Source organism: Flavicella marina (genome assembly GCF_009193215.1).
In the GTDB taxonomy this organism is placed as follows: Bacteria; Bacteroidota; Bacteroidia; order Flavobacteriales; family Flavobacteriaceae; genus Flavicella; species Flavicella marina.
This window is the reverse complement of the sequence record NZ_VYVA01000002.1, coordinates 57672-115342: the sequence shown is the minus strand read 5'-3', so window position 1 is coordinate 115342 and position 57671 is coordinate 57672. Positions and strand designations below refer to the sequence as shown.

Genomic DNA, 57671 nt, shown 5'->3' with positions numbered 1-57671 from the left:
CCAATTTCATCCAAAAAAATGGTACCATTATTTGCTGCTTCAAATTTACCAGCTCTGTCTTTATTAGCCCCTGTAAACGATCCCTTTACATGACCAAACAATTCACTTTCAATTAATTCAGAAGGAATTGCAGCACAATTCACCTCAATCATCGGAGCTTTACTTCTGTCACTTTTTTCATGCAACCAATGTGCCACCAACTCCTTACCTGTTCCGTTTGGTCCTGTAATCAAAACACGAGCATCTGTAGATGCTACTTTTTCAATCATGGTTTTGATACGAGAAATCGAGTCACTTTCTCCTATCATTTCATATTTCTTACTAACCTTTTTCTTTAATCTTTTGTTCTCAACAATTAAATCCTTACTCAACAAAGCATTTCGAACCGTAGTCAACAATCGATTTAAATCTGGTGGTTTAGAAATATAGTCAAAAGCTCCTAAGCGCATGGTTTCTACCGCTGTATCAAGATCTCCATGGCCAGATATCATTATTACCGGTATTTCTGGCTTTACTTTTTTTAACTTTTCAAGTACTTCTACACCGTCCATTTTTGGCATTTTGATATCACACAATATCAAATCGTAATCATTCTCTAAAACCTTCTCTAACCCAATCAAACCATTTTCAGCTTCTTCGGTTTGGTAGCTGTCGTTTTCTTCACTGATGATTTTATTTAAAACCCTGCGAATTGCAGCTTCGTCTTCAATTATTAAAATTTTACTCATTATAGGTATTTCTATAGTTCGTTAGTTAATAGCAGTAATTTTTAAACATTACATACTTGTAAAGATATTTATTTTGACATACCAAAGGTTAAGAAAATTCTTAAAAACCTATTAAAAGATCATCAGTAGCGTAACCATTTATACAGGTCCTTGTAACTCGGCTTTTTACCATACATTAAAATCCCTACTTTATATATTTTCGCTGCTAACAATACTATTCCTAAAAAGGTAACTACTAGTAACAACATCGACCCTAATAACTCATACCAAGCTACACCAAACGGAATTCGCATCAACATAACAATTGGTGAGGTAAAAGGAATGATCGAAAATGTAGTTGCAACTGGACCATGTGGATCACTAATAACCGCAGCAAAACCAACATACACTGCCAACATCAAAGGAATAATCACTGGCAACATAAATTGCTGGGTATCCGTTTCACTATCGACTGCTGCCCCTATTGCCGCATAAATTGAACTGTACAGAAAAAATCCTCCTAAAAAATAGAATACAAACAACAAAACCATGGTTACTAATGGTAATTGTAATATCTCTTTCAAGACGAAAACAATGTCATCATAATTTTCCAAATTTTCTGCCATTTGATTTACTGGTAATTTTGGAGTATTCATTGCCATCAAATCAACTCCTAAAAACATAGAGGCTGCTATACTGCAAAAGACAATTAGCAATCCCCAAATAAAAAACTGTAACAAACCAGCTGATGCATTTCCGATAATTTTACCCAACAACAATTGAAATGGTTTTACAGAAGAGACAATAACTTCAATTACTCTACTCGTTTTTTCTTCAATTACACTTCTCATCACAGAGTTCCCATATATAATAATAAACATCATTACTAGATACCCCGCTCCCGTACCGAGTCCGATTTTTAAACCAGCACCCAGTTTCGAAGATTCTTCTCCATAAAAATTCTCTTGATGAATCGCCACGTTGTAGGTCGCATCGTATATAGTTTGGGCTTGTATTCCAATTTTTTCTAAATGAAAAAACTTCAATCTGTTGGCAATCTTATTTTCTAAACTTTTGATCAACATAAAATTTGGCGTATCAGCAGAAAAATACATTATTTTATGTGAATACTCTTTTAAATCATCTTCAATAACTGGTAAATACAACAAACCGTCGTAATTATTTTCTTTTACCAACACTTTCGATTTATCTAAACCTACCACTGTTAAATCAATATAGGTGACAGATTCATTACTCTGCAACAAGCTACCGATTTCTAGGGTAGAATTATCTACAATAGCGATATGCTTCACGGTACTTTCGTTTACTTGAGTTAAATAAAACACCAAAAATCCCATACCAATTACCAGAATCGGACTTAAAAAAGTAAGGACAATAAATGATTTATTTCTAACTTTTATTAAAAACTCTCTATAGATGATTAATTTTAGTTTTTCCATAGTTGAGTAATTATTTAAGACTTGTTTTGTTAGAAACTGCCTGCATAAATATAGAGTTCATCGTTGGTATCTGTTCAGAAAAATGAATCACTTCACCGTGTTTCTGTAAAAGTTGAAGTAATTTCTCTGATGTATTTTTATCAGAAGTTTTTACTTGAAATTTTACCGCATCGTGAAATGAATAGAGTTTACTTGGTTTAACCTCAAATACTTCTTTCAATTCAGTTGTCAACTTACTCTCATCATTGGTTACAACTCCAACATCAAAAATATTGGTTTTATACTGTTTTTGTATTTCTGATATTTTTCCATCTAAAATTTTCTTAGACTGATGTATCAACGCAATATGATCACACATTTTCTCAACAGACTCCATACGGTGTGTAGAAAAAATAATGGTTGCTCCCTCGTCTTTCAACAACAATATTTCTTTTGCTATCAATTCTGCATTCACCGGATCAAAACCACTAAAAGGTTCATCAAAGATCAATAATTTAGGTTTGTGCAATACGGTAACAATAAATTGCACCTTTTGAGCCATTCCCTTAGAGAGTTCTTGAATTTTTTTATGCCACCAATCAGAAATTTCAAATTTTTCAAACCAATATTTTAACTGGGTGGTAGCTTCTTTTTTAGTCATCCCCTTTAGGCGAGCCAAATACAAAGCTTGCTCACCAACTTTCATTGATTTATACAACCCTCGTTCTTCTGGTAAATAACCAATCTGTGAAATATGTTTTGGTTGCAACTGTTCTCCATCCAAATACACAGTACCTTCATCTGGTAAAATAATTTGATTTAGAATCCGAATAAGAGAGGTTTTCCCTGCTCCATTTGGTCCTAACAAGCCAAACACACTTCCTTTAGGCACTTCTAATGAAACCGCATCTAGGGCAGTATATTCGCCATAATGCTTACTAACCTGGTCTATTTTTAACAAAATAATCTATTGAAATATTAGAAAATCAAAGATATCATTTTTTTGAGCCCAAAAAATATGCAATCGGTTTTTAGTTTTTTTAAAAAATATTAGTATATTTACTGTGCATGCATAATAAAATAATTTAGTATTGAAAAAATCAACCTCAAAAAATCTTTCCATAGATCATCATTTACGCGCTACGTGGCAAGCTGTAGCGAAGATGTACAACGAAGAAGCTTCTAAATATGGAAGTACCATGGCCACAGGGTTTTTGTTACTAAATATTGATTTAAAAGAAGGCACTGCATCTACTGCTTTAGGTCCAAAAATGGGAATGGAACCAACGAGTTTATCACGATTATTAAAAAAAATGGAAGAGCGAGGCCTAATCTACAGGGAAAAAAACCCAAAAGATGGTAGAGGCGTTTTGATAAAATTAACTGATTTTGGAATAGAAAAACGAGAAACTTCAAAACAAAGCGTTTTGAAATTTAACGACACCGTAAAAAACTCAATAAGCGAACATAAGCTTAAAAGTTTTTTTGAAGTAACAGAAACTATCAACGAATTAATTTCGAATAAACTAATCTTCGATAACTAAAAACTAGTAAACTCAAACTAATGAAGAAGCACATAAAAAAAATTGCTGTAATCGGATCTGGAATTATGGGATCTGGTATTGCATGCCACTTTGCCAATATTGGTGTTGAAGTACTTTTATTGGACATTGTTCCGAAAGAATTGAATGAAAAAGAAAAAGCGCAAGGCCTTACACTAGAATCAAGAGCTGTACGTAACAGAATCGTAGATTCAAGCTTAACAGCTTCTATAAAATCGAACCCTTCCCCTATTTATAAAAAAGAATTTTCTGCTAGAATTTCAACAGGAAATTTAGAAGATGACATCCAAAAAATCGCTCAAGTCGACTGGATTATTGAGGTTGTGGTTGAACGATTGGACATCAAACAAAAAGTATTTGAATTAGTAGAAAAACACAGGACACCTGGTACTGTAATTAGCTCGAACACTTCTGGGATTCCCATCAAGTTCATGAATGAGGGACGAAGCGAGGATTTTCAAAATCATTTTGCAGTAACTCATTTTTTCAACCCTCCTAGGTATTTAAAATTGTTTGAAGTTGTACCAGGTCCTTCCTGTAAACCAGAAATCGTAGACTTCTTAATGAAATACGGTGAAAAGTTTTTAGGAAAAACATCCGTACTTGCCAAAGACACACCTGCGTTTATCGGAAATAGAATAGGTATTTTTGGCATCATGAGTCTTTTTCACGTAGTAAAAGAATTAGATTTATCCATCGCTGAAGTTGATAAATTAACAGGTCCTGTTATTGGAAGACCAAAATCTGCCACATTCAGAACCGTAGATGTTGTCGGATTAGACACATTGGTTCATGTTGCGAATGGATTATATGAAAACTGTCCGAATGATGAGGCACATGAACTCTTTAAACTACCAGATTTCGTAAACAAACTTATTGAAAACAAATGGTTAGGTAATAAATCGAAACAAGGTTTTTACAAAAAAGAAGTCGATGCAAAAGGCAAAAAAAATATTTTGGCTTTGAATTTAAACTCCTTTGAATACGAAACATCGAATAAACCAAAATTTGCCACACTTGCAAGTACCAAAACTATCGACAAAGTAATCGATCGCTTTGCCGTTTTAATTAAAGGAAAAGACAAAGCTGGGGACTTTTATAGAAAAACGTTTGCTGCATTGTTTGCTTATAGCGCAAATAGAATTCCAGAAATATCAGATGAACTATTCAGAATTGACGATGCCATGAAAGCAGGTTTCGGATGGGAACATGGCCCTTTTCAAATTTGGGATGCCATAGGTGTTGAAAAAGGAATAGAATTGATAAAAAATGAAGGCTTAACTCTAAACAAATGGGTTGAAGAAATGCTTTTATCTGGAGCAAAATCGTTTTACTCCGTTGCTGAAGGAATTGAAAATTACTATGATATAGTTTCAAAAACTTACCATAAAAAACCAGGTCAAGATAGCTTTATCATTTTAGAGCACATTAGAGAATCTAAGACAATTTGGTCTAATAAAGAAGCGGCCATTCAACATCTTGGAGATGGAGTGCTAAATGTAGAGTTTCAATCAAAAATGAATACCATTGGCGGAGGTGTTTTACAAGCCATAAATAAGGGTATCGATTTAGCGGAAGAGGAATATGAAGCAGTAATACTTGGTAATCAAGCAGCTAATTTTTCTGTTGGAGCCAATTTAGCTATGGCTTTTTTACTAGCAATCGAACAAGAGTATGATGAATTAAACATGGCGACAAAACTATTTCAAGACACCGTTATGCGTTTACGCTATTCATCTGTACCCACGCTTCTCACGCCAAGAGGAATGACTTTTGGTGGAGCATGTGAAATGAGTATGCATGTAGATAAAGTTGTTGCAGCCGCAGAAACTTACACTGGTTTGGTTGAATTTGGGGTTGGAATTATACCGGCTGGCGCTGGTACAAAAGAAATGACCTTACGTGCATCAGAGGCATTTTTAAAAGACGATGTAAAATTAAACCGTTTGCGCGATAGTTTTATCAATATTGCCATGGCAAAAGTAGCCACCTCGGCACATGAAGCATTCGATTTAGGTTTTTATCAAACCGGTAAAGACATGGTCGTTGTAAATGCCAACAGACAAATTGCGACTGCTAAAAAGTATGCATTACAACTTTTAGATGATGGGTATACACAGCCAACACCGAAAAAAGTCAAAGTGCTTGGACAACAAGTTCTTGGAATGTTTAAAGTGGGCACAGATAGCTTGCAAAAAGGGAATTACGCTTCTGAACATGATAAGAAAATAGCAAATAAACTAGGCTATATAATGGCAGGTGGAGATCTTTCCGAACCAAGTTTTGTTAGCGAACAATACCTCTTAGATTTAGAGCGAGAGGCAATTTTATCGCTTTTCGGGGAACGTAAAACCTTAGAGAGAATTCAACATACGTTGAAAACAGGAAAACCTTTACGAAACTAATTCCATTAACAACTTAAACAAAAACAATGAAAACAGCATATATAATTCAAGGTTACCGTACCGCAGTTGGAAAAGCTCCAAAAGGACTTTTTCGTTTCAAACGTCCTGATGAACTGGCAGCCGAAACCATAGAACATTTATTAAAAAATGTACCTGAACTAGACAAAACAAGAATTGACGATGTTATTGTTGGAAATGCCATGCCTGAAGCTGAGCAAGGATTGAATATGGGAAGGTTGATTTCCCTTATGGGATTAAAAATTGATACAGTTGCCGGTATGACTGTGAATCGTTATTGTGCATCAGGTCTTGAAACCATAAGTATCGCGGCTGCGAAAATTCAATCTGGAATGGCAGATTGTATTATTGCTGGAGGTGTAGAAAGTATGAGTTATATCCCTATGGGAGGTTATAGACCCGTACCTAATTATAAAACTGCAAAAGAAGGTCATGAAGACTATTATTGGGGAATGGGATTGACTGCTGAAGCCGTCGCAAATCAATTCAAGGTTTCAAGAGAAGATCAAGATGAATTTGCCTTTAACTCGCATCAAAAAGCTTTAAAAGCTCAAGACAATCATATTTTTGAAGACGATATTGTACCCATTAATATCGAAGAAATATTTATCGATGAGCAAGGCAAGAAACAACAAAAAAACTACAGTGTAACAACTGATGAAGGACCACGAAGAGGAACCTCTATTCAAGCATTAAACAAGCTAAAACCTGTATTTGCTTCAAACGGATCTGTAACCGCAGGTAACTCATCTCAAATGAGTGATGGTGCTGCTTTTGTACTAGTGATGAGCGAGGAAATGGTGAAGGAATTAAACCTAGAACCAATTGCTAGAATGGTTTCTTTTGCCGTTGCAGGAGTACCACCAAAAATCATGGGTATTGGCCCGGTAAAAGCTATCCCTAAAGCATTGTCGAATGCTGGATTACAATTGAAAGATATTGATCTGATAGAACTAAATGAAGCATTTGCTTCACAATCACTTGCTGTGATTAGAGAGTTAGGACTGAATCAAGAAATTGTAAATGTAAACGGTGGCGCTATTTCATTAGGACATCCACTTGGTTGTACAGGAGCCAAACTTTCGGTACAGCTATTCAATGAAATGAGAAGAAGAAAAAACAAATACGGAATGGTTACCATGTGCGTTGGAACCGGACAAGGAGCAGCGGGCGTATATGAGTTTTTAAAATAAAGAGTAAACTAAACTAAAACAAACACCATGGGAACAATAAAAGGAGGCGAATTCTTATTAAAAGAAACAGCAGCTCAAGATATATTTATCACAGAAGACTTTTCTGAAGAGCAACTTATGATGAAGGAATCAGTAAAAGAATTTATCGACAAAGAAGTCTGGCCACATAAAGAACGATTTGAAAACTCTGATTATGGCTTTACTGTTGAAATAATGAATAAAGCTGCTCAAATGGGACTGTTGAGTATTTCTGTTCCTGAAGCGTATGGAGGAATGGGAATGGGTTTTGTTTCTACGATGCTTGTTTGTGATTATATTTCTGGTTCAAGTGGATCTTTAGCAACTGCCTACGGAGCCCATACTGGAATTGGTACTATGCCAATTTTACTGTATGGTACAGAAGAACAGAAACAAAAATATGTTCCAAAATTGGCCTCAGGAGAATGGTATGGTTCTTATTGTTTAACTGAGCCCGGAGCTGGTAGTGATGCCAATTCTGGTAAAACCAAAGCCGTTTTATCTGATGATGGAAAACACTATTTGATAAGTGGTCAAAAAATGTGGATTTCAAATGCAGGATTTTGTAGTCTGATGATTGTCTTTGCTAGAATTGAAGATGACAAAAATATTACTGCGTTTATCGTTGAATATGATCCGGAAAATCCTAACGGTATTACATTAGGCGAAGAAGAACATAAATTAGGAATAAAAGCTTCTTCTACCAGACAAGTCTTTTATAGCGACACAAAAGTACCTGTTGAGAACATGCTTTCTGAAAGAGGAAAAGGTTTTAAAATAGCCTTAAATTCTTTAAATGTTGGACGTATAAAACTTGCGGCTGCTTGTTTAGATGCTTGTCGTAGAGTTACAACTGAGGGAGTCAAGTATGCCAATGAAAGACAACAATTTAAAACTCCTATTGCCCAATTCGGTGCTATTCAATATAAAATAGCGGAAATGGCAACCAAAACTTTTGTTACTGAATCTGGAAGTTACAGAGCTGCAAAAGACATTCAAAACAAAATTGATGAATATATTGCATCTGGGAGCTCACATCAAGAAGCAGAGTTAAAAGGTGTAGAAGAATATGCCATAGAATGTGCATTGTTAAAAGTGCACGCCTCTGAAACTGCCCAATATGTTACCGATGAGGGAATTCAAATTTTTGGAGGGATGGGATTCTCACAAGACACTCCAATGGAAGCTGCTTGGAGGGATGCTAGAATAGGAAGAATCTACGAAGGTACAAATGAAATAAATAGATTATTAAGTGTTGGTATGCTACTAAAAAAAGCATTCAAAGGAGAATTAGATTTGATTACTCCTGCAATGGCAGTTGCCAACGATCTAATGTCAATCCCCTCTTTCGACACACCTGATTATACTCCTTTGTTTTCTGAAGAAAAAGAGATCATAACAAAATTGAAAAAAACGTTCTTAATGATCGCTGGTAAAGCGGTTGAAACATTTGGAATGGACTTAGAGCAGCAGCAACAAATAATTTCGGCAGCTTCAGATATTATGATTGAGATATACATGGCAGAATCCACAATATTAAAAGTCGAAAAATTGGTTTCTAAAAAAACTGAATCTGCTTGTGAAGCACAAATTGCCATGGCAAAATTAAACCTTTATAATGCGGTTGAAATTATCAACAAACAAGGAAAAGAAGCTATTGTATCTTTTACTGAAGGTGACGAACAACGAATGCTACTTATGGGTTTAAAACGATTTACTAAGTATGCAAATTACCCTAATGTTGTGCAGTTAAGAAAAATTATCGCTCAGAAAATAATCGCCGAAAACGAATACTGTTTTTAATGTTTTTAGTATCGTTTTGAGTATCTTTGTGGTAAATTTTATAAGATGAAATTACTTCTGATTACTGTTGTATTGTTGGGAATTGCTTTCGCTGGAATAGCAATAAAAATTTGGGCTAAAAAAGACGGTAAATTCGCTGGAACATGTGCTAGTCAAAATTCAAATTTCAACGACAGTGGTGAACCATGCGGTTTTTGTGGAAAAATGCCAGAAGATTGCGAAAATAAATAACAATGCTATTTTATTTGTTTGTTGTTTTCTATGTCATTGTAGCAATACAATGCCTATACTATTTATTGTTTCTAACACCTTTACACAAAAAAAAGCAATCTATCCTCACTAACAGTGAACCTATTTCTGTTATTATTTGTGCAAAAAACGAAGCGAACAATTTAAAAAGATTCCTACCTAGCCTTCTAAATCAAAACTATTCTGGAGAATTTGAAATAGTACTAATCAACGATCGGTCTACTGATGATACAGCACTTATAATTGACCTATTCGCGTCATCAAATGAAAATATTAAAGTAGTTACCATAGAAGAATGCGAAAACTTCTGGGGAAGCAAAAAATATGCTCTCACTCTTGGTATCAAAGCTGCAAGTCATGAGCATCTACTACTTACAGATGCCGATTGCAAGCCTCTATCGAATCAATGGATTCAGAGTATGGCAAACAATTTTACTCAAAACAAACACATTGTATTAGGTTATGGTGCCTATAAAAAAAACAAATCCTTTATCAATAAATTGATTCGTTATGAAACTTTATTGACTGCCATACAGTATTTCAGTTATTCTAAAATTGGTTTGACATATATGGGAGTAGGAAGAAATTTGGCCTATACAAAATCTGATTTTTTTAAAGTCAATGGATTTATCAAACACATAAAAATAAAATCCGGAGATGATGATTTATTCATCAATGAAATTGCGACCAAAAACAACACCTCTTTCACATTAGACACCAATAGTTTCACAGAATCACTACCTAAACAAAACTTCAAAGATTGGATCCTTCAAAAAAGAAGACATATATCAACAGCACATTTGTATAAATTAAAACATAAATTACCGCTTGGCATATTTTACATCTCACAGTTACTCTTTTACGCATTAGCAGGAATATTGGTAATTATAAATCCAAAATCGCATACAATTCTAGCATTGATAGCAATTAGATACATACTAGTATATGCATCTATAGGCTTCTTTTCAAAGAAAATAAAAGAAGTAGATCTTATTATTCTTACTCCAATTTTAGAAATTGCGTTAATACTAACACAATTATATATATATTTAAAAAATAAATTGGTGAACCCAAATCATTGGTAGGCAATAGACATATATGAGTCAGTTAATAAAACAACACATACTTCGTGCTAAAACTGGAGACCAACAAGCCTACAAAGCTTTGTTGAATCATTTTTGGAACGATATTTATCGTTTTCAATTATCCAAAACAAACAATGAAAATGAAGCTGAAGATATCACAATCCAAACATTTTCGAAAGCATTTGATAAATTAGACACTTATAACGATTCCTATAATTTTAAAACTTGGCTATTAACCATTTCGAAAAACATTCACATTGATGCTTTAAGAAAAACAAAAGCCGAAACAATTTCTTTGAACAATGATTTTAACGAATCTTACGATATAACAGACGAAGCACCTTCTCCAGAAGATCAAATTATCAGTGAACAAAATCTAGCACAACTGCTTATCTACATCAAACAATTAAAACCTCATTATCAAAAAATAATCAACTTGCGATATTTCCAAGAATTATCTTATAAAGAAATTGCAAAAGAATTGGACGAACCAATGAACAATATTAAAGTAAAACTACTACGAGCCAAAAAACTTTTGTTAGAGATAATCACGCATAAAAACCTCTAAACCAAATCGTTTTAAATATTTTATAATTTATATTTATTTTTTGTCAGGTAAATTGGAATATTCCGACAAAATTTACGTTATTTATAATATGCAAATGTTAATCATTTTCAATATTTGCAAGAAAAACAACATAAAAAATAGAGTATACACCTGAATTATAATAATTTTGCAATAAATTAGATGATATACATCTTGAAATTAACAATAGTATGAAAAAGACTATTCAATACATATTACTATTTATACTTAGTCTGAATGGATTTCAAATATTTGCACAATTTGGACCACCTCCTCCACCCCCACCTCCAGGATTACCTATAGATGGAGGGGTCTTATTTTTAGCTGCATCTGCTATTATCTATGGAGCGACAAAATTGAAAAAATAGACAACTTTATATCAAAAAAAAACTCCTTAAATTCTTAAGGAGTTTTTTTTTGTTCTATATATTACTATTTCGCGACATTGACCGCTCTAGTTTCTCTAATAACAGTTACTTTCACCTGTCCTGGATAAGTCATATCATTTTGAATTTTTTGAGAGATTCCGAATGATAACTCTGCTGCCTTATCATCAGACACCTTTGTGCTTTCTACAAGTACTCTCAATTCTCGCCCTGCTTGAATCGCATATGCTTTTTGAACACCTGAAAATCCAAAAGCTAAATCTTCTAAATCTTTCAAACGCTGGATATAAGAATCTAACACCTGTCTCCTTGCTCCTGGTCTAGCTCCTGAAATCGCATCACAAACTTGAACAATAGGAGCATAAAGTGATTTCATCTCTATTTCATCATGATGGGCACCGATAGCATTACATACATCTTGTTTTTCACCGTATTTTTCAGCCCACTGCATACCTAACAAAGCGTGAGGTAATTCAGTCTCCGTATCTGGCACTTTACCAATATCGTGCAATAAACCAGCTCTTTTCGCTATCTTAGGATTCAAGCCTAACTCAGTGGCCATCAAAGCACACAAGTTTGCTACTTCTCTTGAATGTTGTAATAAATTCTGTCCATAAGAAGAACGGAATTTCATTCGACCGACTGTTTTAATCAATTCTGGGTGTAATCCATGAATTCCTAAATCAATTACAGTTCTCTTTCCTACTTCTACAATCTCTTGTTGGATTTGTTTTTCAGTTTTCTTAACAACTTCTTCAATTCTGGCAGGGTGAATACGACCATCAGTAACTAAATTATGCATTGATAATCTTGCTACTTCTCTTCGTACAGGGTCAAAACAAGAAAGAATAATTGCTTCTGGCGTATCGTCTACTATAATCTCTACACCCGTAGCGGCTTCAATCGCACGAATATTTCTTCCTTCACGACCTATAATACGACCTTTAACATCATCAGACTCTAAGTTAAAAACAGAAACACAATTTTCTATGGATTGTTCTACACCCACCCTTTGGATAGTGTTTAAAATAATTTTTCTTGCTTCTTGCTCTGCTGTCAATTTCGCTTCTTCCAAAATATCTTGTACATACGACATAGCATCCGATTTTGCTTCATCTTTCAAAGACTTCACTAAATCTGCTTTTGCATCTTCCGCAGAAATACCAGAAATAACTTCCAGTTGTTCTATCTGTCTTTTATGAACTTTATCAACCTCAACTTGTTTCTTTTCTAAGAACTCAAGCTTATAGTCGTAATCTTTTTGTTTTGAAATTATCTCTTTGTTGAGTCGTCGGTTTTTATCGAGCTCAGAAGCTAATTGTGATTCTTTTTCTCTGATTCGCTTCTCTACATCTACAATTTTTTTCTCACGAGCCAAAACCACCTTTTCATGTTCTGCTTTTAATTCAATAAAACGTTCTTTTGCTTGAAGTATTTTATCTTTTTTAATAGACTCAGCTTCTTTATGCGCAGCTTTGACTCTATTTGCAGCAGTTCTTTTTGCTGTTTTAATGATTGTAGAACCTTTTTTGTTCTGAAGTATTTTACTAATAAAAAGACCCGCAATGAAGCCTAATCCTAAAGCAACTATAATACTTATTATTGTTGTTGTTTCCATCTAAAAAATTTATATATAAAAAAACCTACATCAGTTGGTTTATATAAACTCCCAAATAACAAGTTTAGGACTAACTAGAAGCTCAAGTATTCGACCGAATCGACCCGCTTTTACAACTAAGACTCATCCTTTTTAATGGAATTGCGTTGAGTTTATCAAACATTAACTAATGTAGGTAGTATTCTCTGTATTTTAAAACCTTATTTCAAGTTTGCATCTAACAATCGATGCATCTTATCTAATTTTTCATTTGCTTTTTGTTCATCTTCCTGATCTACAATAGATGTTACTTCTAATTTAGAAGCAAATTGCAATGCACACATTGCTAAAACATCTTGTTTATCATTCACAGCATAGTTTTCTTCAAACTTCAAAATCAACTCATTAATTTTTTCCGCAGCTTTTCTGGTCCCCTCCTCTTCAATTGCGTTTGAAACGTACAAAGGATAGGTTCTTCCACCTATTGCTACATTAATTTTGACTTTATCTGCCATGTAAATGAACTTATTGATTCAATCGAACGATACAATTATCAATTTCGCGAATCAACGCATTTATTTTATTTTTAGTTTCTCTACTATCGGTTCTACTACCATCAATAGTTTTTGCAATTTTCAACAACCTATATTTTTCTGTTTCTTGACTCAAATCATATTCTAATTTAGCAGTCAAATTTTGCAATTTATTGATTCTAGAAATCAAAATATCATTTTCTTCCTTAAGAAAAGTATACCTTTCAATCAAGGTTTCTAACTTACTTTCCAACAAATCAACAGATTCCAAATTTATACTCATAAGTTGTAATTACGAAAACTATCTCTACAAAGTTAACATTCCAAAGTTAAAATACAACATTTTATATGGCTTTTACCATATTTTTTTAATACAATGAGTTAACTCGTTCAGAAACAAGTTCAAATAGACACAATGAACTGCTATATTATGTCGTTGTTATTTAGAGAAAAATTTGATTATTTGATGGATACTTTTTTCTGAATTAATGGTATTTTAGCTTTAAAATTATTACTCTTTTGAAAAAAACATTACTAGCCTTCATATGTGCCGTCTATATATTTACCGATGCCAATTCACAAACTAAATATCCGCAAGATTATTTTAGAAACCCTCTAGAAATTCCTATGATCTTAGCGGGTACATTTGGAGAGTTGAGAACAGCACATTTCCATTCGGGTATGGATTTAAAAACGCAACAAAAAGAGGGGTTAAAAGTACATACAGCTGCAGAAGGATATGTATCACGAATTAAGATTTCTAATTGGGGATATGGTAAAGCCTTATATATTACACATCCGAATGGTTATACCACGGTGTATGCTCATCTTAAAAAATTCAACAAAGAGATTGAAGACTACATCCTGAAAAAACAATACAAATACGAAAAAGAGGAGATTCAGTTGTTTCCTAAAAAAGACGAACTAAAAGTTATTAAAGATGAAATAGTTGCATTTTCAGGGAGTACCGGTGGTTTTATAGCTCCGCATTTACATTTCGAAATACGAGATACTCGAACAGAAAAAACCATCAATCCGATGCATTTTGGTTTGATTCCTTCTGACTCTAAAAAACCAGTAATTAACCATCTTCGTGCCTATACATTTAACGACAGTTCTCATGTAAATTTGAGCAATATCGAGATCCCTGTACCATTCAAACAAATAGGTTCAGGTGTTTACAAAACTGAAATGATAAATGCGTATGGAAAAATAGGTTTCTCAATAAACACCTATGACCAACAAGACGGGGCGCTTAACAAAAACGGGATCTATAAATTGGAACTTTTTGTGAATGAAAAAAAAACATTTGAACACAAAGTTGAAACCTTTTCTTTTCACGAATCTAAATACATAAATCTTTTAATCGATTACCCATTCTATGCAGAACATAAAAGAAAGTACCAAAAAACGTTTGTGCATCCAATGAGTAAATTAAGTACATATAAAAGAACTGAAGAAAACGGGTATATCACCGTAAAAGATGGTGAAAAATACGAGGTAACCATAAAAGCCACAGATTTTGTTGGGAATAGCTCTCAGTTAAACATGAATATTTCAGGAAAAAAGAAAGCTCCGATTGCGCTAAAAAAAGAGACAGTTACTCCTTATTACATTAGAAAAGGTGTAGAGAATAGTTTTCGCCTGCAGCATGCAAAAATAAAATTCAAAAAAAATACATTTTACAATAACACATACCTCGACATTAAATACAAAGACAGTGTCTTAAGCATTCATAAGCCTAATATTCCTTTACATATAAGCTATGAACTATCTTTTGATGTTTCAAATTATTCTGAAAGTGAGAAAAAACAACTATATATTGCACAAGTACAAAAAAACAAATACTTCAATTATTACAGTACTGTAAAAAATGATAGTATTTTTAAAACAACAACTCGAAGTCTTGGTGACTTTAAACTACATAGAGATACCGATCCTCCAGTAATTGACAAATGTAGCTTCTATGAAAATCAAAATCTTTCTAAGTACCGATTTATTACAATACGAGTAAAAGATGCTTTGTCTGGGTTAAAAGAATACCGTGGTGAAATTGATGGAAAATGGGTCCGTCTTGAACTAAATGTAAAAAACAACACCTTGACTTTTGATTTTAACGACATTACTTTAGAAAAAGGGAAACATACTTTTAGCTTAATCGCTATGGATAATGTTGGAAATACTTGTACATTTACATCTTTATTTCATCTAAAATAAACCAAACCTGATTGAACCTATTTTTTTGAGAAAAAAATTCACAAATATAATACTCTTATTTTTTACAACCTGCGGTCTATATGCACAAACTGCTACTGTAAAAGGTTACATACGAAATACAGATAGAAAACCTATTGAAGGAGTAAATATTACTTTTGAAAACGCTACATCTGGTACTTCTACAAATGCAAAAGGAGAATATACAATTACCATACCCGCAAAGGAAGAAATTGTTCTTGAATTTAGTCATGTTTCATACAACACTTTGTATAAGTTGGTAAAAGTACCCAAAAGGAAAACATTTAGATATTCACCGTTAATGACTCTAAAAACGGAAGAAATCAACGAGGTAACTATTCAAGATAAAAGAAAAGCAGTACAAGGATTTACGACTGTTAAAAAATCAGATGTTAAGAAACTACCAGGCGCCAATCCAGGAGTAGAGAACTTGCTAATGACCTTTGCAGGTGTCAATAGCAACAACGAATTGAGTACACAATACAATGTTCGTGGAGGAAATTTTGATGAAAACCTTGTCTATGTAAATGGCATAGAAATTTACCGTCCATTTTTGGTCCGTTCTGGTCAACAAGAAGGTTTGAGTTTTATCAACACAGATATGATTCAAAACATCAATTTCTCTGCTGGAGGATTTCAAGCAAAGTATGGTGATCGACTTTCTTCTGTTCTTGACATTACCTACAGAAAACCAAAAAAAACTGCAACTACTGTTGAAATGAGTTTGATGGGAGGTAGTGCCACTTTTGAAGGCCTGTTTGCGAAACAAAAATTATCTACAATAACTAGTGTTAGGTACAGAGACAATTCTTTATTTGTAAACTCAAAAGACACTGAAACCAATTTTAGACCATTATTTGCAGATGCTCAAACGTTTTTATCCTATAAATTCAACAAAAAATTCTCATTAGATTTCTTAGGAAACATATCAGTAAACGAATATAACTATACACCTCTTACTAGAAGAACTACCTTCGGAACCATTTCAAATCCACAAGAATTGGTGGTGGTATATCAAGGTAACGAAAACGATAGCTTTAAAACCTATTTTGGTGCTATCAATGCAACATACCTACATTCTGACGATTTAAAACTTACACTTACCACTTCTATATACAATACTCAAGAAGAAGAGTTTTTTGATATTATTGGAGCTTATTCGTTGAATGAAATTGACAACGACCAAAACTCACCAACGTTCGGTGACACACAATATAGCCAAGGTATTGGTGGACAAATAAATCACTCTAGAAACGAACTAGATGCACTAATTCAAAACATTCAATTAAAAATATCGACTCGAGAAGATGAAAATTTTTATGAACTAGGAATAAAACTTCAGAAAGAAAACATAAGGGAAAGCATCAATGAATGGCAAGTCGTAGATTCTACAGGTTTTTCCCTACGCCCTCCCACACACCTTACACCAAATCAACAACCTGCAACACCTTACACTGGTCCTATTGAACCTTATATCGGAGTAAGTGGTTTTAACGATGTTACTATCAATCGTATGTTTGCCTATGCCCAATGGAGTAAACAGTCTGAATTAAACGAACATCAGGTTTGGTATAATCTTGGTGTACGATCGCAGTTTTGGAATGTAACTTCTAATAATTTTACTTCTGAAACACAATATACGATTAGTCCAAGAGGTCAGTTCTCAATAAAACCAAATTGGGAAAAAGATATGCTCTTCCGTGTTTCTGGTGGATGGTACCATCAACCTCCTATGTATAAAGAGCTTAAAAATTATCAAGGAGAAATTGTGCCTGATGTCAAAGCACAACAGTCTATTCACTTTGTTCTTGGAAATGAATACAGCTTCTTAATGTGGAATAGACCCTTTAAATTAACTTCTGAAATTTACACCAAACGCCTTAGTGACGTAAATGCTTATACTGTAGATAATGTGCGTATTCGATACAGAGCGGATAATGTTACAACGGCTAGCGCTTCTGGATTTGATTTACGTCTAAATGGTGAATTTGTACCTGGGAATGAAAGTTGGATTAGTTTAGGATTCCTAAGCACTAAAGAAAATATTGATGGTCAAGGGGATATTGCAAGACCGACAGATCAACGATTTAAATTAGGTATCTTATTTCAAGACTATATCCCATCGTTACCTGATTTAAAGGTATACTTAAACATGGTTTACAATTCTGGTTTGCCTGGAGGTGCACCTGCGTATAGTAATCCTTATGAATACCAAAACAGGTTACCTGCCTACAAAAGAGCAGATATTGGTTTTTCTTATATCATCGTTGATCAAAAGAAAACATACAAAACTGGCTTCCTAAGTAAATTTAAAGATTTGAACGTAGGTGTAGAAATATTTAATGTATTTGATATCCAAAACTCAAACACGAATACCTGGGTGCGAGATGTGTACACCAAACAAGCTTATGGAATTCCAAATTATATGACCAGCAGAGTTATCAATGCTCGACTGGCCATGAAATTCTAATTATTCTGGAATAATTTGTTCAGTATGAGCTTTTGTCTTCACTTTTGAAATTACATCTTCGATGATTCCGTTTTCATCAATTACAAAAGTTGTTCTATGAATTCCATCATACTCGCGTCCCATAAATTTTTTCGGTCCCCATACACCAAAAGCTTCGATTACATTTTTATCTTCATCAGCTAACAAAGGAAAAGGTAGCTCATTTTTGTCGATCCAGTTCTGTTGTCTTTTCGCTGAATCAGCACTTACTCCCAAAATAGCATATCCTTTAGATAAGAACATTTGATAGTTATCTCTCAAATTACAAGCCTCAGCAGTACATCCAGGGGTACTCGCTTTTGGGTAGAAAAACAAAACTAGTTTTTTTCCTCTATAATCTTCTAAGCTGATGGTATTCCCTTTATTATCTAAAGCAGAAAAACTCGGTGCTTTATCTCCTATTTTTAATGTTGTCATATATCTAATTTTTTGAGTTTCGAAATTAAAAAGTATCCCACACAATTCCTATAATTATCGCAAAAAACTATTTCTTCTCTTAGAATCTTTTGTACTTTTAATTCTTAAAATTTTCAATAATGAACAAACAAGAAAAAGTTCAATTTGTAATTGACAAACTCGAAGAGTTATATCCAGAAACACCGGTACCGTTAGACCATAAAGACCCCTATACTCTATTAGTTGCAGTGCTTCTATCTGCACAATCTACGGATGCTCGTGTCAACACAATCACTCCCATTCTTTTTGAAAAAGCAGACAATCCATATGACATGATAAAAATGTCTGTCGAAGAAATTAGAGCTATTATCAAGCCCTTAGGTTTATCACCGATGAAATCAAAAGGAATTTTTGGTTTGTCTAAAATATTGATCGAAAAACACGATGGTAAAGTACCCGCTAATTTTGATGATTTGGAAGAACTACCTGCTGTAGGACACAAAACTGCAAGTGTTGTTATGAGTCAAGCTTTTGACATTCCTGCTTTTGCTGTAGATACCCATATACATAGATTGATGTATCGTTGGAATTTATCGAATGGAAAAAGTGTAGCACAGACAGAAAAAGACGCAAAAAGATTATTCCCAAAAGAAACATGGAACAAATTACATCTACAAATAATTTTTTATGGTAGAGAATATTGTCCGGCAAGAGGTTGGAACTTAGATAATGATATAATTACCAAAACAATAGGACGAAAATCTGTTTTGGATGCATATCATGCCAAAAAAAATAACCTAAAGTTCATCTAACCATTCACCCAAACGGATTGTCCATGTTTGTAGATGTCCGCGCCCTATTGCTAGGGAGAACCCATGTCCACCATTAGGGTATAAATGCATTTCTGTAGGAACATTGTGCTCTTTCAAACTTTTATAAAATTGCAAACTATTTTCAACAGGTACAGCCTTATCATCTTGCGCATGAACGATAAATGTTGGAGGAGTTTTGTCTGTTACTTGCAACTCATTTGAAAACATTTCAACCAATTCTTCATTCGGTTTTTCACCAATCAAAGCTTTGCGCGAGCCCATATGTGTATAAGCTTCTTTCATCGTAATTACTGGATACAACAAAACCATAAAATCGGGTCGAGCAGACACTGTATCTATCTCCGTTTCTTTGAAATTATTTTTCTTATCATACTGGCTACCTAAAGTGCTGGCTAAATGCCCCCCGGCTGATGATCCCATAATTCCAATAGAATTCTTATCAACTCCATATTTCTTAGCATTTAGACGTACATACCGAATCGCTCTTTGAGCATCTTGCAATGGTGCTTCATGCGATACTACAACAGAAGACGAAATAGGCAACCTGTATTTTAAGACAAAAGCAGTAATTCCTTTCGTATTGTACCATTTTGCCATATCTGTGCCTTCCCAATCATAAGCTAAGCCATGATAACCACCTCCTGGGCATATAACTATTGCTTTTTCTGTACGCTGCCTTTCAGCTGGTTGAAAAACTTCTAATGTTGGTACTTGAACATTTTCAATCCATAAAATTGTCTTTTCTGGATAAGTTTCTTTTCCTTTGGATTTCTTGCTATTTGGAATCTCATCATTCCACAAAGGAATTATAGCACTCTGACAAACTCCTGCTGTTGTTACTATCATAAATACAATAAGTGTTGATGCAAATTTTACGTTGAAACTCATTTCTTCCAATTTCTTTTAATTTTTCCTTTCAATTTATATCCGAAAGCTAATTTAGCATTTATATAACCAAAGATTACCTCGTCACCAAAATTAAAATCTGTCGCATAATATCCATTTGAAACCGAAAGATTTATATAGTACTGTTTGGCGTTATAACCTACAAGTGCTGAAAGGCCTAATTGATGTACCACAGGATTCTCGGGTTGATACTCTCCTGTATCCGTACCTACTTTTTTCCCCATCAAACCAATCCCTGGTGCAGCATTTAATGATAAGAAAAAATTATTTGGCAATACTATCAAAGATGAAAAACCTAATGTAACACCAACTGCAGTACCATCAAACTTCTCAATCAATTGGTCTTCGGTAAAGCTAAGCGTATTTGGCTGTGGTATAATCGATTCATTTGCACTCTGACTATTGTATAGCAGAAAACCACCTAGACCTATCGAAAAAGTCGATTTGTTAGCATTTACCAACCCTGTTTTCATAGACGCAATGGAATAATCCGCCTCATGGAACATATACATATATCTTACTCCAGTAGATAAAGACCTGATGTCTTCTCTGAAAGATGTTTCTCCTGTTCGATTGTTATCTACGACAAACCCTCTATAATGTTGAAAATAAAAATCAAATAAATGATTTTTCTTAAAAAAAGACCACAAAATATCATAACGTTCCGTTGGATTTTCTTCTGATGCTTTTAGATTAAATGTAAAGTCTAAAATAACCTTTTTAGTACCTACGCCTCCCCCAATTCCATATGGGTTATTCGGAGTATACCTGTACTTATTATTACCTGTATTTATCGTAAAACGCTGTTGTTTATAACTCGACAATGCACGCACAGACCAATTGTTCAAGTCTCTATCAATTAACAACGTGTCAATAAACTTAGTCGTCTTCGATAAATCGATAAATTTTGAATCTTCTTGAGCTGTAATCACAGATAGATTACCAATACAAATTACCAAATATAGTAGCCATTTTTGCATACACGAAAATAACACTTTTTTCAATCTTACGAATGAAATTCACAATGGTAATTCAAACGAATTACTTCTTATTTTTTCAAAAATGACTGTAACCAATAGGCGGATTTTTTTAACGTTCTTTTTTGAGTTTGTAAATCATTATGTAAAAGACCAAATCTTGGTTTATAACCTTCTGCCCATTCGAAATTATCGACTAAAGTCCAAAAAAACACTCCTTGAACATCGATACCTTTCTTTAATGCTTTACGAATTTGTAACAATGATTTTTTAAGATATTTGATACGTTTTACATCTTGCACTTCACCATCGATCAATTCATCGTTTAAACAAACCCCTACTTCTGTAATTAAAAGAGCTGGTAACTTCTTGTATTTATTAAACTTCTTCAAAATTTTATACAAACCTTTATGGTATATTTCCATTCCCATGCTATTCATCTTCACATTTCTTTTCGATGCTGGTACTTCTTTTGCGAAAAGTATTGGAGGAAATAAACTATATTCAGCAACCACTTTGAAATAATACTGAATTCCAATAAAATCAAACTCAAACTGCATTAACTTTTCATCTCCTGGTTTGAAATGTTTTTTTATTTTTTTCAATCCTTTAAACGCATCAAAAGGATAACCCAAGCCCAACAAGGGTTCTAAAAAAAAACGATTCAACAATGCATCAATGCGTTTGGCTGCACGAATATTTCGATATGACAAGTTTTTTGGAGCAACATACGAGCAAGAAAACGTAGTGCCAATATATGCACCTAAGACATTTTCACGAACTATTCTACCTCCTATTGCCTGACATAACACTGCATGATGCGCTGCTGCTAAAAAGTTTTTCATTCCTTTTTTTCCTGGAGCATGTTCTCCTAAAAAATACCCCAAACCAACAAAACTCATTGGTTCATTTAACACCATCCAATTGCTTACCTTTTCCCCAAATTCCTTCGTGCAAAAATCTGTATAATAAGAAAACCAATCTAAGATAGAGCGACATGTCCAACCTCCTTTATCTTCCAACGCTTGAGGTAAATCCCAATGGTACAGGGTTACCCAAGGGGTTATTTTATGCAACAAACAAAAGTCAATTACTTTATGATAAAAAGCTACTCCTTCAGGGTTCGGTTTACCTACACCATTCGGGAATATTCGTGACCAGGAAAGAGAAAAACGAAAAGAATCCAAATTCATTTCTTTTATTCTCAAAATATCCTCTTCATATTTATGATAAAAATCGGTGCTAACATTCGCATTACCTTCTTGAAAATTTCTCTTATTTGTAAAAGTATCCCAAATAGAGGGTCCTTTGCCATCACTATCAAAAGCACCTTCATTTTGATATGCAGCTGCTGCAACACCCCAAATGAAATCTTCAGGAAATTCAGCTTTTTTAATCTTTTTTTTTGCCATAGCTTAGAATTGACTTTTGAAGTAATCGTCAATTTAGAAGCAACAAAATTATTTTAAACACTGCGCAAACAAATTACCCTGCGGTTAACAAATTGTAAGCCCAAAGTAAAATGATTCTCAATGAAAAAAAGTGTTGATTTGTTTTGTTCGGTATTCAAATATACCTCGCAATTGATTTTCCACAAATAAAACATGTGCTAGTTTCCCCAATAAACCAAGAGGTAGCTTGTAAGTGACTTTATCTGATATCCAACAAGAATTTTCGTCAATACTCTCAAAAAAATGTTCATGATGCCACATTTTATAAGGTCCAAAACGCTGCTCGTCAATAAAAAATTCATTTTCTTTCACCTGAGTTATCTCGGTTACCCAATTCAACCGGACTCCTTTTACAACATTAACTTTATAAGTAATCAATTGACCTGGATAGGCTTTTTCAGGCACACCTGAAGTGATATGGAAATCCATTTCAGAGGGTGTGATTTTTGCTAAATTTTCTGGTGAACTAAAAAACTCCCATGCTTTTTCGACGGATACTTGTATTTTTTGTCGAGATTTTAAAGTAAAAACGTTTGAATGTGATGCAAATGAAATAGCCATAATTATATTCTGTTTTTTATTCTATCAAACACCATAAGATTCCCAAACAGCATGGTAAAAGCATACCCTATGTCTTCTACTGGAATTGTTATTATTCTGACTCCCAAATTCTCTAAATCGTCATACCAAACAACAGGATGTTCCGTAAACATCCCTGTAAGCGCACCATTCACAAGAAAAAATGGAATACAAATGATTAAAAACGAAATGTAAAATCTTTGCAATAATGGTTTTGCATACAGTAAGCCCAAAGCAAGAGTAATCAATAAAAAAGAATAATTCACGAATGTATAAGCCCTTCTATAATTTGTTAGCATCAACACAAAACAAACAATCATCAACAACAATGTGAATACAATAGCCGTATCTTTTTTCAATTTAACCTTCGGAAATTTGTAAAAAAAAGCAAAATGTGTAAACAAGCTACAAAACGGAATAATTACAAAAAATAACCATTCTTCAATAGGCATTTTTACAATATCAATTCCTAAACAATAAACTAGATTAAACCCCCAAACTCCATGCTTCGTAAAAACAGCATCCCAGATCAGAAAAACAACTGCCACAACCAAAGTAGAAACAGTAAATGCCTTCCACTTTTTTATAAAATCAATAAAAAAAATAGAGAACAAGGCTGGTACCACAACCGAACCGATTAATAAAAACAGGTATAAGGGCATATATAACTTTATATATTAAAATATTTAGCAGGTACATTTAACATGCCAAAACATTCACCATCTTCTTTCCCTAAATGTTTGTGATGCACCTTATGCGCTTTTCTTAAACCAACCAAATATTTATTTTTAGTTCGTGAAAACCATTTAAATCGTTGGTGAATTATAACATCATGCACTAAAAAGTATGCAATTCCATAAAACAATACTCCCAACCCGATAAAAAACTTGTAATTAAATTCTGGGTGCACTCCAAAATAAAAAAGCGTTATACTTGGTATAGCACCAATAACAAAAAACGCATCATTTTTTTCAAAGACATTTTGATACTTTGGTTGATGATGATCTTCATGTAAAACCCATAAAAAACCATGCATTACGTACTTATGAGTCAGCCAGGTCGCAACTTCCATTAATAAAAAAGTAATCAGGGTAATAAGAAAATAAAGGAGGTATATCATAGCGAGGTATTCTTTAATATATATTTTGTTAACTCGACAGAAACTTTTTGGCCATCGATTTCATTTTTCAAAAAAATTTTATCTGCTTCAATGTTGTCGTCATACCCTAGAATTTTAGGGGTTCTTTCTTGCAACAACAAACGAAGGTAACGCAAATCTACACATGAAGGGTTATTCTCTATCAGAGTATTTAATTTCTTTTTTGTTGTATTAAATATCTTCAATTTCTTAAATGGATTGGCAGTATATTCTGCTTGCTTCATTTCAACTGCAAAAACATAACCCAAAATTTCAGGTGTAGTTTCGTTCTGATATTTCTTCAAAAAAGACAACTCATCTTTTTCTGATTGTAATTTATGAAATTCAATCATTACTGAGTCTTTTGGAAATGAAATATGAAATAAAAGTAACAAAAAAAGTTTCATATAAAATCAAACGATATTAAACTGATAACGCACATATGATTTAAATAGCAAATAGGTCTTTAAAGAATTTGAAACTCTGATTCTACTTTCGAACAACGCTGGAGCAGGAGTATCATCGATTTTTTTTAACAGCCTTAGGTAATATTTATAAGCGACGTATACACCTAACTTTGCCTCTTTAGGCAATTCTTTTATCCCTTCTTTTGCTGCTAAAAATTCAGCTTCAATATCTTCAATAATTTTCTTTTTATCTTCATTCGTCAAATGATCAGGATCTACATTCGGAAAATAGGTTCTACTCAAACCATCGTAGTCTGCCTTAAAATCACGTAAAAAATTAACTTTTTGAAAAGCAGAACCCAATTTCATTGCTGGTTCGATAAGTGATTCATACTTTTCTTGATTGCCTTGAACAAATATTTTCAAACACATCAAACCAACCACATCCGCAGAACCATAGATATATTCTTTTATTTCTTCATTTGTATGATACACCTGCTTACTTAAATCGGCCCGCATACTTTTCAAAAAAGCTTTTACCAAATCTCTATCTATCTCGTATGCTCTTACAGTATTTTCAAAAGCATTTATCACTGGATTAGAGCTGATTCCCTGTTTCTCTGCGTAATAATATTCATCTTCGAATCTGTTGAGCAATTCTTCTTGTTGATACCCTTCAAAACTATCTACAATTTCATCAGCTACGCGAACGAAACCATAAACATTATACACTGCTTGTCGAATACTCGGTGCTAAAAGTCGTACTGCTATAGAAAAAGAAGTACTGTATTTTTTTGTGATTACTATCGATGTCTTCTCTGATACCCTGTCGAACAATTCTTTCATAACTTTTCGTTTTTTTGGATGAGCTCAGCAGCAATCTTTCCAGAAATCAATGCCGGAGGTACACCGGGACCTGGAACTGTCAACTGACCTGTAAAATACAAATTTTTTACTTTACCACTTTTAATTTTTGGTCTTAAAAAGGCCGTTTGTGTTAACGTATTGGCTAAACCATAGGCATTTCCTTTGTATGAGTTATAATCTTTTATAAAATCATTCACACAATAAGACTCAACAAAGAGTACAGAATCACGCAATTTTTGATCTGTTAACTTCTCTAGCCTATCAATAATTATATCAAAATACTTATCTCTATATTCTTGTGTATCTTCTAAACCAGCGGCAATAGGAATCAAAAACGTAGCTGCCTCACTACCTATTGGCGCAAAGGCTTGGTCTGTTATACTCGGGAAACTTGCATAAAACAATGGATCTTCTGGCCAAGCAGGTGTATCGTATATATATTCTGCATGTGAATCAAACTCCTCATCAAAAAATAATGTATGATGCGCAACATTTTCAATTTTCTTGTCAAATCCGACATAAAACAACAAAGAAGAAGGAGCAAAAGTTTTTTTGTCCCAATACTTTTCTGAATATTGTCTGTAAATGCTATCTAATAATTTTTCTGTATGATGATAATCAGCACCACTTAGAATGATATCTGCAGCAATAAATTCACCTTTCACAAGGATCCCTTCTGCTACAGCGTTGTCATTTACAACAATTTTTTCAACTGGAGAATTCAAAACAAACGTTACACCAAGTGAAGCAGCAAGTTCTTTCATTCCATTCGCTACTTCAAACATTCCACCTTTAGGATGCCAAGTACCCAAACCGAAATCGGCCCAATTCATAAAATTATACATTGCTGGAGTATTGCTTGGTTTGGCACCGAGAAACAAAACTGGAAATTCAAGAATTTTGATAAGTCTTGGATTGTTAAACTTGTTTTTAATTAGCTTACGAATATTAAAAAACAATTGATTCAGCTTTGTAACTGTTTTCGGACTTATCAACTCTAACGGAGATACACCAGGTCGGTATACCAAATCCTTCACAGCAACATTGTAATTATCTTCAGCTAGTTTTAAAAATTCTTTTAAATACAGAGAACTCCCTTTTTCTTCTTTCTCAAAAAGTTCACAAATCTCATCTAATCTAGAGGAAATTTCAACCTTATCTCCTACTCCAAAGTATACTTGATATGCTGGGTTTAATTTTTCTAAAACATAATAATCTTGTGGATGTTTATTAAAATCGCCAAAAAATCGCTCAAAGACATCAGGCATCCAGTACCATGTTGGTCCCATATCAAACAAAAAGCCATCTTTTTTAAACTGTCGAGCCCGACCGCCAATTTGACCATTTTTCTCAAAAACAGTAACATCGTATCCAGCATTTGACAAATAACAAGATGCCGCTAACGATGAAAATCCCGAACCTAATATTATAATTTTTTTCTTCATTGTTTAACAAATATAAAAACTTATTAAACAAATAAAAATTTTTTACTTAAAAAAAGGCAATTGATCTAAAGAAGGATAAAAACTAAATGCTTTATTTGTATGTGTTGTATTCTCCCAAACCCGCCCTACAAAAGTAACTTCATTCGAAGTATCTTTAAGAATTTCAGCAAATTGAGAAATAAACTCATCTTTTTCTTCCTGGGTTTTATCTATAACAAATGAACAAATCCAGTGAATAGACTCAAATTTAGAATTGATTAATTCCAAATCCGGAAACGGAACTCCACCACCCAAATAGATGGTTTTAAAACCTTTAGACTTCAAAACAAAATCTAAAAACAGTAAACCGATACCATGCATTTCTCCCCATGGCAAAAACAATACATATACTTTATCGTCTATTGGATCACTATTTGTCAACTGAGCCGACTGTAACACAATTTTTTGATAAATCAAGTTGGAAACAAAATGCTCGTGTGATGGTAAGATAGCATCCGTTTGCCACAGTAACCCTATATACTTTAAGAGAGAAACAAATACTTCAACGAAAATCTCTTGAAAATTCATTTTCTCTTTCAATTCACTGTATACTTTATCGAAATAAATAGAATCAAAGGCATACATCGCCACAATCAATTCATTTACATAAAAATTCATTTCGATTGTACTTCCTCCTATATTTCGAGCTTCTTCATAGAGAGCTTCATCTGTCAGTTTAGAAAGCTTAGATATTTTATATCCATTACTATACAAAACACTCACATTTAGCAACTTTTGCAAATCTTCCAGCGAATATTTTCTGATATTACGATTGAGACGTGTTGGATTCAACAAGCCGTATCTTTTTTCCCAAATACGTATTGTGTGTGCTTTTATACCGCTAAGAATTTCCAAGTCTTGAATCAGGAAAGAATCTTTAATTTTGTTCATTTAAAACAACTTTTATTTAAACAAAATTAACACAAATTTTACAAAAAATAAAACTTGTTTTCGAAATCTAAAAAATAAACAGTTCTGAAAAAACTAAAAAAATATTTAAAAAAGTGTTGGTTGCGCATCACCTGCATCAGATATATCACCCTCTTCAACCTCTATTTCATCTAAAACTGGAGGTGTATATGGATTCGGATCTAAAAGATTAACTTGCTTTATTTTATCAGTAGTCAATTGATTACCAATTGCTTTAATTCCTTTAACTGCAATAAAATTTTCAAAATCAACCACGAATGGATCTAAGCTTCTTTTAGAAAAAACAACCTCTGCATTGGGTCTGTAATCAGTCGCTACAATTTCTAATTGTGTTTTGGGATGCTCAGTAATAAATTTATCTTCTCTCTCAGGATGATCAATCATAAAGCGTTTGACGAAGTATTTTTCCTTTTCTCCATCAAAATAAATTGCGGAAATTGGTTTTGCAGGATCCCATTTTTCCAAAACAATCATGTCGTCTTCAAAATGATAATTTAAAGCGGGAGCAATTGTTTTAGCAATTCCTGACTGCGTAACAATCAACAATTTATCTTCTGCGGTGAACTCACCTAACAACTCTCCTCTTTCATCAACATTCAAACGCTGTACCGTATCATCGAACCATATTTTTCTAGGTTTTAAGGTTGATTTACCCGCTGATTTAAACTCAATTTTTTTGACCGGAAATTTAGTAATTAGGTTTCCTTTTGAACTCCTACCTTTGATTAATAGGTCTGAAAAATCTATATCCCATTTTAATTTTTTAATACTTCCAACAGCTCTAAGGTTGATCGTAACTACCTCGGCTTCTCCATTTAGATTTGCAGTAAAGTAGTGCACTAAAGAACCTTTGTTACCTGCTGTTAAGTCGTATTCTTTATCTCGCGTAATACTCGTTACATTAAAACGCTTCATATAACTAGGTCCAGACTTGCCATCTCGGTACATCATGTTATACACGGTTCTTTTATCTCCTTTTTTGAACACAGCTAAATGAATGATATCTTTTCCAACGAACGTTTTAGAAGCAACTTTTGTAATCATCATTGTTCCATTTTTTCTAAACACTATGATATCATCGATATCAGAACAATCTGCCACAAACTCATCTTTACGTAATGAAGTCCCTATAAAACCTTCTTCCCTATTCACATAAATCTTGGTATTGCTCAGGGCTACCTTTGAAGCAACGATATCGTCAAAAATTCTAATTTCAGTTTTACGTTCTTTTCCTTTTCCGTAGGTTGTTTTTAGATGTTTGAAATAATCGATTGCGAAATCAATTAAATTGGCAAGATTATTTTTTACCGCTTCTATTTTCTCTTCTAAAGCTTCTATCAACAAATTCGCTTTGTCAATATCAAATTTTGATATTTTTTTGATACGAATTTCCGTCAATCTCAATATATCATCTGTAGTTACTGCTCTTTTTAGATGTTTTGTAAAAGGTTTCAATCCTAAATCTATTGCCTCAATAACACCCTCCCAAGTTTCTACTTCTTCAATGTCACGATAAATTCTATTCTCAATAAAAATACGCTCTAAAGAAGCGAAATGCCATTGCTCTTCTAATTCTGATAATTGAATTTCTAATTCTCGTTTCAGTAAAGCTACTGTTCGATCTGTTGAACGCTTTAATTGCTCAGAAACACCTATAAACAAAGGTTTATGATCTTCAATGATACAACTTAACGGTGAAATTGAACTTTCACAATTCGTAAAAGCATACAATGCATCAATCGTCTTATCTGGAGAAACGTTTGGTGGTAAGTGCACCAAAATTTCAACAGATGCTGCCGTATTATCTTCAATACGTTTGATTTTTATTTTTCCTTTATCGTTTGCTTTAAGTATAGAATCAATTAAAGAAGAGGTCGTTGTTCCAAAAGGTATTTCATTTATTACCAATGTTTTTTTATCAAGCTGAGAAATACGAGCTCGAACGCGTACTTTACCTCCTCTTTTACCGTCGTTATAATTTGTAAAATCTGCAATACCTCCAGTTAAAAAATCAGGAACGATTTTGAAACTTCTCCCTTTCAAATATTTGATAGAAGCATCTATCAACTCAATAAAGTTATGTGGTAGGACTTTCGTAGACAAACCTACCGCAATCCCTTCGGCACCTTGCGCTAACAACAAAGGAAACTTTACAGGAAGATGGATTGGTTCTTTTCGACGCCCATCATACGAAGCTTGCCAATGAGTCGTTTTAGGATTGAATATTACTTCTAATGCAAATTTCGACAAACGAGCTTCAATATATCTAGAGGCTGCCGCTCGGTCCCCAGTAAGAATATTCCCCCAGTTCCCCTGCATATCAATCAACAACTCTTTCTGGCCTAATTGCACCATAGCATCGGCTATCGAAGCATCACCATGTGGATGGTACTGCATCGCATGACCTACCAAATTTGCTACTTTATTGTACCTTCCATCATCCAAATCTTTCATAGACTGCATGATTCGTCGTTGTACTGGTTTAAAACCATCATCTAAAGCAGGTACAGCTCTTTCTAAAATTACGTAAGAGGCATAATCCAAGAACCATTCTTTATACATTCCGGTCACTTTCGTAATCGTTTCCTGTTTCTCTTCTTCTTTAAATTGCTCTTCGTTTTCTTCTTGCATCCTTATTTTTACTAAAACATTTACATCAACAGCTCTCGTTTTTCCACGGAAGTTCGTTGCTCAAATTTATCTTATTTCTACTATATTTCAAAAATTATTTTCCTATTGATTTACTCGACTAAAAATCAATTAGAACACATTTACAAATCTTACTATTTGTAAAAATTATTTTAAGCTTTGAGCCCATTCTGGAAAGGAATGAAAATCAATCCCAAACACGTAAGCGACCCAAAAATTAAGAATTAAAACTACTACAGTAATTGCTATAATATTAAGGATAAATCCCGTTTTTAACATCTCCCACATTTTTATTTTTCCCGTTCCAAAAACCAAAGCATTGGGTGCCGTTGCAGCAGGTAACATAAACGCCATTGAAGCAGCATATGTTACTCCCAACATTAATAACAAAGGATTTAATTTTATGGTATTAGAAACACTGGAAATTACGGGCAACATTATTTCTGTAGTGGCCGTATTGGAAGTGACTTCTGTTAAAAAAGTAATTCCAGCTACCACTGACGCAATCATCCCTAGATCTGAAAATTCTGCCAAACTCTTTAGCTGACTCCCTAAATAAACAGACAAGCCAGAACTAACAAATGCTTTGGCAATAGCAAAACCACCTCCTAATAAAAACACAACATGCCAAGGAATTTTCTTTGTAATTTTCCAAGAAACTAAGGCTTTATATTTTTCGGATGATGGAATCACAAATAATAAAAATGCAATAAAAATTGCGACAGTACCGTCATTTATAAACTGAGGTTTGTCAAACCAATGACTCCATCCCGGAATACGTACAGTTCCTAAAACCAATTCCTTTCGAAACAACCACAAAAAAATCAACAATAAGAAAACAACAAATACTCGTTTCTGTTCTGTTGTTGTTTTTCCAAGTGCATGATACTCTTTTTTAAAATATCCTTTATCTAAAGCAACTCTATTTTCTTTTTTAGGAACTCCAGTAAAGTATAAAAAAATCAATACCACTAAAAACATACAAATGGTTACTGGCAACGCAGCCAACATCCATTGTGCAAAACTTATTTCTGGAATATTAGGGTATAAAACTTCTGAGATTCTTAAAAAAGATAAATTTGGTGGTGTTCCAACTAACGTTGCCACTCCTCCGATCGAACAAGCATAGGCAATACTCAAAAACAAATTTGAATTAAATTTTCGGATACTTTTTTTTCCAAAGCGTTGATGTAAGACACTTGTAATTGAAATTCCAATAGGAATCATCATCATCGCTGCTGCTGTGTTGGAAATCCACATCGACAAAAATGAAGAGCAAAGCATAAAACCAAACAATACACTAAAAAAACTATTTCCTGCTATCGAAAGTATCTTTAAAGCCATACGCTTATGCAACTCCCATTTTTCTATTGCCAACGCTACAGTAAAACCACCAATAAATAAAAAAATTATATAATTGATATATGCTGCAGAAACTTCTTTTCCGTTTAAGACTCCAAAAACAGGGAACAAAACAATTGGCAATAAAGAAGTCATTCCAATAGGCAAAGCCTCTGTTAACCACCAAAAAGCAATTAAAAAAGTAATAGCAAGTGTGCTAACTGTTTCCGGTTGATTGTTTAGGTTGACAAAATTTAAGATCCCTATGAATAGTAAAATACCAATAAATAAATAATTGTAACGGATTTTATTCTCCTTCATAGTATTTTTAATAATCTTATTTACAATACATTAACAATAGTTGTTATTTCAAAACAGCAAACACTATCAAATGATAAACAACAAGTGCAAACACACACACAACATCTCAACCACCTACAAATGAAAGTTATGAAGCTATGTTTATTTTCCAAACTTTCCTTTTATGGTTGGTCTTTGAGTTATCTCATGATAACAAATAACATCTTTTGCGTAATAATGAAATACCATACTTTTTCTTGTATTTCCTTCAATGTTTACTTTATTTCCACCATGCATAAGATTCCCATGCCAAATAAGCATATCTCCTTTCTTCGCTAAAAATGTTTTTTTCTTTAATTTCGAACGAAACAACACCTCTTCTACCTTATCTTCATATGCATGGTATGATTTCTTTCCTAACTTAAATTTTGACCCTGAGTTATCATAGTCTTCATTCATAATATAAGGAAGTTTATGCGAGCCAGGGTAGTAATGCAAAGGTCCGTCATCGATGGTAACATCTTCTAAAGCAACCCAAGTAGCAATCAAATTTCCTTTTGGAAAGGTAGTCATGTGAACAGAATCTGAGTGTGTTCTTTGCTCACTCCCAGTATTAAAATTAATCGTCTGGAAAAGTTCCACTTCACGACTCAAAAGTACTTCAAGAATTCTCTTCATTTTACCATTCGCTATTTCATTTATTTTTTCAGAAAAACGATTGGCAAACATATACTTCTTACCATTATATCTTGGCTTCAATACCCCAGAAGAAATCAAATCATCAATCTCAAAATTAATACTATCGACCTCCTTTTCAGAGAAAAAATTAGAAATTACCGAATATCCATTTGTTGACCAATCCAATAATGCATCTTGAATCTTTTTCTCTAAAGCTAAAAAATCTGCATTTTCAGGTAAAAACTCTTTCGAGTCTTTTTTATCATACAAATTAATTTCTTCTTTTAACCCTTTAAAATCTTGATTCGATACAGATGAATAATACTTCTTTTTTAGTTTATACTTTCTATACAATGGAACATTGTGAGATAGATATTTCTTATTAAAAAAATTATAAACCTCGTAGACAATTTTATACTGTTTTAATTTCTGAAACATAGCTATTCTTTACTCTTCGATAACATCCAATTCAACTTTCAAATTCTCAATGATGAACTTTTGTCGATCTGGGGTATTTTTCCCCATGTAAAACTCTAGCATCTTATCAATAGACATTTCTTTATCCAGCATCACAGGATCTAAACGAATATTTTCGCCAATAAAATGAACAAATTCATTCGGTGAAATCTCTCCCAATCCTTTAAATCTTGTAATCTCTGGTTTACCTGTTAATTTATGGATGGCTTGTTGCTTTTCCTCTTCAGAATAGCAATAAATTGTTTCCTTTTTGTTTCGAACTCTAAACAACGGTGTTTCTAGAATATATAAATGCCCCTCTTTGATAACCTCAGGAAAAAATTGCAAAAAGAAAGTAATCAATAACAATCGAATATGCATACCATCAACATCAGCATCTGTTGCGATTACTATATTGTTATATCGTAAATCCTCAAGACTTTCTTCTATATTTAAAGCTGCTTGCAGTAAGTTAAATTCCTCATTTTCGTACACCACCTTTTTACTCATTCCATACGAATTCAAAGGCTTCCCTTTTAAACTAAAAACAGCCTGAGTATTTACGTTTCTTGATTTGGTGATTGAACCACTCGCAGAATCTCCCTCAGTAATAAAAAGGGTAGTATCTAATCGATTGTCTTTTTTCAAATCTCCCAAATGCACTCGGCAATCACGTAATTTTTTATTGTGAAGATTTGCTTTTTTAGCACGTTCTCTTGCAAGTTTTCTAACACCTGATAATTCTTTACGTTCACGTTCTGCTTGTAAAATTTTACGTTGTATTTGCTCTGCAGAATCCGGGTTCTTATGTAGGTAATTATCCAGATGTGTTTTTACAAAATCATTGATAAAAGTTCTCACAGTTGGCAAATCACCTCCCATGTCAGTGGAACCTAATTTCGTTTTTGTTTGGCTTTCAAAAACAGGCTCCATTACTTTTATACTAACTGCAGACACAATGGACTTCCGCACATCTGACGCCTCAAAGTTTTTTCCAAAAAACTCACGGACTGTTTTTACAACTGCTTCTCTAAAAGCTACTTGATGTGTTCCTCCTTGTGTTGTATGTTGTCCGTTTACAAAAGAATGATATTCTTCACTATATTGTGTTTTACTATGAGTCATTGCCACTTCAATGTCTTCACCTATCAAATGAATAACTGGATAGGCCATATCATCGGCATTGATGTTTTCTTCTAACAAATCTTTCAATCCGTTCTCAGAATAATATTTCTCACCATTAAAAACGATTGTCAAACCAGTGTTTAAGTACACATAGTTCTTAATCATTTTTATAATGTATTCGTTTCTAAATTTAAAATTGACAAAAATACTTTCATCAGGAGTAAAAGAAACTCGTGTACCACGTCTTTGACTTGTCGCCTCAGGAGAACCTTTTTCTAACAACTCTCCTTTCTCAAACTCCGCATAAACTGTTTCTCCATCACGGTACGATTGCACCCTAAAGTTGGTGGAAAGTGCATTCACTGCTTTGGTACCAACCCCATTTAAACCAACTGATTTCTTAAAGGCTTTTGAATCGTACTTACCTCCAGTATTCATTTTAGAAACTACATCAACGACTTTACCAAGCGGAATTCCACGACCGTAATCTCGTATCGTAACAGTATTACTTCTTAAAAAAATTTCAATGGTTTTACCAGCCTTCATAACAAACTCATCAATAGAGTTGTCTAAAACCTCTTTGATCAAAATATAAATACCATCGTCTTGAGAACTTCCATCTCCCAATTTTCCAATATACATCCCTGGACGCATTCTAATATGCTCTTTCCAATCCAGTGATCGTATATTATCTTCTGTATAAGTAGTTTCTGCCATAAAAATATCCTAAGCTAAGTTGACTTTTATTCTTCTATTTTTCAATTCCATAAAAAAATGTGAACCTTGCTAAAATAGTGTTTTAGCCCTAAAATTAAAAGGGCTTCTCAAATAATTATCAACAAGATTTTAAACGAAATTCTTATTTTAATTACCAGAACAATGTATTGTCAAATTTTAAAGTATTGATTCTTTTAATTCTCTAAAATTGTGTATTTTTGGCGCTTAATTTCAATATCATAAAATGTCGTTATCAAGTTTAAATGCCATCTCACCTATTGACGGTAGATACAGAGGAAAAGTAGAATCGTTAGCAGCTTATTATTCAGAAGAGGCTTTGATCAAATACAGGGTAAAAGTTGAAATTGAATATTTCATTGCTTTATGCGAAATTCCATTGCCACAACTATCAGACTTTGATGCGTCATTATATCCTGCTCTAAGGGAAATTTACACAAGTTTTTCTGCGGAAGATGCACTAAAAATAAAAGATATTGAAAGCGTTACAAATCATGATGTAAAGGCAGTTGAGTACTTTATCAAAGAAAAATTTGATGCATTAAACCTACAAGCATTTAAAGAGTTTATTCATTTCGGACTGACTTCACAAGACATCAACAACACTGCAATTCCTTTGTCTATCAAAGACTCTTTGGAAGAAGTTTACTACCCAACTTTAGACGAATTAACAGCAAAAATAGCTGATTTATCTGAAGAATGGAATGACATCCCTATGTTAGCTCGTACTCACGGTCAACCAGCTTCTCCTACACGTCTAGGAAAAGAATTGTTTGTATTTGTTGAACGTGTAAATCAACAAGTATTGCATTTACAACACACACCACATGCAGCAAAATTTGGTGGAGCAACTGGAAATTACAATGCGCATAAAGTTGCTTACCCAGATATTGACTGGAAAAGTTTTGGAACCAATTTTGTAGAAAACATTTTAGGATTGCACCATTCTTTCCCTACGACACAAATTGAGCACTACGACCATATGGCAGGTGTTTTTGATGCGATGAAACGTATCAATAATATTATTATGGATTTGGATAGAGATATCTGGACCTATATTTCTAGCAACTATTTCAAACAAAAAATTAAAAAAGGTGAAGTAGGTTCATCTGCTATGCCACATAAAGTGAATCCAATTGATTTTGAAAATTCTGAAGGAAATATCGGAATTGCAAATGCTTTGTTTGAGCATTTAGCTGCAAAACTACCTGTTTCTCGTTTGCAAAGAGATTTAACAGACTCTACTGTATTAAGAAACGTTGGAGTACCCTTCGGTCATACCTTGATCGCGTTTGCTTCTACCTTAAAAGGACTGAATAAATTATTATTGAACAAAGAAGCTTTCGAACAAGACTTAGAGAACAATTGGGCTGTGGTTGCAGAAGCAATTCAAACAATATTGCGTCGTGAGGCATATCCAAACCCATACGAAGCGTTGAAAGGATTGACACGTACAAATGCTGTTATCAATCAAAAATCTATTGCTGACTTTATTGACACCCTGGATGTTTCTGACGCTATAAAATCTGAATTAAAAGTAATTACGCCGAGCAACTATACAGGAATCTAGGCTTCGACAAGCTCAGCCTACTTATTTTAACGAGCTCAACCTATGGATTGATTTACAGCCATAGTCTGAAAAAAATATCATAGATTAAAAAAAGTACCCTTCGACAAGCTCAGGGTACTTTTTTTATTTAGCTTTACAATATGTTAAAGAAAATCACAACCTATCTCATCATTGGATCCTTAATTTTTGCTTGTAACAGCAAAAAAAATGCAAAATCATATGATTTTGAAAAAGGTCAGTTCATCTCATATTTAGCAGATAAAAAAGACAGTTCTAGCTTTTATCGCGTAGACAACTTTCAAATAGAAACCTACAGAAATAGCAAGGATACCTTTGCCATAAAATGGAAAAACAAATTTGAATTCCATTTGAAAAAAATCAACCCAAAAACAAAATTAGACAGTACAAATTTTATTGTGAGAATTACCAAAATAAAAAATAATGCGTACGATTTTGAAGCAGGGTACGAAAACAGTAATTTCAAACAAAAAGGAAGTACTTTTAAAATCAATTAAGAACTTAGCGGATTAAACGATAAAAGATAAAAGATAAAAATTCAACACAAACTATTTCATGGAAATTTTTACACAAGTAGACACCTGGGTCGCCCTACTAACCTTGACGTTTTTAGAAATCGTATTAGGAATTGACAATATTATTTTCATATCAATTGCCACGGGAAAACTCCCAAAACATCAACAAAAAAAGGCAACAAATATTGGACTACTTCTTGCTATGGTTTTTAGAGTCATCTTGTTATTAGGTGTATCGTACTTAATTGCGATGAAAGATCCTATTTTTAGCATTGATACTTCTTGGCTTGATACGCAGGTTTCCGGTCAGAGTATCATATTATTTTTAGGAGGACTCTTTTTACTCTACAAAAGTACCAGTGAAATAAGACATAAAGTAGAAGGAGCTGAAGAAAATCACAATACAGAACACAAGCCCACTTCTACGATGTCAAAAACGATCATTCAAATCGTATTGATTGATATCGTTTTTTCTTTTGACTCAGTGCTTACAGCTGTTGGTATGACAAATGGAACCAACGGTGCTTTGTACATTATGATAACTGCTGTAGTCGTATCAATGGCAATTATGATGTTGTTTGCAACACCTGTAGGGAAATTTGTCAATGCCCACCCTACAATTCAAATGTTGGCCTTATCGTTTCTAATATTAATTGGCTTTATGTTAATCACAGAGGGTGCCCATTTAGCGCACACCACTGTTTTTGATCAAGAAATTGGTGCAATCCCTAAAGGATATCTCTATTTTGCCATCGCCTTTTCACTCGGAGTTGAAGCGCTTAATATGAAAATCAGAAAAAAGAAATAACAAATACTATCTATATAAAAAGGGGAGCACAACAATTGTGCTCCCCTTTTTTATTCCGTAACATTTAATTTAATATATTTAAAGAAAAATAAGATCTATGATTACAACAACTACAGAAACAATTCCAAACAAAGAAATTACAGAAATTTTAGGCATTGCTAGAGGAAGTACAGTAAGAGCTAAAAGTGTAGCTAGTGATTTTATGGCAGGCCTCAAAAACTTTGTAGGTGGAGAATTGGATGAATACACTAGACTTCAAGGGCAATCTAGAGAACAAGCACTACAAAGAATGATCAACGATGCAACAAAACTAGGTGCTGATGCGGTTGTAAACATACGACTAACAACCTCAACGATTACTCAAGGAGCTTCAGAAATATTAGCATACGGTACCGCTGTAAAAATCAGGTAAGATGGAAAATATTCCTTTCTTTCTGCTTTTTATTTATGGAAGTTTCTTTTTTGCGTCCGTAGTGATTATTATTTATTTACTTATTAAAAAAATAAAAAACTGGGGCAACGAAGATTTCGAACAACGCGATAATTAAAAATAGTAAAAATGAGAAACATGATTTACATTTTGATTACAGCAGCATCCTTATTTAGCTGTGGTCAAACAAAAACAAATGAAAAACAGAACCAAAAACCCAATATTCTTCTTCTTGTAGGAGATGATATCGCCTTTGGAGATTTGGGCGCATTTGGTTCAGAGATCCCAACACCGAACATGAATCGTTTGGCAGATGCAGGTGTTAGATTCACTAATTTCCATGCATCACCAGTTTGTAGTGTTACCCGCTCTATGTTGATGACAGGATGCAATAATATTGAAATAGGATTGGGTGCTTTTGACTATTCATTCTACCCTCCTACCAAAGGTCTTTCTGGATATGAAGGTTATATGACGAAAAATGCTGTTGCTATTTCAGAACTACTTAATGATGCTGGTTATGATGTATATAAATCAGGGAAATGGCATTTAGGTGGAGAAGCACTTGGAGGACACCCACCTTTAGAATGGGGCTTCACCAAAGAATTTGGAATTTTATCGGGAGGTTCTAATCATTGGAATGATTTAGCGATGACACCTGACTTTGGCGACCCAAATGGCTTGAACGTTAAAAGAAAAGAACACTTTACGTTAAACGGAAAACATTTTGAAAGGCCTAATGGAGTATACTCTGGCGAACTATACACGGAACATATGCTAAATTTTATAAAAGAAGGGCATGCCGAAAACAAACCTTGGTTTGCCTATATGGCTTTTACCACGGCGCACTTTCCGATTCAAGCACCGGCAAACCTTATAGACAAATACTACCAACAATATTTAAAACTTGGCTATGCTGGATTAAAAAAATCTAGGTATCATAGTCTTAAGGAAAAAGGACTAATTACGGAAACTGCTATTGAACCTACATTCAATGACATTACACATAAATGGGAAAGCTTGTCACAAAAAGAGAAAGAGATTCAAGCTAGAGTAATGGCAACCTATGCTGCTATGATTGAAGATCAAGATCAAAGAACTGGACAGATTTTAGATTATTTGAAAGAGTCTGGTCAATTAGACAATACACTCGTAATTTATCTTACGGATAATGGTCCTGAAGGGTTTGAAGCTACACATCCTAAAACTGGAAACCCTGAAATGGCTAAGTGGTTAGAAACACAATTTGACCAAAGCTTCGAATCTATTGGTACAGCAGAATCTGAGCGCACAATCGGTGTTTCATGGGCGAATGCTGCGACAGGTGGACTTCAATGGTGGAAATGGTTTATAGGTGAAGGTGGTATTAGAGTACCTATGATGATTGTTCCTCCTGGAGCGTTCTCAAATAATTATGAACGTGCTGGAGAAATTTCAAATGCTGTGATATCTGTCAAAGATTTACCTATGACAATATTGGATTATGCAGGTATAACACACCCAAATACCGAATACAAAGGACGAAAAATCAAAACACCAACAGGAATTAGCGCGAAGCCTTTCCTTGACAAAACATCAGAAATTGTAAGAAATGAAGACCAATGGTATGCTTTTGAATTGTTCGGAAATGGGTACCTCATGCAAGGAGATTTTAAAGTTATTAAGGTGCGCCCTGGTATGTTCGGTGATGGTAAGTGGCATCTATACAACGTAGTAGCAGATCCATCTGAAATGAATCCACTCGAAACTGAAATGCCTGAAAAATTTCAAGCAATGAAAAAATTATACACAGCCTACGCTTCCTCTAACAACATCATGGAAGTAGATTCTCAATGGAACCCATTTAAAGCAGCAAGTGAATAAAAAAAATAGAAGATGAAAAATATACAGGTATCAATGATAATTGTTCTTGCTGTAATTATTTCAGCTTGCGGGAACAAAACGAAAAAGAAAAATGTCACAGAAAAATCTGTGACCATTACACAAAAAGTAGACAATGCGGTAATGAATCTGCAAAAATCTATTTCAGCTTATAAGTTGGTGGCCACGTTAGATCACCATAGAATGGCAGCAGCAGCAGGAGTTTATACACCACCTGCTATTGCTACTATATTTTCAGATCCTAAAATAGAAATTCCATTAGTCCAACAAAAACAGTTGGTTGGTCTTGATTTACCATTTAAAATATTATGTTACACAGAAAAAGATACTGCAAATGTAAGTATCGCTTTTACATCTGTCGAATTCATACAGCGTAGACATAATCTCGAACCGAGTTTGTTTAAAGATTATAATAATAAAATAGAACTAGTATTAAATACTTACCCTGAAAAGCTTATCTCGACTACAGACGTAAGTCAAGTTAATGAAGGCTTTGGTATTGTGAGTATCAAATCTGATTTTGATTTCCCAACCACTATAAACAAACTCAAAGAAACGGTAATGTCTCAGGTAGATACAAAATGGTTTTCTGAAATTGATTATAAAAAAGAAGCATCAGATTTAGGTGTAAACATTCGATCTAACACTTTGTTGCTATTTGGTGGTCCTGCACCAGGAGGAAAAGCAATGATGACCAGTCCTAAAATTGGTTTGGATGCTTTTTGTCAAAAACTATTAGTGTACGAAAAAGAAAATGGAGATGTTTGGATAGCATATAACGACATAGTTGCTTTTGCTGAATTGTATTATCAAAATTCTACGAAACCTCAACAAATGATCAATCAACGATTATTGACAACATTTTCTAAAGCCGTAACTCAAGAAAAATAAAGGTAACACTATACAATTTGCATTCGAATGTTGCTTCTATTTTCTGGGTTTTCTATTTCACTTATCAAACCTTAAAAACACATAAACAAACAATAAACGACATCAATAACCAAAAGAAATACAGATCAATCATAGTTACTCGTTTCAACTGTAGTTTTTCTTATTATAATTCACAAATCTATACGTATCAAACGCTTGGAGATTACATCCTTAAGCTTCATTCGAAATTATGAGCAAGAAAAAAAACTTCATAATTAGGGCATTATTATTTGGAGGCACCGCAATCTCATTGTTTTTTGTACCCTGGATTTTAATAAAGGCATGGATTTTACCATTACCTAACACAGTTCAAAAACAAGTAGATCAAGCCATTAGTCATGGTTTTGATGGTATCATTGTTTATGTAGATAAAGCGGGGCAACCTCCAGAATTTTATACAGCTGGTTGGAAAGATAGACTGAACAAAATACCCACAGATTCAAAATCGTTATTCAAAATTGCTAGCATTAGTAAACTTTATACCGCTGTTGCAGCTACGAAACTGGTCAAAGAAAAACGCTTATCATTCGATAAAACACTTACCTATTACCTTCCAGAACTCAGTGATAGAATTGAAAATGCTGATAAAATTACTTTGAGAATGATGATACAACATCGTTCAGGAATTCCAAATTTCACTGACAATCCTGCCTATTGGGAAAACGAACAAAAAAATGGAGAAAAAGCCTTAGATTTTGCACTAGACCTACCTGCTAGTTTTAAACCAAACACTGGGTATGAATATTCAAACACTAATTATTTAATACTTCGTAAAATTATGGATCGTGTTCTAGGCTATAATCACAATCTTTACATCAAAGAAAAAATATTAATTCCATTAAGACTAAAAAACACATATTTCTCTATAAGTGAGGTCAATTTGAATGATGTCATGAGTGGTTATTACACGGGTTATGATGAAGATTTTAAACCCCGAGAATATGGTATGCTAGCAACTGCAGAAGACGTAGGTATATTCTTGAGAGCCCTAAATGATGGCTCTGTATTCGATAAAGGAGAAAAAGAAATTTATCCATACGAATACCAACATGGTGGTTTAGTTGTAGGGTATCAAAGTCTTGCAGAATACCATAAAGATATAGACGCAGTGGTGGTTCAATTTATCAATACCACCGATTTTAATGGTTACGAATGGAACTTGTCAGAAATAACAATAAACCGTATCGTAAAAATCTTAAAAAAAGAAAACAAAAAGCTACAACACTATCAAACCAGATAATTGAAATATTATAAACTAGTAAAGAGGTGTTTCATTATTCTCGCCTCCCTCTCCCTTTCTGATTTTGAATGTACTTTTTATAAAGATTGGCATCGTTCAAGCTTGCTATTTAAACTTCTGTTGAACGATAGTTTCTCAATACAAATACAGGTTAAAAAAAATGCCTATTTGTCATTTCTTCGTAGATAGTTTTCTAACTTAATTTTGTACTTTTGTGCTTTTAAAAATCTAAGCATTTTTGCTTTTAATATTTTAGACTCAATGATTCTATTCTTTCAGCGCAATACAACAGTATTTGCAGTACAAACCAAAGAACTTTCACAAGAAAACATTCAAAAATTAGTATGGCTTTTCGGTAACGCTACACAAATTGAAGCTTCTAATTTAGAAGGGTATTTTGTAGGACCTAGAAAAGAAATGATTACTCCTTGGAGTACCAATGCCGTAGAAATCACTCAAAACATGAGTATTGATGGTATTATTAGAATTGAAGAATTTGAAAAAGTAGACTCAAAAGAAACAGAAATTGATCCTATGTTACAGGTATTGTATACCAACTTAGATCAAGAGATTTTCACAATCAACGTAAAACCTCAAGCTGTTTTAAACATCGAAGACATTGAAGCTTTCAACCAACAAGAAGGACTTTCTTTGAGTGAAGAAGAAGTTGCATACTTAGAAAGCGTTGCTACTAAGATTGGAAGAAAATTAACAGATTCTGAAGTATTTGGTTTTTCGCAAATCAATTCAGAACACTGTCGCCATAAAATATTTAACGGAACCTTTGTTATTGACGGAGAAGAAAAAGAAACTTCATTGTTTAAATTAATCCGCAAAACATCTGAAACACATCCGAATGGAATTGTTTCTGCATACAAAGATAACGTAGCGTTTGTAAAAGGACCAAAAGTTGAGCAATTTGCACCAAAGTCTGCGGACAAACCAGATTTTTACGAGACGAAAGATTACAATTCTGTAATTTCATTAAAAGCGGAAACACACAATTTCCCTACAACAGTTGAGCCATTTAACGGAGCTGCAACCGGATCAGGAGGAGAAATTAGAGACCGTTTGGCAGGTGGTAAAGGTTCTTTACCTTTGGCTGGTACTGCTGTTTACATGACATCATATTCACGTTTATCTCAAAACAGACCTTGGGAAACAATGAACGAGAGAGATTGGTTGTACCAAACTCCAATGGATATTTTGATCAAAGCTTCAAACGGAGCTTCTGACTTTGGAAACAAATTTGGACAACCCTTAATTTCTGGTTCTTTATTGACTTTCGAAGCAGATGAAGCTACGACAAGTACTGATTCCCTTCGTAAACTAGGTTTCGATAAAGTAATCATGCAAGCCGGAGGAATTGGATACGGAAAAAACGAACAAGCCTTAAAAGACACGCCTTCTGAAGGTGATAAAATTGTAATTCTAGGTGGTGACAACTACCGAATTGGTATGGGTGGAGCTGCTGTTTCTTCTGCCGATACTGGTGGAATGGACAGCCAACTTGAGTTAAACGCGGTACAACGTTCAAATCCTGAAATGCAAAAAAGAGCGGCAAATGCTGTTAGAGGAATGGTTGAGAGCGATGTAAATCCTATCGTATCAATTCACGATCATGGTGCAGGTGGACACTTAAACTGTTTGTCAGAATTGGTAGAAGACACAGGTGGAAAAATCAACTTGGACAAATTACCGGTTGGAGACCCTACCCTATCTGCTAAAGAAATTATCGGAAATGAATCTCAAGAAAGAATGGGATTGGTGATCGATGAAGCGCATGTCGACTACTTAAATAAAGTTGCAGAAAGAGAACGTTCTCCAATGTACACTGTTGGTGATGTTACCAATGACAATCAATTTACTTTTGAATCTGCTACTACAGGTGAAAAACCTATGGATTTAGCAATGGAAGATATGTTTGGTAGTTCTCCAAAAACTATTATGAATGATACAACCACTGCTCGTAACTATAAAGAATTAAACTACGATCAAGAAAATATTCATGAGTATTTAGAAAACGTTTTACAACTTGAAGCCGTTGCTTGTAAAGACTGGTTGACAAATAAAGTAGATCGTTGTGTTGGTGGAAAAGTTGCCAAACAACAAACTGCAGGTCCATTGCAATTGCCATTGAATGATGTTGCTGTTATGGCCTTAGATTACAAAGGTAAAGAAGGTATTGCAACTAGTATTGGTCATGCGCCTGTATCGAGTTTGATAAACGAAGTAGCAGGATCTAGAAATGCCATTGCAGAATCATTGACCAACTTAGTTTGGGCTCCTTTAGAAGAAGATTTAAAATCTGTTTCTCTTTCTGCAAACTGGATGTGGCCTTGTAAAAACGAAGGTGAAGATGCTCGTTTGTACAATGCTGTTGAAGCGGTTTCTAATTTTGCCATCGAACTAGGAATCAATATTCCTACAGGAAAAGATTCATTATCGATGAAACAAAAATACCCTAATGAAGAGGTTATTGCTCCGGGTACTGTAATTATTTCAGCTGCTGCACATTGTAATGACATCAACAAAGTTGTAGAACCGGTATTCCAAAAAAGAGCACAAAACAAAATTTATCATATAGATTTTTCAAATGACAGTTTTAAATTAGGAGGATCTTCTTTTGCACAAGCTATTGCTGGTATAGGGAACGATAGTCCTAATATAAACGATTCTGAAAAATTCAAATCAGCCTTCAATACAATTCAACAATTGATCAAAGAAGGTCGTATTTTGGCAGGTCATGATATCTCTGGGGGTGGTATGATTACTACACTTTTAGAAATGTGTTTCTCTCAACAAATGTTAGGTGCTAATATTGATATCACTGCTTTAGGTGAAGCAGACACAATCAAAGCCTTATTTGCCGAAAATAGTGGAGTTATCATTCAATCAGACGACGCTGAAATTGAGAATATTTTAACTGCAAACGGAGTTAAATTTACCGTTTTAGGAAATGCAATTAGAAGTAGTGAAATGACCATTAAAAATGGTGATACTACTGAAATTTTCAACATAGAATACTTACGCGATATTTGGTTTGGAACGTCGTTTTTATTAGATGACAAGCAAACTGCAAATGGTTTGGCAACTGCACGTTTTAACAATTATAAAGAACAACCATTACAGTTCGAATTCCCTTCTCAGTTTACTGGTAAACTCCCTAGTTTTGACGCTAGAAAACCAAGACCTAAAGCTGCCATCATTCGTGAAAAAGGATCAAACTCAGAAAGAGAAATGGCCAATGCTATGTACTTAGCTGGTTTCGACGTAAAAGATGTACATATGACCGACTTGATTTCAGGTCGTGAAAATTTAGAAGATGTTCAATTTATCGGAGCTGTTGGTGGATTTTCTAACTCAGATGTTTTAGGTTCAGCTAAAGGTTGGGCAGGAGCATTTTTGTATAACGAAAAAGCAAAAACTGCCTTAGACAATTTCTTTAAACGTGAAGATACGTTGTCTATTGGTATTTGTAACGGTTGTCAGTTGTTTGTTGAATTAGGTTTGATCAACCCTGATCACGAAGAAAAACCAAAAATGGGTCACAACGATTCATTCAAACACGAAAGTGGATTTACTTCTGTAAAAATTCAAGAGAACAATTCTGTGATGTTAAACTCATTAGCAGGTAGTACATTAGGAGTTTGGATTTCTCATGGTGAGGGTAAATTTAACTTACCTTACAACGAAGAGAAATACAACATCGTTGCGAAATACGGTTATGAAGGGTATCCAGCGAATCCAAATGGATCTGACTTTAACACGGCAATGATGACCTCAAATGATGGTCGTCACTTAGTGATGATGCCTCATATAGAACGTTCTATTTTTCAATGGAACTGGGCGAACTACCCTGTTGGACGTAAAGATGAAGTTTCTCCATGGTTAGAAGCATTTATCAATGCTAAAAATTGGTTGACGAAATAGTCTTTCATTAATAACATATAAAAATCCCACAAGATTACTTGTGGGATTTTTTATAATAGTACTATTCATAAATACAAGCACTCTAGAATCTAATAAAGTTGTTGATTTTTAACTCAGTACAAAACCAAAAAAATAATTATAATATTTTATTTTCTAAAATTATTTATATATTTACGCTTTATTATTTTGCTTGAAATCATAAAAATTAAACAAACTACCTCTCTTAAGTTGTTTAAATGTTCTTAACCAATTAGTTTGCAAACTAATCGAACATAACAACAACGTCTCTCCAATAAGGGTTTTTTAATAACTAACAGGTAATCTATCGATTATCTAAAAAACCGTATTATGAAGCAAAATATCCTACTCTATTGTTTAATTTTTACTCAATTCATTTTTGCAAATGACTTTTATGTTTCCAAAGATGGAAAAGACACAAATAACGGATCTGTAAACAGTCCATTTAAAACCATCCAAAAAGCAGCAAACAGCATGGCCTCTGGTGATATTTGTTATATAAAAAGAGGTGTATATCGAGAACAAATTACCATTACCAAAAACAATGTTACATTCACAAATTTCGAAAATGACAAAGTAATTGTTACAGGAGCTGACATAGTTACTGGTTGGTCTGCGAGTAATCAAGGAAATGGCATATTCGAAACAAACTATCCAGGTTCTGAATCTCAATACACGATGCTATTTATCAATGGTAAACGGCAAGGAATGGCAAGATGGCCAAATAATTTAGGAGACGAAATGATGATGCCTGAAGACAAGTCAACAGGGTACGAAGACTGTCAAGTTTTTACTGGTGTAAAAGGTCAAAAAAGTCGTCAGGTAAACTTCCCAAATATGACCGGTTTCCCTAACAATTTCTTTAAAGGAGGTGTTTTTAGAGGAATCAACGGAAAAAAATGGATCAATCCTATGGGAACCATCACCGCTTCTTCTGGCAAAAATCTTACTGTTGACGCTATTACTTCAGGATGGATTGATAATAGTGAAAAAATATTTACAGATAGTGGAAAAGGTTTCGGTTTCATTTATCATTTGAATGCTCTAGATAAAGCGGGAGAATGGTTTCAAAAAGACAACAAATTATATTTAATGCCACCAGCTGGTGAAAATCCAAATGATTTACAAATTTCTATTAAAAAGAGAAAGTGGGCCTTCGTACTCAACAACCGAAACAATGTGAAATTGAAAGGAATTTCAATTCATGCAGCTTCGTTAAATATAAACAACACCAACAATACACTCATTGAAGATTGCTCTATTCAATACATACAATCTTTTTTCACAAGATCAGGTTATGGAGTTTCATTTTCTCAACAAGGTGGAATTTATGTAAAAGGAAACAACAACAAATTCAAGAATTGCTATGTTGCTCATAGTTGGGGGCATGGTATCTATATTGATGGAGGTACAAATAATAGTGTAGAAGAATGTAAAATCGAAGATATTGGATGGATTGGTCAATTTACTTCTTCATTGCAAAATTTCGGTGACGGAACTGTAGTTACAAAGTCAACATTTGGTGCATCAGGAAGATTTCATATCAGAACCAACGGACAAATCAATATCACCTACAATGATTTATATGATTGTATGAAAATGGGACAAGATGCAGGTTCTATTCAATGTACGAATGCTAGTAATTGGGGAATACCTTTAGATATGAAAGGCTCTGAAATTGCATACAACCGAATTCACGATTGCAATACACTAACAGATGGAATAAAAGAATTTGTATTGGCGCTTTACCTAGAAGGTTGTTATAATTATACTGTTCACCATAATTTAATTTATAATTTTATTACTGATGTCGTGCCAGATGGAACATTTGCATATTTAGGCCCAAGAAAAGCGAAAATAAAGGATTGTTATTACTACAACAATACGGTATGGAATGTCAATTGGGCGGTTCGTGTTTGGAATAGAGACAACGAAGGTGACGTTGAAAATGTTCGTTTTTGGAATAATATTATCGACAGCAAAGCTGATTATCAAGAAACTAAAAACACAAGATCTCTCTTTGATCTAATGAGTTTTTCTAACAATTTCGACACGGCATCAGGTAATGGGAGTTCATTGTTTGTTGATGCGCCAAATGGTGATTTTAGACTTAAAAATGGTGTTGGACCAATTGATTTCGGAAGAAACATCAACGGAATTACCGATGGATATTCGGGTAACGCTCCCGATGCTGGTGCGATTGAACGTGGAACAAATTTCCCACAGGTGGGGTCTACTATAGACACTTCGAATTTTAACGATGGTGATTATTTAACAAGTAATCTCTTAACTCCTGCTATTAGTTTTAGAAATCTTCCAAGTGAATTTAGTAAAACACAAAATATTCTAGTAGATGTAAATTATAGTTCAGATTCAGAAAATCAACTTGTTGGAGTTCTACACTCTCCCACGGGTACTTGGTTGGGTAATGATCGAGTTACAATACAATCTGGAGCAAACAAAAAAGCAACACTAAATATCGACTTGAGCGCATTACCAGCAAGTGACCAAGATTACAAAATAACCATTTCACTGAGACCTGTAGGTGGAAATGCAGCTACAAGTTATGTAACAAAAACAGCTTTTGTAGATATTACAGACAGCACTTTAAGTGCCAAGGGTTTCAATTCTAAAACTAGCAAATACATCTACCCTAATCCAGCTACAAATCAGTTAAACTTTAGTATCGCTGAGCATTGGGTAATCTATGATGTAATGGGAGTTGTTCTATTAAAAGGAAACCAAAAATCAGCAAATATTTCTTTCCTACCAAGTGGATATTATACTGTAAAACAAGGTGATACCATCTTTAAATTGATTAAAAAATAATTAAATTTATAAAAATAAATATTTTTGAATAGGAACAAATTCCCTCAAGTATATCTTGAGGGAATTTATTTTTAGAAACCCCAACTAAAAAAACTCTTCGTACATTTATCATATATTAATGTATCCTCTTTTCGGTTAAAATTTACATCCATGAAAGCTATTATTCAATTCACAACTCTCCTATTATTTACGCTATTGATTTCTTGTAAAGATTCAGAAAACATAACCAAATGTGGTACAGCAGCAATAGTAAATAGTGAGTTATACACATCAGCCCCCAATGATAAAATCTTTATCAATAATGCAAGAATCGAAGAAGATTGTCTTTATATTGAAATTGGTGCTAGTGGGTGTAGCGGAGATTCTTGGGAAATTAATCTATACGCCACAGAAGAAATTTTAGAATCTTTTCCACCCCAAAGAAACGTCCGATTATCTTTAAAAAACGATGAAATGTGCCAAGCTTATTTTACTCGAGAACTGATTTTTGACATTTCAAATTTAAAAACTAATGGTTCTGAATTACAGTTGAATTTAACTGATTTTGAAGACTCTTTACTTTATAAGCACTAAGAAAATTCTGTTTACCCATACAGATTCGAGTCATTTTTTCGCATAAAAAGGTACTGTCTTGGATAAAATCCTACTACTTCTTTTTTAATAAATAGACCATCTTGCATTGAAACTAAACAGCAAAACAATGCAACCATCAAATCAAAGAAACCTTTTTATTTACCTTTTACTTTGTATCCCCTTCAGTTTTATCGCACAAAACCATGTACGAATAGAAAACAACTATAACAATTGGAAATGGGAAAACATCTATGTTGCTAGCAATGAGTTTGTGAGTGTAGCAATAGTTCCTGAAGCTGCCGGAAGAATCTTAGAATACAACTTAGGAGACGCCCAATCTTTATGGGTAAATCCTAAACTTTTTGGGAAATCTTTTGCGCCGAATGAAGAAGTTAATGGAACTAAAGATTGGAGAAATTTTGGGGGTTATAGAATCGTTCCATTACCTGTAAGCAACTGTGCTATTCAGAAAAATGGAGAGCGTTCTAATCGTTGGCCTCCACCTGCGATGCTAGGAGACAATCCGTATACCGCAACAATCAAAGAGCAAGATTCTGGTGAAAAAGCCATTGAGGTTGTTTCTGGAATTCAAGAATTGCCCGTACCTACCTACGATAGAATTTCTAAATCTTACAGCTACCCAAAAGAAGTTGAAGAGGAAATTCAATACAAGAGAAGTCTACAATTAGAAGCTCATTCTTCTTTAGTACATAGTACACATTCTTTGCACAACAAAGGAAAAAACACTGTTGACAGAGGATTCATGATGACGAGTCAACATCTATCTAGAAGTGCTCCTGAACTCGAGGATGGTGAAAATTTTTTAGCATACATACCTTTCAGTGCTAACGATAATCTACATGATGGAAAACCATATGAAATTATGGCAACGGCAAAAAATCACTGGAACTTTGTGAATAGAAACAGAATGCCGTTAGACAGAAAAAATCCAGAACACATCAAAAAATACGACAATATCGGTACCAATTGGACAGGAGAGGTTGCTCCTGGAGTTTATGAGATCCACTATGACTACTATATCATGGCTGGTTTTCACATCATCGCTTCCAAGCCTTGGGTTGGTTTTGTCAACAAGACAAACATGACGGCATTTGTGAAACTTTTTGAACCCCTAGACAAAACAAAAACTTATGAAGAAAACATCAATGTGTCTATCTATAACAGTGCGTTAGAAACGGGATATCTAGAAACGGAAGTTAGAACTCCTATTCACACCCTAGCACCAGGACAAAGTTTTGAATACCAAGAAACTCAAGCTGCTGCTAAAATTGCTTCACTACCAATATTAGATGTAAACCGCACAGGTGTAATCACACAAAAGCTTGAATATACTTCAAAATCTAAAAAAATAACTGGTAAGTACGGTGTGTTTAGATCTGGACAAGCTGTGTTAAAAATCAGTAACAAAGACAACACAACCAAGCAAATAAAACTTTGTGAAGTAAATCCATTGAAATCTTTTGTTTTAGATAAAAAAATAAAACTGAAAAACGACGCTACTACCCTAGAGATTTGGATTATCGACCAAAAGGGAGCATCCTATTTACTTGATACGCTTAAACTATAGAGGAAAACTACCCTATGAGAGATTAGAATTCATTATTCTATAAAAAAAATTACAATTTGAATTGATCAATTGTGTGTTATGTGTAAATAACTTCTTAATTTAGAAAAAGTAAAACACTTTGTTTCAATGAAAGAATTAACACTCACAACACCCGCTCTACTATTTTCTGCAATCTCTTTGATCATGTTGGCCTACACCAATCGGTTTTTAGCCTATGCAACAGTGGTTCGGAGTTTGCATGACACCTACTTAAAAAACAAAGATAGCGTGCTCATAAAACAGATTAAAAACATAAAACAGCGTCTTTACTTGACAAGGTCAATGCAAATTTTTGGTATTAGCAGTTTATTGTTATGCGTACTTACGATGTTTTTGATTTATATTGAACTTAATCTTTTAGCAGTTTGGGTGTTCGGAATTGCACTGGTATTGCTCATTATATCTTTGGCTTTTTTAATTGTTGAAATACAAATCTCAGTAAAAGCACTAGAACACCATATAAGTGACATAGAAAACAACTAACGACATCTAAACAATCCCTTTCTATCGAAGGGATTTTACTGTTTTCTATTTTATGAATTTTTCCTATCTTTTAGGTAAAAATGAAATCCAATATGAAAAACGCTTGTATCTTCTTGTTGTCTCTTGTAACTTTCATTGCAACAGCACAAAAGTCAGAAGTTTTAAAAACACTAAAAGAATACCATTTTGATGAAAATTTTTTGTTAGAAAATTTAAAAGATTCTGATGCTCAGTATTCGTTTGATGTTAATACAACCAATGTAATAGGAGGTAAAACAACCATACAAATAGCAAAATTTGATGCTACTCAAGAAGTGGGGAAAAGATGGATACTCTTAAAAGAAAATGGCAAAGAACCTACTAAAAAACAACTGCGTACCTTCGACAAAACACACAACACAAAAGACAAAGTTAACGGAACGATAGACGACAATTCTTGGAGAATAGAAAAAGATACAGATAACGAAATTGTAATCACTTTTCAATATGATAAAAAATCATTACCCAAGAGGTTTCGCTATTTAGGGGATTGCAAAGGTTTGGCATACTTCAATAAAAAAACAAAAAAATTGGAGAAAGCCGAATATGTCAACCTAAAAGACATTCAAATAAAAATATTCAAAGTAAAAAAATTAGACCTTGTCGTTTATTACGATTATAATGATGAATTCAATACATATCTTATTTCTAAAGAAGATATTCGAATGACAATAAAGTTTTTAGGTCAAATAATGGAAGCGAACGACATCAATATTTTAAGTAATTATAAAAAAAATTAATGATGCTTAACAACAGAAAACAAGTTGTAGCCTCATTTTAAATTACATCTTTAAAAATTTATTTTATATTAGCTAGTAATTAACATCTGTTAATTTATTTAACCTTTACGTTTTAAGAATGAAAAACATTTCAGTACTTTTTGATTTTCCACAATACCAATTAGAAACTTACAACCTTGAAAAAGCTTTTTCAACGAAGTACGGAGATACCTGGGAAAGTCTCTCTTCAAAAGAATATATTGATCAGTTCAATAAAATTAGTAGAGGACTACTAAAGCTCGGAGTCAAACCCAATGATAAAATTGCACTTATATCTACCACAAACCGTACGGAATGGAATGTGATGGACATGGGAGTATTACAACTTGGTGCTCAAACAATCCCGATTTATCCTACTATTAGTAAAGAAGATTACGAATATATCTTAAATCACTCTGAAGCTACTTATTGTTTTGTGTCAGATGCTGGAATTGTAGAGAAATTGAATCAAATCAAAGACAATACAAAACTGAAAGCTATATATACCTTTGATGAAGTTGAAGGCGAAGCTAATTGGAAAGAGGTACTCGAATTAGGAGAAGACACAAGTAATGCAAGTGAAGTTGATGCACTAAAAGAAAAAGTTCAACCTGATGATTTGGCCACCATTATTTATACCTCAGGAACAACAGGCAAACCAAAAGGTGTAATGTTATCACATAAGAATCTAGTATCAAATACGCTTGATAGTACACCTAGAGTTCCTCTTGAATTAGGAAAAGCGAAAGCCCTAAGTTTTTTACCTGTATGTCACGTATTTGAACGTATTATACACTATTTATACATGTATTGTGGAATAGAAATTCACTTTGCTCAAGCGCAAGAAACTATTAGTGACAATCTGAAAGAAGTACAGCCAGATATCATGACAGCGGTACCTCGATTGTATGAAAAAATTTACGATGCCATAGTAGAAAAAGGTACAAATCTATCGGGAATCAAAAAAGGTTTGTTCTTTTGGGCGTTGAATTTAGGTTTGCGTTTTGAACCTTACCGAGCAAATGGATGGTGGTATGAGACTCAGTTAAAACTAGCTAGGAAATTGATTTTTTCAAAATGGAAAGAGGCCTTAGGTGGTAAAATGAATACTTTAGTATCTGGTTCAGCCCCATTACAACCTAGATTGATTCGAGTGTTTTCTGCTGCAGGTATGCCCATATTAGAAGGATATGGATTGACAGAAACTTCTCCTGTAATTTCTGTAAATTGTCCTTTCAACAAAGGTATTCGTATTGGAACTGTAGGTAGAATCATAGACAACGTAGAAGTTAAGATTGCTGAAGATGGAGAAATCTTAGTCAAAGGCCCAAATGTAATGCTCGGTTATTATAAAGATGAAGAAAAAACGGCAAGTGTAATGACTGGTGATTATTTTCATACCGGTGATATTGGCGAGTTATCTGATGATAATTTCTTGAAAATAACCGACCGTAAAAAAGAAATGTTTAAAACTTCTGGAGGAAAGTATGTGGCACCTGCCCTACTGGAAAACGAATTGAAACAATCTCGATTTATAGAACAAATAATGGTCGTAGGAGAAGGTGAAAAAATGCCCGCTGCATTGATTCAGCCTAACTTCGATTTCATTAAAGAATGGGCTCGTAGAAAATCGGTTGACTTACAACCTGGAAATGAAGCCTTGTGTCTCAATGAAAATGTAATTTCTAGAATTCAACACGAAATAGACAATTGCAACCAAGATTTCGGAAAGTGGGAACAAATTAAAACTTTTAAACTTACACCTGATATTTGGAGTATTGAAGCAGGACATTTGACACCTACCTTAAAGATGAAAAGAAAAGTAATCAAGGAAATCTACAAAGACTTATACGAGTCTCTGTACGGAAGAAAATAAATATCAATACGCATCAATATCAATTCCTAAACGAACGGCTCTAAAAGCACCGATAGCGCTAAAAGTCTTTTCAATTCTAGCGATATGTTTTTTTGTAGCCTTTAATGATTGCTTGGGCGGAATTTTGACAGTAATGTGTTTTATATATAGATTTCTTACTCTTGATACATTGGGAGATGTTGGTCCTAGTACATTATCTTTAAATGCATTTTTAAGGGAGGTACCAAACCATTCTGCTGCGTTTTCCAAGGTTATCAAATCTCTATGACGTAAGGTAATTTTCATGACTCTATAATAAGGCGGATAATGAAAATGCCAACGGTCTTCTAACTGCTCTTTAAACATTGCCGAGTAGTCATTCGTAGATACTTGCTGTAATATTTGATGGTAAGGATTAAACGTTTGTATGATAACTTTCCCCCTTTTTTTAGATCTACCTGAACGACCTGCTACCTGCACCATCATTTGGAAAGTTCTTTCATGTGCTCTAAAATCAGGGAAGTTTAACATATTATCAGCATTCATGACGCCTACCAAACTCACTTTACCAAAATCTAATCCTTTAGATAACATTTGTGTACCTACCAATATGTCAATTTCTTGTGCCTCAAATGCTCCAATAATTTTTTGGTATGCATATTTGCCACGTGTCGTATCCAAATCCATCCTGCCAATATTCGCATTCGGAAATAACTCATGTAATTCTAACTCGATTTGCTCTGTTCCAAAACCAATTGTAGATAATTTTGTAGAACCACAAGCACCACAATTCAACGGCATTGCTTGTCGATAATTGCAATAATGACATCGCAATTCTTTTCTGTACTTATGATAAGTCAAACTTACATCACAATTGGGACATTGCGGAGATACTGCGCATGTTTCACATTCAACAACAGGAGAAAAACCTCGTCTATTTTGAAACAAGATAACCTGTTCTTTGTTCTCTAATGCTTCTTGTATTTCTAAAATCAAACGATCCGAAAAATGCCCGGTCATTCTTTTTTTTCTGTGTTTATCTTTGATGTCTACCAATTCTACCTCTGGCAGTTGTATTTCACCGTAACGCTTGGTAAGGTTGACCAAACCATATTTGTTTTGGGTAGCGTTGAAATAACTTTCAAGACTAGGTGTTGCAGAACCTAAAAGTGTTTTTGCACCTTGCATATGTGCCAAATAAATAGCCGCATCTCTAGCATGGTATCGTGGTGAAGGATCAAATTGTTTGTATGATGTCTCGTGTTCCTCATCTACAATAATCAATCCAAGGTTAGAGAACGGTAAAAATAGTGATGATCTAGCACCTAACACTATTTGTGCTTTTTCTTTATTCTGTAACACATTATTATACACCTCTACCCGTTCATTCATCGAATATTTTGAATGAAACACGGCAATTTTACCGCCAAAATATTCTTTCAAACGACCTATAATTTGCGTAGTTAATGCTATTTCTGGTAAAAGAAATAATACCTGCTTTTTTTGAGCCAATTGCTTTTCAATCAACTTGGCATAAACTTCCGTTTTACCACTACTTGTAACTCCTTGTAGCAAAGTAACCGTGTTACTATTAAAAGAAGTTTCAATTTCTTCAAATGCTTTTTCTTGGTGTTCATTCAATGATTTTAAACGCCCTCCTTTTTCTTCAAAATGAACTCGATCGACTTGAATATGATAAAACTCTAAAATATTTTTATCAACTAACCCTTTCAATACGGCAGACGACACACCTGATTCTTCTTGTAATTTTTTTGCTTGAATTGGTTTTTTAGTTTGAGCTTCTAAAGAAAAGTAGGTCAACAAAGCTTTGTGCTGTTGTTTTGCTCGTTGCACTGAATCTATCAATTGATGCAATGAAGCCTCATCCTTATGCGCCTCGTTCAATCGAATGTATTTTACCAATTTGGGCTTGTATTGTTCATAAAGCTCCTCTTTTAGTAAAACTGCCTTTTTATCAAGCATTTTCTTTAACAAAGGAAATACATTTTTTTTGCCGATAATGTTTGAAATTTCCAGGACGGACAGTTGTGACTGTTGCTGGAGGGCTTCGTAGACTAAAAACTCAGCATCTGACAAACTCGTATCTTCATCAAAATTCGGATTGTTTAAAACTACTGTTTCACTCTCCAATAAAAACGCTGAAGGCAAAGCTGCACGGTAAACATCACCTAAACTACACATATAGTATTCAGAAATCCAAACCCAAAAGTCTAATTGGGCTTCAGTAACAATCGATTTGTCATCTAAGATTTGATGAATTGACTTCGCTTCATAGGCTTCAGGAGCTTCGTTATGAATATCAAACACCAATGCTGTATAGATTTTTTTCTTCCCAAAAGGTACGGCAATTCGCATTCCTTTTTTCAAAAAACCTGCTTCAGCTTCAGTTATACTATACGTAAAAAGCTGCTTTAGAGGCATGGGCAATAATACGTTTACAAAGAAATTTTTGAAAGGCAATAATGACACTTGTATTTGTTTAAAATCTAATTCAAATATATGTATTTCATAAATTATATAATGAATATACTTTAAGTATTCACGCCTGTTGAAACATCCCTAAAAA

General features: G+C 33.9%; 47 protein-coding genes and 1 other RNA gene (1 of these 48 only partly in view). 25 read left to right on the top strand and 23 right to left on the bottom strand.

The window, feature by feature from the left end:
* The 3 genes from F6P99_RS05265 to F6P99_RS05255 all read right to left on the bottom strand — a co-directional run.
* Nucleotides 1–728, bottom strand: partial view of a sigma-54-dependent transcriptional regulator gene (locus tag F6P99_RS05265; RefSeq protein ID WP_152286416.1) — the 5' portion only. The gene continues 436 nt to the left of window position 1, outside the view; only the first 728 of its 1164 coding nucleotides appear in the window; its start codon is at nt 726–728; the stop codon falls past the left edge of the window.
* A 122-nt stretch (nt 729–850) separates the two neighbouring features.
* Nucleotides 851–2167, bottom strand: coding sequence for an ABC transporter permease (locus tag F6P99_RS05260; protein ID WP_152286415.1), 1317 nt, complete (start codon nt 2165–2167; stop codon nt 851–853).
* Nucleotides 2168–2177: 10 nt separating this feature from the next.
* Nucleotides 2178–3107 (bottom strand): ABC transporter ATP-binding protein, encoded by a 930-nt coding sequence (locus tag F6P99_RS05255; protein WP_152286414.1) that lies wholly within the window; start codon nt 3105–3107, stop codon nt 2178–2180.
* Between the two features lie 202 nt (nt 3108–3309).
* Between F6P99_RS05255 and F6P99_RS05250 the strand changes: the two genes are divergently transcribed.
* From F6P99_RS05250 to F6P99_RS13380, 8 genes are all read left to right on the top strand, one after another.
* Nucleotides 3310–3690, top strand: a complete 381-nt coding sequence (locus tag F6P99_RS05250; protein WP_152286747.1) for a MarR family winged helix-turn-helix transcriptional regulator — start codon at nt 3310–3312, stop codon at nt 3688–3690.
* Between the two features lie 20 nt (nt 3691–3710).
* Nucleotides 3711–6113, top strand: coding sequence for a 3-hydroxyacyl-CoA dehydrogenase/enoyl-CoA hydratase family protein (locus F6P99_RS05245; protein ID WP_152286413.1), 2403 nt, complete (start codon nt 3711–3713; stop codon nt 6111–6113).
* Nucleotides 6114–6139: 26 nt separating this feature from the next.
* Nucleotides 6140–7324: an acetyl-CoA C-acyltransferase gene (locus tag F6P99_RS05240; RefSeq protein WP_152286412.1), complete on the top strand. Its 1185-nt coding sequence runs from the start codon at nt 6140–6142 to the stop codon at nt 7322–7324.
* Between the two features lie 27 nt (nt 7325–7351).
* Entirely contained in the window at nt 7352–9145 is a 1794-nt protein-coding gene (locus F6P99_RS05235) for an acyl-CoA dehydrogenase family protein (RefSeq protein ID WP_152286411.1), read from the top strand.
* A 45-nt stretch (nt 9146–9190) separates the two neighbouring features.
* Nucleotides 9191–9376 carry a membrane or secreted protein gene (locus tag F6P99_RS05230; protein ID WP_152286410.1) on the top strand — a complete coding sequence of 62 codons (186 nt, stop codon included), beginning with the start codon at nt 9191–9193 and terminating at the stop codon, nt 9374–9376.
* 2 nt (nt 9377–9378) lie between these two features.
* Entirely contained in the window at nt 9379–10479 is a 1101-nt protein-coding gene (locus F6P99_RS05225; RefSeq protein ID WP_152286409.1) for a glycosyltransferase, read from the top strand.
* Nucleotides 10480–10492: 13 nt separating this feature from the next.
* A complete protein-coding gene (locus F6P99_RS05220; protein ID WP_152286408.1) occupies nt 10493–11047 on the top strand; it encodes an RNA polymerase sigma factor in 555 nt (184 codons plus the stop codon).
* A gap of 209 nt (nt 11048–11256) precedes the next feature.
* Entirely contained in the window at nt 11257–11433 is a 177-nt protein-coding gene (locus F6P99_RS13380; protein ID WP_193316005.1) for a PID-CTERM protein-sorting domain-containing protein, read from the top strand.
* A gap of 64 nt (nt 11434–11497) precedes the next feature.
* Here the strand turns inward: F6P99_RS13380 and rny are convergent, their stop codons facing one another.
* The 4 genes from rny to F6P99_RS05200 all read right to left on the bottom strand — a co-directional run bounded on the left by rny (nt 11498) and on the right by F6P99_RS05200 (nt 13864).
* Nucleotides 11498–13069: a ribonuclease Y gene (gene rny, locus F6P99_RS05215; protein WP_152286407.1), complete on the bottom strand. Its 1572-nt coding sequence runs from the start codon at nt 13067–13069 to the stop codon at nt 11498–11500.
* 45 nt (nt 13070–13114) lie between these two features.
* Nucleotides 13115–13221: non-coding RNA, 6S RNA (ssrS, locus tag F6P99_RS05210), on the bottom strand.
* 48 nt (nt 13222–13269) lie between these two features.
* Complete coding sequence (locus F6P99_RS05205; RefSeq protein ID WP_152286406.1) at nt 13270–13563, bottom strand: cell division protein ZapA; 294 nt, start codon at nt 13561–13563, stop codon at nt 13270–13272.
* 10 nt (nt 13564–13573) lie between these two features.
* Nucleotides 13574–13864, bottom strand: a complete 291-nt coding sequence (locus F6P99_RS05200) for a hypothetical protein (RefSeq protein WP_152286405.1) — start codon at nt 13862–13864, stop codon at nt 13574–13576.
* A 236-nt stretch (nt 13865–14100) separates the two neighbouring features.
* Here F6P99_RS05200 and F6P99_RS05195 point away from each other — a divergent pair, with 236 nt between their 5' ends.
* Together F6P99_RS05195 and F6P99_RS05190 are read left to right on the top strand one after the other, a co-directional pair.
* Nucleotides 14101–15798 (top strand): M23 family metallopeptidase, encoded by a 1698-nt coding sequence (locus F6P99_RS05195; RefSeq protein WP_152286404.1) that lies wholly within the window; start codon nt 14101–14103, stop codon nt 15796–15798.
* 25 nt (nt 15799–15823) lie between these two features.
* Nucleotides 15824–18286: a TonB-dependent receptor gene (locus F6P99_RS05190; protein ID WP_226913025.1), complete on the top strand. Its 2463-nt coding sequence runs from the start codon at nt 15824–15826 to the stop codon at nt 18284–18286.
* Here F6P99_RS05190 and bcp read toward each other — a convergent pair whose 3' ends face one another.
* Nucleotides 18287–18742, bottom strand: coding sequence for a thioredoxin-dependent thiol peroxidase (gene bcp / locus F6P99_RS05185; RefSeq protein WP_152286403.1), 456 nt, complete (start codon nt 18740–18742; stop codon nt 18287–18289).
* A gap of 119 nt (nt 18743–18861) precedes the next feature.
* Here bcp and nth point away from each other — a divergent pair, with 119 nt between their 5' ends.
* Complete coding sequence (nth, locus tag F6P99_RS05180) at nt 18862–19533, top strand: endonuclease III (RefSeq protein ID WP_152286402.1); 672 nt, start codon at nt 18862–18864, stop codon at nt 19531–19533.
* On the opposite strand, the gene F6P99_RS05175 is transcribed toward nth, so the two are convergent.
* The 14 genes from F6P99_RS05175 to F6P99_RS05110 form a co-directional block, all read right to left on the bottom strand.
* Complete coding sequence (locus F6P99_RS05175) at nt 19519–20442, bottom strand: alpha/beta hydrolase (protein WP_152286401.1); 924 nt, start codon at nt 20440–20442, stop codon at nt 19519–19521. The genes nth and F6P99_RS05175 overlap by 15 nt on opposite strands.
* Nucleotides 20439–21440: a DUF4421 family protein gene (locus F6P99_RS05170; RefSeq protein WP_152286400.1), complete on the bottom strand. Its 1002-nt coding sequence runs from the start codon at nt 21438–21440 to the stop codon at nt 20439–20441. The genes F6P99_RS05175 and F6P99_RS05170 overlap by 4 nt, the downstream gene beginning before the upstream one ends.
* A 68-nt stretch (nt 21441–21508) precedes the next feature.
* Entirely contained in the window at nt 21509–22849 is a 1341-nt protein-coding gene (locus F6P99_RS05165) for a GH1 family beta-glucosidase (protein ID WP_152286399.1), read from the bottom strand.
* A 117-nt stretch (nt 22850–22966) separates the two neighbouring features.
* Nucleotides 22967–23449 (bottom strand): SRPBCC family protein, encoded by a 483-nt coding sequence (locus tag F6P99_RS05160; protein WP_152286398.1) that lies wholly within the window; start codon nt 23447–23449, stop codon nt 22967–22969.
* 2 nt (nt 23450–23451) lie between these two features.
* Nucleotides 23452–24129: a lycopene cyclase domain-containing protein gene (locus F6P99_RS05155; protein WP_152286397.1), complete on the bottom strand. Its 678-nt coding sequence runs from the start codon at nt 24127–24129 to the stop codon at nt 23452–23454.
* A gap of 8 nt (nt 24130–24137) precedes the next feature.
* On the bottom strand, nt 24138–24587 hold the full coding sequence (locus tag F6P99_RS05150; protein WP_152286396.1) for a sterol desaturase family protein: 450 nt from the start codon (nt 24585–24587) through the stop codon (nt 24138–24140).
* Nucleotides 24584–24958, bottom strand: coding sequence for a hypothetical protein (locus F6P99_RS05145; protein WP_152286395.1), 375 nt, complete (start codon nt 24956–24958; stop codon nt 24584–24586). Before F6P99_RS05145 ends, F6P99_RS05150 begins: the two co-directional genes overlap by 4 nt.
* 60 nt (nt 24959–25018) lie before the next feature.
* On the bottom strand, nt 25019–25858 hold the full coding sequence (locus F6P99_RS05140) for a phytoene/squalene synthase family protein (RefSeq protein ID WP_152286394.1): 840 nt from the start codon (nt 25856–25858) through the stop codon (nt 25019–25021).
* Nucleotides 25855–27324 carry a phytoene desaturase family protein gene (locus tag F6P99_RS05135; RefSeq protein ID WP_152286393.1) on the bottom strand — a complete coding sequence of 490 codons (1470 nt, stop codon included), beginning with the start codon at nt 27322–27324 and terminating at the stop codon, nt 25855–25857. Before F6P99_RS05135 ends, F6P99_RS05140 begins: the two co-directional genes overlap by 4 nt.
* 42 nt (nt 27325–27366) lie before the next feature.
* Nucleotides 27367–28254, bottom strand: a complete 888-nt coding sequence (locus tag F6P99_RS05130) for a MerR family transcriptional regulator (protein WP_152286392.1) — start codon at nt 28252–28254, stop codon at nt 27367–27369.
* Nucleotides 28255–28359: 105 nt separating this feature from the next.
* On the bottom strand, nt 28360–30924 hold the full coding sequence (locus F6P99_RS05125) for a DNA gyrase/topoisomerase IV subunit A (RefSeq protein WP_152286391.1): 2565 nt from the start codon (nt 30922–30924) through the stop codon (nt 28360–28362).
* A gap of 165 nt (nt 30925–31089) precedes the next feature.
* Nucleotides 31090–32604 carry an SLC13 family permease gene (locus tag F6P99_RS05120; RefSeq protein WP_152286390.1) on the bottom strand — a complete coding sequence of 505 codons (1515 nt, stop codon included), beginning with the start codon at nt 32602–32604 and terminating at the stop codon, nt 31090–31092.
* Between the two features lie 141 nt (nt 32605–32745).
* Complete coding sequence (locus F6P99_RS05115) at nt 32746–33699, bottom strand: phytanoyl-CoA dioxygenase family protein (protein ID WP_152286389.1); 954 nt, start codon at nt 33697–33699, stop codon at nt 32746–32748.
* 9 nt (nt 33700–33708) lie between these two features.
* A complete protein-coding gene (locus F6P99_RS05110; protein ID WP_152286388.1) occupies nt 33709–35559 on the bottom strand; it encodes a DNA topoisomerase IV subunit B in 1851 nt (616 codons plus the stop codon).
* A 244-nt stretch (nt 35560–35803) separates the two neighbouring features.
* On the opposite strand from F6P99_RS05110, the gene purB reads away from it, so the two are divergent.
* The 14 genes from purB (at nt 35804) to F6P99_RS05040 (ending at nt 55105) form a co-directional block, all read left to right on the top strand.
* On the top strand, nt 35804–37147 hold the full coding sequence (gene purB, locus F6P99_RS05105; RefSeq protein ID WP_152286387.1) for an adenylosuccinate lyase: 1344 nt from the start codon (nt 35804–35806) through the stop codon (nt 37145–37147).
* Between the two features lie 140 nt (nt 37148–37287).
* Complete coding sequence (locus tag F6P99_RS05100) at nt 37288–37662, top strand: hypothetical protein (RefSeq protein WP_152286386.1); 375 nt, start codon at nt 37288–37290, stop codon at nt 37660–37662.
* A gap of 58 nt (nt 37663–37720) precedes the next feature.
* A complete protein-coding gene (locus F6P99_RS05095) occupies nt 37721–38488 on the top strand; it encodes a TerC family protein (protein ID WP_152286385.1) in 768 nt (255 codons plus the stop codon).
* 97 nt (nt 38489–38585) lie between these two features.
* Nucleotides 38586–38900: a YbjQ family protein gene (locus F6P99_RS05090; RefSeq protein ID WP_152286384.1), complete on the top strand. Its 315-nt coding sequence runs from the start codon at nt 38586–38588 to the stop codon at nt 38898–38900.
* Between the two features lie 156 nt (nt 38901–39056).
* The gene (locus F6P99_RS05085; protein ID WP_193316004.1) at nt 39057–40781 is read left to right on the top strand and encodes an arylsulfatase; all 1725 of its coding nucleotides are present in this window, start codon (nt 39057–39059) and stop codon (nt 40779–40781) included.
* Between the two features lie 12 nt (nt 40782–40793).
* Entirely contained in the window at nt 40794–41690 is an 897-nt protein-coding gene (locus tag F6P99_RS05080) for a DUF302 domain-containing protein (RefSeq protein WP_152286382.1), read from the top strand.
* Nucleotides 41691–41919: 229 nt separating this feature from the next.
* Nucleotides 41920–42969 (top strand): serine hydrolase domain-containing protein, encoded by a 1050-nt coding sequence (locus tag F6P99_RS05075; protein WP_152286381.1) that lies wholly within the window; start codon nt 41920–41922, stop codon nt 42967–42969.
* 261 nt (nt 42970–43230) lie between these two features.
* Nucleotides 43231–46902: a phosphoribosylformylglycinamidine synthase gene (purL, locus tag F6P99_RS05070; RefSeq protein ID WP_152286380.1), complete on the top strand. Its 3672-nt coding sequence runs from the start codon at nt 43231–43233 to the stop codon at nt 46900–46902.
* Nucleotides 46903–47250: 348 nt separating this feature from the next.
* Nucleotides 47251–49749, top strand: coding sequence for a T9SS type A sorting domain-containing protein (locus F6P99_RS05065; protein WP_152286379.1), 2499 nt, complete (start codon nt 47251–47253; stop codon nt 49747–49749).
* Between the two features lie 150 nt (nt 49750–49899).
* Nucleotides 49900–50322 carry a hypothetical protein gene (locus tag F6P99_RS05060; protein WP_152286378.1) on the top strand — a complete coding sequence of 141 codons (423 nt, stop codon included), beginning with the start codon at nt 49900–49902 and terminating at the stop codon, nt 50320–50322.
* 127 nt (nt 50323–50449) lie between these two features.
* Nucleotides 50450–51910, top strand: coding sequence for a hypothetical protein (locus tag F6P99_RS05055; RefSeq protein WP_152286377.1), 1461 nt, complete (start codon nt 50450–50452; stop codon nt 51908–51910).
* 126 nt (nt 51911–52036) lie between these two features.
* Nucleotides 52037–52432 (top strand): DUF2721 domain-containing protein, encoded by a 396-nt coding sequence (locus F6P99_RS05050; RefSeq protein ID WP_152286376.1) that lies wholly within the window; start codon nt 52037–52039, stop codon nt 52430–52432.
* 92 nt (nt 52433–52524) lie between these two features.
* Nucleotides 52525–53211, top strand: coding sequence for a hypothetical protein (locus F6P99_RS05045; protein WP_152286375.1), 687 nt, complete (start codon nt 52525–52527; stop codon nt 53209–53211).
* Nucleotides 53212–53329: 118 nt separating this feature from the next.
* Entirely contained in the window at nt 53330–55105 is a 1776-nt protein-coding gene (locus F6P99_RS05040; protein ID WP_152286374.1) for an AMP-dependent synthetase/ligase, read from the top strand.
* 3 nt (nt 55106–55108) lie between these two features.
* Here F6P99_RS05040 and priA read toward each other — a convergent pair whose 3' ends face one another.
* The gene (gene priA / locus F6P99_RS05035; RefSeq protein ID WP_449401691.1) at nt 55109–57565 is read right to left on the bottom strand and encodes a replication restart helicase PriA; all 2457 of its coding nucleotides are present in this window, start codon (nt 57563–57565) and stop codon (nt 55109–55111) included.
* Nucleotides 57566–57671: the final 106 nt, after the last annotated feature.

Coding starts and splice junctions, on each gene's coding strand:
- F6P99_RS05140 (WP_152286394.1), bottom strand. CDS start 25,858: ATGAAAGAATTGTTCGACAGGGTATCAGAGAAGACATCGATAGTAATC.
- F6P99_RS05170 (WP_152286400.1), bottom strand. CDS start 21,440: ATGCAAAAATGGCTACTATATTTGGTAATTTGTATTGGTAATCTATCT.
- rny (WP_152286407.1), bottom strand. CDS start 13,069: ATGGAAACAACAACAATAATAAGTATTATAGTTGCTTTAGGATTAGGC.
- F6P99_RS05260 (WP_152286415.1), bottom strand. CDS start 2,167: ATGGAAAAACTAAAATTAATCATCTATAGAGAGTTTTTAATAAAAGTT.
- F6P99_RS05230 (WP_152286410.1), top strand. CDS start 9,191: ATGAAATTACTTCTGATTACTGTTGTATTGTTGGGAATTGCTTTCGCT.
- F6P99_RS05055 (WP_152286377.1), top strand. CDS start 50,450: ATGCAACCATCAAATCAAAGAAACCTTTTTATTTACCTTTTACTTTGT.
- F6P99_RS05135 (WP_152286393.1), bottom strand. CDS start 27,324: ATGAAGAAAAAAATTATAATATTAGGTTCGGGATTTTCATCGTTAGCG.
- F6P99_RS05175 (WP_152286401.1), bottom strand. CDS start 20,442: ATGAGTTTCAACGTAAAATTTGCATCAACACTTATTGTATTTATGATA.
- F6P99_RS05045 (WP_152286375.1), top strand. CDS start 52,525: ATGAAAAACGCTTGTATCTTCTTGTTGTCTCTTGTAACTTTCATTGCA.
- F6P99_RS05250 (WP_152286747.1), top strand. CDS start 3,310: ATGTACAACGAAGAAGCTTCTAAATATGGAAGTACCATGGCCACAGGG.
- purL (WP_152286380.1), top strand. CDS start 43,231: ATGATTCTATTCTTTCAGCGCAATACAACAGTATTTGCAGTACAAACC.
- F6P99_RS05200 (WP_152286405.1), bottom strand. CDS start 13,864: ATGAGTATAAATTTGGAATCTGTTGATTTGTTGGAAAGTAAGTTAGAA.
- F6P99_RS05160 (WP_152286398.1), bottom strand. CDS start 23,449: ATGGCTATTTCATTTGCATCACATTCAAACGTTTTTACTTTAAAATCT.
- F6P99_RS05065 (WP_152286379.1), top strand. CDS start 47,251: ATGAAGCAAAATATCCTACTCTATTGTTTAATTTTTACTCAATTCATT.
- nth (WP_152286402.1), top strand. CDS start 18,862: ATGAACAAACAAGAAAAAGTTCAATTTGTAATTGACAAACTCGAAGAG.
- F6P99_RS05090 (WP_152286384.1), top strand. CDS start 38,586: ATGATTACAACAACTACAGAAACAATTCCAAACAAAGAAATTACAGAA.
- F6P99_RS05150 (WP_152286396.1), bottom strand. CDS start 24,587: ATGATATACCTCCTTTATTTTCTTATTACCCTGATTACTTTTTTATTA.
- F6P99_RS05145 (WP_152286395.1), bottom strand. CDS start 24,958: ATGATTGAATTTCATAAATTACAATCAGAAAAAGATGAGTTGTCTTTT.
- F6P99_RS05060 (WP_152286378.1), top strand. CDS start 49,900: ATGAAAGCTATTATTCAATTCACAACTCTCCTATTATTTACGCTATTG.
- F6P99_RS05110 (WP_152286388.1), bottom strand. CDS start 35,559: ATGGCAGAAACTACTTATACAGAAGATAATATACGATCACTGGATTGG.
- F6P99_RS05050 (WP_152286376.1), top strand. CDS start 52,037: ATGAAAGAATTAACACTCACAACACCCGCTCTACTATTTTCTGCAATC.
- F6P99_RS05220 (WP_152286408.1), top strand. CDS start 10,493: ATGAGTCAGTTAATAAAACAACACATACTTCGTGCTAAAACTGGAGAC.
- F6P99_RS05080 (WP_152286382.1), top strand. CDS start 40,794: ATGAAAAATATACAGGTATCAATGATAATTGTTCTTGCTGTAATTATT.
- F6P99_RS05245 (WP_152286413.1), top strand. CDS start 3,711: ATGAAGAAGCACATAAAAAAAATTGCTGTAATCGGATCTGGAATTATG.
- F6P99_RS05125 (WP_152286391.1), bottom strand. CDS start 30,924: ATGCAAGAAGAAAACGAAGAGCAATTTAAAGAAGAAGAGAAACAGGAA.
- purB (WP_152286387.1), top strand. CDS start 35,804: ATGTCGTTATCAAGTTTAAATGCCATCTCACCTATTGACGGTAGATAC.
- F6P99_RS05240 (WP_152286412.1), top strand. CDS start 6,140: ATGAAAACAGCATATATAATTCAAGGTTACCGTACCGCAGTTGGAAAA.
- F6P99_RS05120 (WP_152286390.1), bottom strand. CDS start 32,604: ATGAAGGAGAATAAAATCCGTTACAATTATTTATTTATTGGTATTTTA.
- F6P99_RS05100 (WP_152286386.1), top strand. CDS start 37,288: ATGTTAAAGAAAATCACAACCTATCTCATCATTGGATCCTTAATTTTT.
- bcp (WP_152286403.1), bottom strand. CDS start 18,742: ATGACAACATTAAAAATAGGAGATAAAGCACCGAGTTTTTCTGCTTTA.
- F6P99_RS05235 (WP_152286411.1), top strand. CDS start 7,352: ATGGGAACAATAAAAGGAGGCGAATTCTTATTAAAAGAAACAGCAGCT.
- F6P99_RS05205 (WP_152286406.1), bottom strand. CDS start 13,563: ATGGCAGATAAAGTCAAAATTAATGTAGCAATAGGTGGAAGAACCTAT.
- F6P99_RS05075 (WP_152286381.1), top strand. CDS start 41,920: ATGAGCAAGAAAAAAAACTTCATAATTAGGGCATTATTATTTGGAGGC.
- F6P99_RS05155 (WP_152286397.1), bottom strand. CDS start 24,129: ATGCCCTTATACCTGTTTTTATTAATCGGTTCGGTTGTGGTACCAGCC.
- F6P99_RS05165 (WP_152286399.1), bottom strand. CDS start 22,849: ATGGCAAAAAAAAAGATTAAAAAAGCTGAATTTCCTGAAGATTTCATT.
- F6P99_RS05085 (WP_193316004.1), top strand. CDS start 39,057: ATGATTTACATTTTGATTACAGCAGCATCCTTATTTAGCTGTGGTCAA.
- F6P99_RS05130 (WP_152286392.1), bottom strand. CDS start 28,254: ATGAACAAAATTAAAGATTCTTTCCTGATTCAAGACTTGGAAATTCTT.
- F6P99_RS05095 (WP_152286385.1), top strand. CDS start 37,721: ATGGAAATTTTTACACAAGTAGACACCTGGGTCGCCCTACTAACCTTG.
- F6P99_RS05115 (WP_152286389.1), bottom strand. CDS start 33,699: ATGTTTCAGAAATTAAAACAGTATAAAATTGTCTACGAGGTTTATAAT.
- F6P99_RS05040 (WP_152286374.1), top strand. CDS start 53,330: ATGAAAAACATTTCAGTACTTTTTGATTTTCCACAATACCAATTAGAA.
- F6P99_RS13380 (WP_193316005.1), top strand. CDS start 11,257: ATGAAAAAGACTATTCAATACATATTACTATTTATACTTAGTCTGAAT.
- F6P99_RS05225 (WP_152286409.1), top strand. CDS start 9,379: ATGCTATTTTATTTGTTTGTTGTTTTCTATGTCATTGTAGCAATACAA.